This is a genomic window from Candidatus Ruminimicrobiellum ovillum (assembly GCF_002392975.1).
GTDB lineage: Bacteria > Elusimicrobiota > Endomicrobiia > Endomicrobiales > Endomicrobiaceae > Ruminimicrobiellum > Ruminimicrobiellum ovillum.
This window is the reverse complement of the sequence record NZ_DGIC01000010.1, coordinates 1-49,698: the sequence shown is the minus strand read 5'-3', so window position 1 is coordinate 49,698 and position 49,698 is coordinate 1. Positions and strand designations below refer to the sequence as shown.

The window sequence follows — 49,698 nt, the reverse complement described above, 5'->3', positions numbered from 1 at the left end:
TCATGATTAACTTTTATATCATCAATTTTTATGTTCATCATGGAAACTGTTTTTGAAACATACTCTTTTGCATTTTTGCATGCCAAATCAAAGTCTATTTCTCTTTTAGGTTCTTCTTTTTTTGTGTTTTCTTTTTTTATTCCGTTTTTATCTTTTAATGTTAAAATAACTCTTGCCGGTTTTGAACCCATAAGACCGAAAAGACCTTTTGTTCCTTCATCCAAAATCTTTATTTCAACATCTTCTTTCGAACAATTAAGTTCTTGTAAACCTTTTTCTATAGCATCATTTATATTCTTTCCTGAAAACTCAAGCTCTTTTTGCATTTTTTACCCCCGAGGAATTTTTTTCATATCTTCTTAAAACAAAAATTTGAACGAAAATCGATACTACACTGTTTGTAAGCCAATACAATACAAGTCCTGAAGGAAAACCCCAGAACATTAAAGTAAATATTATAGGCATTATATACATCATTTTTCTTTGAGTAGGATCGGATGTTGCAGTTGTAAGTCTTTGCTGTAAAAACATTATAAAACCCATAATCAAAGGCAACATATTAAATGATATTGAACCCATATAAAACAATGAATCGCTTGCCGACAAATCTTTTACCCATAAAATCCAGGGAGAATATCTTAACTCGTAAGCATTTCTCAATGTTTGGAACAATGCCCAAAAAATAGGAAGTTGTAAAAGCATCGGTAAACATCCGCCGAAAGGATTAACTTTGTGTGTTTTATATAAGTTCATCATTTCCACTTGTAATCTTTTCGGATCGTTTTTATATTTTGTTTGAATATCTTTCATTATAGGTTGAATCTTTTTCATGCCTGCCATAGCTTTAAAGCTTTTTAATGTTAACGGTAACACCAAAATTTGTATTATTATGGTCATTATTATAATTGCCCAACCGTAATTGTTGGTTATACCGTACAATGCAAATAAAGCAGATGTAGCAAGTTTACCTAAAATACCGAAGAAACCGAAATCAACGGCTTTTTCAAAACCCATATTAAATGTTTTTAAATATGAATAAGATTTCGGACCTACAAAAAATTTCAACGAGAAGTTTTGAACTGCTTCTTCCTGTTTTACTTTTGCACTGAACATCAAAACAGGAGGCATTCTTTTGTTTTGTTTAACCATTCCTACATTGGAATAGTTTAATGAATTGTCCGGAATAAGTGCGGCAAGAAAATATCTGTTATCTATTGCTACCCACTTATATAATTGTGCCGGATTGGATTCCGTTTTAATTTTTTCCAACTTTGCCGGTTTTGTTGAAGTGTATCCTACAACTCTTGTAACAGAAACATTTTCTTTTAATTCTTTATCATCTGTTCCGAGCCCCGGTCCCCAATTAAATTCTATTTCGGGAAGTTTTGCGTCTTCACTGAGTTTTTCAAGTTTTATTTCCATTGCATGCAAATAATCTTGAGATAAATCAAAAGTTTTTGTTATTTTCCAGTTCTGCATTGAAGTATGAGACAATACCAACTTTGAATCTGTTTTTTCTACTATTTCATATACGGACCCCGGGAAATTGGCAAGTACCGGAGATGCTTCCGGCAAAACCAAATCAACAAAAGTATTGTTTTGTTCTTTTACATACCAATGTTTTATTGCGGCACCTTTATTTGAAAATACCGCTTTATATTTGTCTGTTTCTATTGTTATTTCTTCTTCTTTAATGTTTTGAATATTAGAAACTACTTCTTGTTTTGAAACAGGTTCGTTACTGATTGTTGTTTGTTGTGAACTTGTTTCTTGAGATTGTGTTACTGTTTGTTGCTGCTGTTGTTGCAACATTTGTTGTTGTTGTGCATCTTGTTTTGGTTGGAAATATAAATACCATGCCAATAAAAAAATGGTTGAAAATAGTACAAACTTAACTGTATTGCTTTGCATTTGATACCTACCTATGCTTATCTTTATTCTTTCGGAACAGGATCATAGCCGCCGTCATTAAACGGATGACACTTTAAAATCCTTTTGACAGATAAGTAAACACCTTTAAATACTCCAAATCTGTCAATTGCTTCATAAGCATAAGCTGAACAAGTGGGGTAAAACCTGCATCTCGGAGGGGTAAGTGATGAAATTTTTCTATATATTCTAATAAGAAAAAGTAAGATCTGTTTCATACTAAACTATATATTATTATAAAATTTTGCACTTTCTAAACAATCTAAAACATCTTTCTTTAGCTTGCTGTACCCTGTCGAAGTAATCTGAGGTTTCAGGATGAATATAACATCCAAACCCGGTGTCAGCTTATGTTTGTTTGTTCTAAAGATTTCTCTTAATCTTCTTTTTGCCGTATTTCTTACTACGGCTTTTCCTACTTTTCTTGATGTTATCAGACCTAATCTTCTAATTTCGTTATTATCTTTTCTCTTTAATACATAAATATTAACAAAAACAGTTTTAAGTTTTTTGCCGTTTTTCAAAACTCTGTTAAAATCTGTAGAAGTATGTAATCTTTCAAGATAACAAAAAGAAAATCCTTTACTACTGCTAAGCATTTTATGCCGAAAGTGTTGCTCTGCCTTTTTTTCTTCTGGCACTCAATACCTTTCTTCCGCCTGCTGTAGCCATTCTGGCTCTGAAACCAATTTTCTTTTTTCTTCTTTCTTTGTTTGGTTGAAAAGTTCTCTTTGTCATTTTAAACCTCTTTAATATTTACAGAATAATTCAATAATTATACTTTAAAAATAATAATATATCAAATTTTTATTAATTTTTATAGGTTGTTGTGCCTTTCAAATGCCAATATTGTGTTGTGTAACAACATCGTTATTGTCATCGGTCCTACTCCTCCCGGAACGGGAGTAATGTTTACATCCATATCTTTTACGGCTTCAAAATCCACATCGCCGTAAAGTTTTTTATCCGCGGCTCTGTTAATACCTACATCTATTACTGTTGCACCGTCTTTAATAAAATCTTTTGTAACGAATTTTGCTTTACCTATTGCGGCAATCAAAATATCCGCTTTTTTTGTAATTTCTTTTAAGTTCTGGGTTCTTGAATGTGCCATTGTTACGGTTGCATTGTTTGCAAGCATAAGCATTGATACAGGTTTTCCCACCAAATTCGATCTTCCCAAAACTACAACATTTTTACCTTGAATATCTATGTTGGAATATTTTAATAAATAAACCACGCCCATAGGTGTACAAGAAACCAACAACTTTTGATCAACAATTTCTTTCCACGATTTTACTAATGTAAGCATACCTGCATTAAAAGGATGTAATCCGTCTACATCTTTATCGGGAGAAATTGAATTTATGCATTTGTCGGGAGTCTGCCCGTTGGGTAAAGGTAACTGTAACAATATTCCGTCAACTTCCGGATTTGCATTTAACTTTTGTATTAAATCTATTATTTCTTCTTGAGTTGCCGTTGCCGGTAACGGATTGTGAAACGACTTTATTCCTACTTGTTCGCATGCCTTTATTTTTGAACCGACATAAACTTTACTTGCGGGATCTTCTCCTACAAGTATTGTTGCAAGGCCCGGAACTCTTGAAGCTTTTTTTGATAGTTCTTCCACTTTATTTTTTAAATCTTGTCTTATTGATTGAGATATTTCTTTGCCGTTAATTATTTTCATAATATATCCTTAATTCAATGAATAATCTATGTATCTTCTGAAAAAGTCCAAGTTTTTGCTGTCACCGTCAATTATTTCCACACCGTACATTTGGTAAAAAACACCTTCGCATATTCTTACGATTTTACCGCTCAACGATATGTTTTGATTAAGAATTACAAGTTCCAAACTGAACTTTTGTCCGATATGAAAACTCGTTTCGCTTTCAAAAGCAAAACCTACTTTTGAAATATCGGTTAAGATACAATCTCCTAAAACTTTTTCAGTTTCAGTTTCTAAAAGATTGGTAGATAATGAAACTAATTGTCTGGGAAATTTTCTTTTTTCTATATCCATTTTTTGTTAAAACAAACAAAAAAATTCAGATTATTTTTATTATATAAAATTTAGAAAAATTTTCAATATATATTATTGAATAAATAATATAAAATTTGTATTTTAATTGTATGGAACAGTTTGTAAGAACAAAATTATTATTAGGCGAACAAAAAATAAAAAAGATATTTGAATCGAAAGTTACCGTTGTAGGTCTTGGAGCGGTAGGAAGTTTTGCCGTTGAAATTTTGGCAAGAGTAGGGGTGGGGAATTTAACTCTTGTTGATTTTGATGTAGTGCAGGAATCTAATATTAACAGACAACTTTATGCATTACATTCAACTATTAATATCAAAAAAGCCGAGCTTGCAAAAAATAGAGTTTTGGATATAAATCCTAACTGTAAAGTAAAAACTTTTGATGTTTTTGTTAATACCGACACTTTGGATACCATATTTTCCGAAACTCCCGACATTGTTATTGATGCAATAGATTCTTATAATCCCAAATTAAGACTTTTGGAATATTGTTACAAACACAATATAAAAATAATTTCTTCCATGGGTGCGGCACTTAAAACAGATCCCTTTTCAATAAAGTATGCGGATTTATTTGAAACTCATCATTGTAAATTGGCAGAAAGATTAAGGGGAGATTTAAGATCTTTAGGAATATCAAAGGGAATTCCCTGTGTGTTTTCGGAACAATCTCCGCAAATAAAACCTATACCTTTACCGGAACAAGAAGGTAAAAAGTACGGTAAAAACGGCGGGCCTAAAATTTTAGGTTCCACACCGGTAATTACCGGAATATTCGGAATCCTTTTGGCAAACAAAGCGATAGAATTGATGTAAATTGACATCGTTAATTATAAATTGTAAATTATAAATTATAAATTACAAAAGGAGGCAGTAAATGAAAAAAGGATTGTTGGCATTATTGTTGGCCGTAGCACTTGTAGCACCTGTTTTTGCAACCGATAAAGGAGCAATGGAAATAGATGCAAAATTGGGATATATCATTGAACCATTAGAATTAGCGACAGAACACGGTAAATACAAATACGCTTATCCCCAAGAATCGACATTTTCTTTAGGAGCAGATTTCTATTATTATTTATTAGATAATATTGGTGCAGGTATAGGTATAAATTATGTTTTTGATAGTAAGTTTGTTGATACCGGCTATGATGGCGCAAAGTTGGGAGCAACAAATATTTATTTGTCTGTAAAACCCGTTTTGGATGTTAATGAAAATAAAATAATAGATAAAGTGTATTTCTTAGGTCAGTTAGGTTTGGGTATTACAAGATATGATGATGGTTGGTGTGATTTTTCGCAAAGCGGTTTGTATTGGGGAATCGGTGCAGGTGTAGAAAAATGTAATGTGATAATTGAACTTTTATATTCCGTAAATTATTGGGTACATAGTGAGAAAGATTGGTCTGATGATTATACTTATACAAACAGAAGATTGGCAATAAATGTAGGTTACAAATTTAACATATAGTCATTGCGAGGCACTGTAAGTGCCGAAGCAATCCATGGTAGTTTAAACCGCGGTAGTATTGTCATCCCGTACTTGATACGGGATCTGTAAAAATAATAAAAAGCAGGAAGATTTTTTCTTCCTGCTTTTTACATTCATTATACATTGTAAATTATACATTGTACATTGTCGTTTCTTCTTCCTGTTTTTTGCTATTAAGTTCTCAATCTTCTGTCGTTATCAACCTATAACCTAAAATTTTGTTTTACAAAAATTTTCCTATTGACAAACATAAAAAATAATATTAAAATCTTGGAAGTTTAATATTGAAACCGTTGATGCGGAGATAAAAATAAGAAATGCACTAACAGCGAGCCTGGGTGGTGAGAAGCAGGCAGTAAGCAGCTTATTAAATGGACCGCAGAGGGTGCAGTCAAAGAGGGTGATGTTTACCCTTGAGTATTCTGCAACGGGAAGGCATCCGTTAGTTGCCGGGGATATGTTGGTATCCTAAATAAGAGTGAGACTACAAGATAAGATTTCAATCATAGATTTTATCTGTTGTTTTTTGGTAGTCTCGAATCAAGGTGGCACCGCGGATAATATAATTCGTCCTTGAAAACAAAATTTTTTGTTTTAGGATGAATTTTTTTTATTTTGAGGTGCTGAAAATGTATATACCGAGTTATGAACAAGCCGTAAGTTTGGCAAAAGGATACAAAACCATTCCTATAAGTTGTCAAATATTCAGTGATATTAAAACTCCCATACAGGTTTTAAAAATCTTAAAATCCGTAAGCAGTCACTGTTATATGCTTGAAAGTTTGGAAGATTCTTCAAAGTGGGGAAGATACACTTTTTTGGGATACGATCCGAAACTTGAATTTACATGTTTAAACGGTGTAATAAAAATAAACGGTGAAATAATATCCAAAAACGATAATCCTAAAAAGTACATAAAAAATATTGTGGAAGAAAACAAAAGTCCTAAAGTTGAAGGGTTACCTACTTTTACCGGCGGACTTGTAGGTTATTTCTCTTACGATTATATAAAATACAGTGAACCGAGTTTGAAGTTGGTTGCAAACGATGACGAAAATTTTAACGATGTCGATTTAATGTTGTTTGATAAAGTTATTGCTTTCGATAATTTAAAACAGAAAATATTTTTAATAGTTAACATTAAAACCGAAAACTTAAAACAAAACTATGATGAAGCCGTTTTGGAACTTAACAAAATGGCAAAACTTATACAGAACGGAGCTGCTTGTGAAGATAAACCGTTAAAAATAAAATCCGGTTTTAGATATTTGTTCAGCAAAGAACAATATTGTGATATGGTAAACAAAATAAAAACATACATAAAAGACGGAGACATTTTTCAGGCGGTATTATCAAACAGAATAGAGGCTGATGTTGAAGGAAGTCTTTTGGATACATACAGAATTTTAAGAACAACAAATCCGTCACCTTACATGTTTTATTTTTGCAGCAAAGATATAGAAATTGCAGGTGCATCACCTGAAACATTGGTAAAACTTAACGACGGAATTTTACACACTTTTCCCTTAGCTGGAACAAGACCGAGAGGAAAAACTCAACAGCAGGATTTACAACTTGAAAAAGAACTTCTTTCGGATAAAAAAGAACTTGCCGAACATAATATGCTTGTGGATTTAGGCAGAAACGATTTGGGTAAAATCAGTAAATTCGGTTCGGTTAAAGTGGAAAAATATATGAGTATAGAAAGATTTTCACATGTTATGCATATCGGTTCAACGGTAAGAGGTGAAATAAGAGATGATAAATCCGCACTTGACGGTATAGATACCGTTCTTCCCGCGGGAACACTTTCAGGTGCGCCTAAAATAAGAGCTTGCCAAATTATAAACGAGTTGGAACAAAATAAAAGAGGTATTTACGGCGGCGCAATAGGATACATAGATTTTTCGGGAAATATGGACACTTGTATTTCCATAAGAATAGCTTTTAAGAAAAATAATAAAGTTTTTGTTCGTTCCGGTGCAGGTATTGTTGCAGACAGTGTTCCCGAAAACGAGTATCAGGAATGTATAAATAAAGCAAAAGCAGTTATAAATGCTTTACAACTTTCTGCCGGAGGTAATGTAAAATGATTTTACTAATAGATAATTATGACAGTTTTGTTTATAACTTGTATCAGTATATCGGTTCTATAAATCCGGATATAACAGTAAGAAGAAATGACGAAATTACAACAGATGAAATAGAAAAATTAAATCCGGAAAAAATAATTTTGTCTCCCGGTCCGGGAAAACCTTCCGATGCGGGAATTTGTATAGACCTGGTAAAAAAATTTGCAGGTAAAATTCCCATTTTGGGAGTTTGTTTGGGACATCAGGCAATATGTGAATCTTTCGGTGCGAAAATATCTTATGCAAAAGAACTTATGCACGGTAAACAGTCTGAAATAGATGTAGATACAAATTGCCCGATATTTGAAGGTCTTGATAAAAAAATTGTTGTCGGCAGATATCATTCTCTTGCTGCATTAAAAGATACATTACCTAAAGAATTAAAGGTTTGTGCAATAAGCAGTGATGATGAAGTTATGGCAGTTTATAATAAAGAAAAAAACATTTATGGTGTTCAATTTCATCCAGAATCGGTACTTACTCCAAACGGATACCAAATGATAAAAAACTTTTTGAGAGGATAAAAAAATGATTAAAGAGGCTATTTTTAAAGCTGTTATGAAACAAAATTTGAGCTTCAAAGAATCTGAAACAGTGTTGGATGAAATAATGAGCGGCAGTGCAAGTCAAATTCAAATGTCGGCTTTTTTAACTGCCATGAGTATGAAAAAAGAAACAATAGAAGAAATTACCGGTGCGGCATCCGGTATGAGAAAACATTGTGTAAAACTTCTTAACGATATGGATATATTGGAAATTGTGGGGACGGGCGGAGATAAATCAAATTCTTTCAATATATCGACAACGTCCGCATTTGTTGTTTCTGCGGCGGGAATACCTATAGCCAAGCACGGAAACAGAGCAGCATCAAGTAAATGCGGAGCAGCAGATGTATTGGAAGCTCTCGGTGCAAAAATAACAATATCACCTGAAAAGAGTAAACAAATTTTAGATAAAATAAATTTTTGTTTCTTGTTTGCACAAAACTATCATATAGCAATGAAATATGTTGCACCGGTAAGAAAAGAGTTGGGTATAAGAACTATATTTAATATTTTGGGACCGTTGGTAAATCCGGCCGGGGCAAGTATGCAGTTGTTGGGTGTTTACGACGAAGATTTAATTGAACCTATGGCACATGTGTTGTCTAATTTAGGTGTAAAAAGTGCTATGGTGGTTTACGGAACAGACGGACTTGACGAAATTTCCGCAAGTTCGGTAACAAAAGTTTGTGAAGTTGTTAACGGTAACTATAAAACTTACGAAATCGAACCGGAACAATTCGGTATGAAAAAGTGTAAAAAGGAAGATTTGTTGGGCGGAACACCGCAGGAAAATGCAAAAATAACAAAAGATATTTTGTCCGGTGCAAAAGGTCCGAAAACAGACGCCGTAATACTAAATTCCGCAGCGGCAATACATGTTGCAAAACCGGAAATTTCAATTGCCGAAGGGGTTAATATTGCAAAAGAAATGATTGAAAGTCAAAAAGCTTTTGTGCAGATGGAAAAATATGTTAAATTATCTAACGAGGAATAAAAATAGAGGATTAGAAGATTAGAAGATTGGCAACGACAGAAAAACAAACAACAAAGAGGATATAAATGATACTTGACGATATAATTGCTAAACAAAAAACAAGAATAGAAAACGAAAAAAAAGAAAAAGATATTGAAACTTTAAAACAGGAAGTTTTGTCTTTGCCTTCAAGTAAAAATTTCTTTTTTGAGAATTCTTTGAAAAACAAAGATTTTGCTTTTATTTGCGAAATAAAAAAAGCGTCACCGTCAAAAGGTGTTATAGTTGAAGATTTTCCTTATACGGATATCGCACAAGAATACGAAAAAGCGGGAGCTTCGGCAATATCGGTTCTTACCGAACCGCACTTTTTTAAAGGTAACGATAAATATTTGAAAGATGTTGCAGATATTGTAAATATTCCTGTTTTAAGAAAAGATTTTATTATTGACGAGTATCAAATATATCAGGCAAAACTTATCGGTGCGGATGCTGTTTTACTTATTTGTGCTGTTCTTGATGAAAGCACTTTAAAAAATTTTGTAAACATTGCAACAAGTTTAAAGTTAAGTTGTCTCGTAGAAACACATAATGAAGAAGAAATTAAAAAAGCATTAAGTTGTAATGCAAAAATAATCGGTATAAATAACAGAGATTTAAAAACATTTAACGTTGATATAAACACATCTTTAAAGTTAAGAAAGTTTATACCGGAAAATAAAATTTTAATTTCGGAAAGCGGAATAAAAACCGCACAAGATATAAAGATGTTAAAGAATGCCGGTTTTAACGGAGCATTAATCGGTGAAAGCATGATGCTGAGCAAAAACAAAGAACAATTTTTGCTTAGTTTAAAGGATGAAAAGGTTAATAGGTGAAAATATGAAGATAGAAATATGCGGATTATTTTCTCTTTCTCCACTGTCATTCCCGCAGGTCGTTAGCGGGAATCTCGCAGTTGAATTTATTTGAGGTAAAATATGACCAAGATAAAAATATGCGGATTATTCAGAGAAGAAGATATCGATTTTGTTAACGAAGCAAAACCGGATTATATCGGTTTTGTGTTTGCAAAAAGTCACAGGCAAGTATCTAAAGAAACCGCAAAAAAATTAAAAAATAAGTTGAACAAAAATATTTTGTCGGTAGGTGTTTTTGTTAACGAAGATATAAACAAAGTCGCAGAAATTTGTAATGAAAATATTATCGATTTCGTTCAACTTCACGGTGATGAAGATGATAAATATATAAGTGATTTAAAAAAAGTTTGTAACAAAAAAATAATTAAAGCCGTAAAAGTAAAAAACGGAGAAGAAATTGTTCGATGGCGAAATTCTCAAGCGGATTTGTTAATGTTTGATGCGGGAATGGGTGAAGGAAAAACATTTGATTGGAGTTTGTTAAAAAGTTTTATAAGACCGTATTTCCTTGCCGGCGGTATCAACGAAAGCAATGTAGAACAGGCAATAAAATTAAATCCGTATTGTATAGATATATCGAGCGGTGTGGAAACAAATAAAGTTAAAGATAAAAATAAAATTTTAAATATAGTCAGGAGAGTAAAAATGAGCAATACAAGGTTTGGAATATACGGCGGGCAATATATTCCCGAAACACTTATGAACGAGATAAAAAATCTTGAAAAGCAGTATGAATATTATAAAAATAATCCCGAATTTACAGATGAGCTAAACACATTGTTAAAAAATTATGCCGGCAGACCGTCTCTTTTATATTATGCCGAAAATATGACAAAAGATTTGGGCGGAGCAAAAATATATTTAAAAAGAGAAGATTTGAATCATACCGGTTCACATAAAATAAATAATGTTTTAGGTCAGGTTCTTCTTGCAAAAAAGATGGGCAAAACAAGAGTAATTGCCGAAACAGGTGCTGGTCAACACGGAGTAGCAACAGCTACTGCTGCCGCACTTTTAGGTATGGAATGTGAAATATTTATGGGTGAAGAAGATACCAAAAGACAAGCATTAAATGTTTACAGAATGAAATTGTTGGGTGCTAAAGTTAATGCGGTAACTTCCGGTACAAAAGTTTTGAAAGATGCCGTAAACGAAGCAATGAGAGAATGGTCTAAAAGAGTAAACGATACTCATTATGTGTTAGGTTCGGTTATGGGACCGCACCCGTTTCCTACGATAGTAAGAGATTTTCAAAGTGTAATAAGTAAAGAAGCAAAACAACAAATTTTGGAATACGAGAAAAAACTTCCTTATGCCGTTGTTGCTTGTGTCGGCGGAGGGAGTAATGCTATGGGAATGTTTTACAATTTTATTGAAGAAAAAAATGTAAAACTTATCGGTTGCGAAGCTGCAGGTAAAGGACTTAATACAGACAAACATGCCGCATCTATTGCCAAAGGCGAAATAGGAATTTTCCATGGAATGAAATCGTATTTCTGTCAGGACAAATACGGACAAATTGCTGAAGTTTATTCGATATCGGCAGGTCTTGATTATCCGGGAATAGGCCCGGAACATGCATACTTGCACGATACCGGCAGAGCGGAATATGTTTCGATTACCGATGAAGAAGCGGTAAGTGCATTTGAATATCTTGCAAGAACAGAAGGCATAATTTGTGCAATAGAAAGTGCACATGCTGTTGCTCATGTAAGAAAAATTGCACCGAAAATAGATAAAAGCGAAAGCATAATAGTTTGCCTTTCGGGAAGAGGCGATAAAGATGTAGCCGCAATTGCAAGATACAGAGGAGAAAAAATATATGAATAGAATAGAATCGGCATTTAAAAATAAAAAAGCATTTATACCGTTTATAACGGCAGGTTATCCGAACATAAACAAAACGGAAGATTTTATTTATAAAATGGTTTCGGCGGGAGCCGACTTAATAGAAATAGGAATACCGTTTTCCGATCCTGTTGCGGAAGGACCGGTTATTCAGGAATCAAGCCAAAAAGCGTTGGCGGCGGGAACAAATCTCGACAATATTTTTGAGCTCGTTAAAAAAGTAAGAAAAACTGTTAACATACCGCTGGTTTTTATGACATATGTTAATCCTGTTTTCAGGTATGGTTACGATAATTTTTTTAAACAATGTTCCGTAATGGGGATAGACGGTATAATTATTCCGGATTTACCTTTTGAAGAAAAAAACGAAATTTCCGAATATGCAAAAAAGTACGGCATAAAAATTGTTTCGTTAATAGCACCTACATCACAGCAAAGAATAGAAGATATTGCTAAAGAAGCGGAAGGATTTTTGTATGTTGTTTCATCCATGGGTGTTACCGGTGTAAGAACCGAAATAAAAACGGATTTAAAATCTATTATAGAATCTGTAAAAAGAGTAACAAATGTTCCTACGGCAATAGGGTTTGGAATACATAGTCCGGAACAAGCAAACAAAATGTCAAAAATTTCAGACGGGGTAATTGTAGGAAGTGCAATAATTAAAATTATAAAACAGTACGGAACAGATGCGGACAGCTATATTTATGATTATGTTAAAAGCATGAAAGATTCCATGAATAATTGATATATACATTAGAATTTTAATTTTATATAATAAAAAAATTAGTTGTAAGGAGAAAAGAAATGATTATAACTCTTAAAAAAAGAGCGACAAAGCAGGAAGAAAAAAAGGTTGTAGAAAAAATTAAAAAATTAGGTTACATACCTCACATATCAAAAGGTAAAGATGTAACCATTATCGGTATGGTTGGTGAATTCGCCGAAAAATATAGCGAACTTTTCGAATCAATGGACGAAGTTGATCATATAAGCGAAATAGAAAAACCATACAAATTAGCATCGAGAGATTTCAAGCAAGAAAATACAATAATAAAACTTCCTTACGGTATAGAAATAGGCGGTAACAAAGTGCCTGTTATAGCCGGCCCTTGCGCAATAGAAAGTAAATCGGTATTGGAAGAAATAGCTAAAATAGTTAAAGACGGCGGCGGAACAATACTCAGAGGCGGAGCATACAAACCGAGATCTTCGCCATACACTTTCCAAGGTTTAGGTGAAAAAGGTTTAAAATTTTTGCACGATGTGGGAGTAAAATATAAAATTCCTACAATAAGTGAAGCTATGGCAGTGGAACAAGTTCCTTTGGTAAGCAAGTATTGCGATATAGTTCAAATCGGTGCAAGAAATGTTCAAAATTACGATTTGTTGAAAGCTTGCGGCAGACAAAAGAAACCTGTTTTATTAAAAAGAGGTATGGCAACAACAATAAAAGAATGGTTGCTTTCCGCAGAATACATTTTGTCTGAAGGAAACAATAATGTTATGTTGTGTGAAAGAGGTATAAGAACATTTGAAACCGCAACAAGATTTACTTTGGATTTAAATGCTGTACCTGTTGTAAAAAAACTCACACATTTACCTGTTGTTCTTGATCCATCACATGGTATAGGAATAAGGGAACATGTTCCTACGATGGCAAAAGCTTCTTTAGCGGCAGGAGCGGATGCAATAGCATTGGAAATTCATCCCAGACCGGAAGAAGCATTGTCGGACGGAGCACAAAGTTTGTTGCCGGATCAATATAAAAAATTATTGTCGGAACTTAAAGTTTTGGCAAAAGCATTGGATAGAGAAATTTAATGAAAACCGTTGCAGTAATAGGCGTAGGTTTAATGGGCGGATCTTTAGGTATTGCCTTGAGACATTTATTTAAAAACGGCTCAAGGCAATACGATGTTATAGGTATAGGAAGAAACATAAAAAACTTAAAACTTGCCAAAGATAAAAATGCCGTTGATTGTTACTCTACAGATATTGCTGCAGCAAAATGTGCCGATATAATTTTTATTTGCAGCCCCGTGGATACTACTGTTGATATTTATAAAAAAATAGCAACATTCGCTAACAAAAAAACTATTGTTTGCGACATAGGCAGTATAAAATATAATGTCGATACAAAAATAAAACAACTTCAACAAAAGAACAAAGATTACCCTGCATTTATAGGGTGTCATCCGATGTGCGGTATAGAACAAAACGGTATAGAGTATGCAAGTTTGGATATTTATAACAATGCCACCGTTGTAATAACCGCAAATCCAAAAGATAAAAATACAAAAATAATAGCTAAATTATGGAAAGATATAGGTTGTAAAACATTTTTTATGTCCGCACAGGAACACGATGAAACCGTCGCTTTTACAAGTCACATTCCTCATATAATAGCATTCAGTTTTTATAAGATGTTCAGAGAAAAAAGAGGTAAAAATAAAAATATAGAAAATTTGGTTGCGGGATCATTTAAAAGTTTAACCAGAGTAGCAAAATCTTCTCCTAATATGTGGATCCCGATATTTTTAAATAACAAAGATAACTTAAAAATTTTATCCGAAGAATTGTGTAAACAAATAAAAGAGTTTGTCGGTACTTTCGGGAATGAAGAAAAACTCAAAGAAATATTGGAAAAAAGTATAAGACAATGAAAATAAATAAAGTATCAAAACTTAACGGAACAATTACCGTTCCGGCAGATAAATCCATTACCCACAGAGCAATAATGTTGTCTTCGCTTGCGACAGGCAAATCTTATATAAATAATTATTTAAAATCCGATGATTGTTTAATGACAATGAATGCATTCAAACAGATGGGTGTGAATATAGAACAAGCCGAAAATTCACTTACAATAACAGGTGCCGGTATTAACGGTTTAAAAAATCCCGTTAAAGAAATTTATGCGGGAAATTCAGGTACAACAACAAGGTTGTTGTCGGGAGTTTTGGCAGGCCAAAAATTTTCATCAACGATTACCGGTGATGCAAGTTTATCTAAAAGGCCGATGAAAAGAATTATTGAACCTTTGTCTTTAATGGGTGCAAATATTACGGCAAAAGAAAATAACTTTTTACCTATGACAATTTCACCGAAAGAAAATTTAAAAGCAATAAGTTATACAAGTCCCGTGGCAAGTGCACAGGTAAAATCTTGCATATTGTTTGCAGGGTTGTATGCGGACGGAACAACAACGGTTACGGAACCGATAAAATCAAGAGATCACAGCGAAAGAATGTTCAAAACTTTCGGTGCGGATATTTCGGTTGACGGGCTATCCGTAAGTGTAAAAAAATGTAACGGGTTGTATGCACAGGAAGTAACGGTTCCCTGCGATATATCTTCTGCAGCATTTTTTATTGTTGCCGGTTTAATTGTTCCAAACTCAAATATAAAAATTTTAAATGTAAATATAAACAAAACAAGAGACGGAATTTTAACAGTCTTAAAAAGTATGGGTGCCGCCATTGTTTTGGATAATGTCAGAACTGTATCGGGTGAAGATGTTGCCGATATAGAAATAAAAACTTCAAAACTTAATTCTACAAGTTTCGGTAAAGAAATAGTGCCTTCATTAATAGATGAAATTCCTATAATAGTTCTTGCGGCTACTCAAGCCGAAGGACAAACCGTTATATCGGGTGCAAAAGAATTAAAAGTGAAAGAAAGTGACAGAATACATTCTGTTGCATCTCAATTAAATAAAATGGGTGCAGATATTAAGGAAACAGATGACGGTTTTATAATAAACGGACCGACAAAACTTAAAGGTGCAACGGTAGACAGTTTTGATGATCACAGAATAGCAATGATGTTATCTATAGCAGGTCTTACAGCGGAAGGTGAAACGGAAATTTTAAACAGCGATTGTGTAAAAATTTCCTTTGCAAATTTTTACGAGGTGTTAAAAAAGATATGCAAATAAGAAAAAGAAGCAGTTTTTTATATTATTTAGGCAAAGTTGTGTTTAAGTTGATGTTCATTCTTATATACAGATGCAAATCTTCCGGGCAGGAAAATATACCCGAAAACACGGGCTTTATAATAGCTCCAAACCATATGAGTTTTTTTGATCCGCCGTTGGCCGGATGTTTTATGAAACAAGACCTTTATTTTATGGCAAAACAAGAACTTTTCGATACTCCGATATTAGGTTCTGTAATAAAAAGAACAAATGCTTTCCCCGTAAAAAGAGGTATGCAGGATATGAGTGCATTCAGAAATGCATTTACTCTTTTGGAAAACAAAAAAGCATTGTTAATGTTTCCGGAAGGTACAAGATCAAAAACGGGCGAGTTAGGTAAAGCAAGACCGGGTGTGGGTATGGTGGCTTGTAATTGTCAGGTGCCTATAGTTCCGGTAAAAATAGTTAATACCAACAATATGAAAAAGTTCAAAAGAATAGAAATAAAGTATGGTAAACCGGTATATCCGCCGAAAGAACATACAAAAGAAGATTATTTAAAAATAGCTCAACAGGTGTTGGACGAAATAAGAGCATTGTAGGGAAAAAAATGGTAAAAATAACAATAGCTAAAAGTGCGGGATTTTGTTTCGGTGTAAAAAGAGCAATAGATTTGGCACAAGATATTGCTTCAAAAAACAGTGATGTTTACACCTTCGGGCCTTTAATACATAATCCGCAGGAAGTTGCAAGATTAGAAAAAGAAAATATTAAAGTTATTGAAGATTATTCGAAAATAGAAAAAGGTGTTTTGGTATTAAGAACACACGGAATTCCTTTAGATATTTACGAAAATTTATCTAAAAAAGAAAATATAAAAATAGTGGATGCTGCCTGCCCTTTCGTAAAAAAAGCACAAGACATAATAAAAGAGTTAAGTAAAGACAGCGAACAAATCGTTATTGTAGGTGAAAAAAAACATCCGGAAGTTGTGGCTCTTGTTTCTTACGGTAAAGGCAAATGTTTGGTTGTTGAAGATAAAAACGATGTTAAAAATGTTAAAAAAACTGATATAATTTATATAGTAAGCCAAACTACACAAAGTCCTAAAAAGTTTGAAGAAATTGTTAATGAGATATCCAAAATATCTCAAGTGAAGGTCTTTAACACTATTTGCAGAGCAACTTTTGACAGACAAAGTGCAGCCGCGAAATTGGCAAAAGAAGTTGATGTAATGATTGTTATAGGCGGTAAAAATTCAGGTAATACTACCCGCTTGTACCAGATTTGTTCTAACATAACAAAAACATATCATATAGAAGATGTCGATGAAATCGAACCCGCTTGGTTCGACAAAGTAGAAGCTGTAGGAATAACGGCAGGTGCTTCAACGCCCGACTGGATTATTGAAAATATTAAAAGGAGGATAAAAGAAATCACAAATTGTTAGAAGGTTAAGATTAGATCACGAAAAGGAGAAGAAGTAAAATGGAAAACAATAATTTAGATAATTTAACGAAGTTTGAAGAAGATGAAAGTATCAGTATGGCAGATTTGTTAGGCCCTGAAACAAAAATGGGGCTCAGCAGAGGTCAGATATTGGATGTTGTAATCGTTGCCGAAACCGATGACGGTTTTATGGTGGATTTAGGTATGAAATCGGAAGGTATAATACCTAAATCCGAATTTGAAAACAACGAAATTCCCAAAGAGTTGGCAGTAGGTGCAACAGTAAAAGTATTTGTAAAAAATGCCGTAGGAAGAATACAACTTTCTTACAGAGAAGTTTTGGAAAAACAAGCTTGGGATAAAGTAGAAGAAATATTCAAAAACAAACAAACAATAAAAGGAACAATAAAGAAATCAATTAAGGGCGGATTTATTGTTGATGTCGGAGTAAATGCTTTCTTGCACATTTCGCAAGTAGATACATCTTTTGTTAACAATCCGGAAAAGTATATCGGTAAAATTTTTGAGTTTGCAATTACCGAATTTGACAGATACGATAAGAAAATAACGTTATCAAGAAGAAAACTTTTGGAAGATGAAAAAAGAGCAAAAAGAGAACAAATGTTTGCAACATTAACCGAAGGTCAAATATTGGACGGAACAGTAAAAAAAATTATTCCTTCGGCAGCATTTGTAGATTTGGGCGGAGTAGACGGATTTTTGCATATCGGCGAACTTGCTTGGTACAAAGTTAAAAAAGTTGAAGATATTTTGCATGTAGGCCAAATAGTAAGAGTTCAAATATCTAAAATAGATAAAGAAAACGAAAAGATTTCTTTAAGTATGAAACAACTTGCAGTTAACCCTTGGGACAGTGCAGGGGAAAAATATATTGCAGGTCTTATAATGAAAGGTAAAGTTACTTCAATAATGCCTTACGGAGCATTTGTTGAACTTGAAAAAGGTGTTGAAGGCCTTTTACCCGTAGCGGAATATGCTTGGAACGATGCAGAACATTTGTTCAAGAGCGAAGTTAAAGAAGGGCAGGAAATAGAAGTTAAAATTGTAAGTTGCGATAAAGAAACAAAGAAGATTTCTTTGTCCGTAAAACAAATGAAACCTAACCCATGGGAAGAAACCGCAAGACATTATGTTCCGGGAACAAAAGTTAAAGGTATAGTAAAAAATATTACACCGTTCGGTGCATTTGTAAAATTGCCGGAAGGTGTTGAAGGTCTTATACATATAAGTGATTTTTCTTGGTTTAAAACAACAAAGTTCCCTGAAGATTTCTTGAAAAAAGGTCAGGAAGTTGAAGTTGTTGTTTTATCTGTTAATACACAAAACGAAAAAATTGCATTATCTTTAAAACATTTAACTGAAGATCCTTATAAAAAATATAAACTCGGAACAACCGTTAAAGGTAAAGTTGTAAGAGTTGCGGAATTTGGCGTATTTATTGAAGTTGAACCGAAAATCGAAGTATTAATCAAGAGAACCGAATTATCTTTTGAAAATAAAATCGGCGAGCTTCCTAAAGAAGGGGAAGAAATAGAAGCAAAAATCATTAAGGCCGATTTAAGAGAAAGAAAGTTGGAAGCTTCAATTAAGAAATTTGAAAAAGCTCAGGAAAAAGAGTTGATAAAACAATTCTCTTCAAACGATGAAAAACCGACACTCGGCGACATATTACAGGAAGAGGAATAATTTTGATAGATTATTTTAAAGGAACATTATCTTATAAAACTTTAAATACCGCAGTTGTGGAAGTTGCAGGTATCGGTTATAGTATTTCCATAACTGCGGATACATTTAATAAGTTGCCTACCGACGGTAATCAGGTAAAACTGTACATTATAGAATCTACAGGAATGTATGGCGGAGTAATTTCTTATTACGGCTTTTTAACCAGAGAAGAAAGAGATATGTTCGTTTTAATAAAAGATGAAGTTCCTTCAACAGGTGCTAAAAAAGCTATGGAATATCTCGATAAGATTTCAAAATCGTTTGCGGATTTTCAAGCTGCGGTAATGAAAAGAGATGTTTCTATGCTTAGCGGAATTTTCGGGTTTACCAAGAAAACTGCGGAAAAGTTGGTAGCCGCATTAAAAGATAAAATAGCAAATGTTACCGTAAAAGATTCCGCAAAGTGGAGCAATATCGATGCGGGTTCTTCTTCTTCGGAAGCGGTAGCCGCACTTGTGGCATTAGGTTATAAAGAAACCGATGCAAGAGAAGTTGTAAATAAAGTAGCAAACGAAAATAAAGATTTTTCAGTAGAACAAATAATTACGGAAGCATTAAAAAAATTGTAAAACAATTTTTTTGAGGTATAGAAGTATAGAGGTATAGAAGTATAGAAACGACAACTGCAAAAACAAAACAGGTTGTCATCCCGGACTTGATCCGGGATCTCGCAGTTAAGTTGTTTCCATACATCAAAAAATCACAAAGTGATTTTTTTAAGGACAATATGAATAACGAAGAAAACAGAATAATAGATCCGGAAAATTTATCTTCGGAAGAAAGACTTGAAAATTCGTTAAGACCTAAATATCTTGACGAGTTTATCGGTCAACAAAAACTTAAAAATAATTTAAAGGTTTTTATTGAAGCATCTAAAAAAAGAAACGAACCTTTGGATCATTGTTTGTTTTATGCTCCTCCGGGACTCGGAAAAACAACGCTTGCACATATTATTGCAAAAGAAATGGGCGGAAATTTAAGAACAACGTCAGGTCCGGTTCTTGAAAGAGTGGGGGATTTGGCGGCAATTTTAACTAACCTTTCGGAAGGTGACGTTTTCTTTATAGATGAAATTCACAGGATGAACCATTTGGTGGAAGAAGCCCTTTATCCGGCAATGGAAGATTTTGAACTTGATATTATTATCGGGCAAGGACCTTCTGCAAAAACGATAAAGCTCCCTGTCCCGAAATTTACGTTGATAGGTGCAACTACAAGAGCAGGAATGCTTTCCAGCCCTTTAAGAGACAGGTTCGGTATAATAGAACATTTGAACTATTATGATAGTGACGAACTTGTACAAATAGTTAAAAGGTCAAGTTCTATAATTAACGTTAAAACAGATGAAGAAGGTGCACTTGAAATTGCAAGAAGATCAAGAGGTACACCGAGAATCGTTAACAGATTATTAAAAAGAGTTAGAGATTTTGCCGAAATAAAAACCGGTGGTATAATAAATAAACAAATAGCAAAAGAAGGCCTTGATGCTTTAGGAATAGACGATATCGGTCTTGATAAAATGGATAGACTTTTACTTACCACCATGATAGAAAAGTTTTCCGGCGGTCCTGTAGGTCTTGATACTATGGCAGTTTCCGTTAGCGAAGATGCAGATACAATATCCGATGTTTATGAACCTTACCTTATACAGTTGGGTTTTCTTGCAAGAACACCCAGAGGCAGAGTGGTTACCGATTTGGCATACAAACATTTAAATATTCCTATACCTAAAAAATTTAATAATCAAAAAGAGTTGTTTTAATATGGAAAAGATTTTGTTACATACATGTTGTGCACCGTGCAGTGCATCAACAATAACATTATTGCAGGAATACGAAATAGTAAGTTTATGGTTTAATCCGAACATTTATCCGTTAAAAGAACATTTGGCAAGATACGATACTTGGAACAAGTATATGGATTTGTTAAATATTCAAAAAATGGAAATAAAAGCCGATTGGTTGGATAATGAAACGAAATACGAAGACCTTTGGCTTAACGATGCTGTTAAATGTGATAAAGGCAGATGTTATTATTGTTATTTAAAAAGATTAGAAAAAACGGTGGAAACAGCAAAACAAACCGGTATAAAAAACTTTTCAACAACATTACTTTCCAGCCCGTACCAGAAACATGATGTTATAAAACAAATGTGCGAAGAACTGGCAGAAAAAAACGGGCTAAATTTCGTTTATGTGGATCCACGAAAGATTCATTATGACGGTGTTCATAAAATAAAAAAACTTGGGTTATATAGCCAAAGATATTGTGGATGTAAGCTTAGTATAAGATGATTAATTTTATTTAGTGCTGAGCAACTTTATCTTTTGAATTATAACTTTGCATTTAGCTCCTTTATGTACCATCCGCTACCGCTTACATTTCAGTACACTGCAGTCGCTAAATGCTTTGTTCTAATTCAAAATTTTGAAAGTCTTCAAGAGCAACCAACGACAACAACTGCAGTCGGCAAATATTTTGGTATAATTTAAAATCTTAAAATCCTTTGAGAGTCAAGAATAAGGAATATAAAAAAGAGTTGCTTTAATGAAACAGATAATATTGAGTTATGAATTTGTATTAATTTTTTTTGCGTGTTTTATGATGTTTTTATTAATATCAATGTTCATAAAATATAAAACAATAAAATAGAATATTTTGTATATACTTTAATTTTTGATCATGTTATCAGGAATTTTAATTACGAAGATAAATATTATCGTATAGACGGATTTTTATATAAAAATAATAAAAAATGTATACCGACAACTATAGGAAAAATAAAATATATTTTTGCGAGAAGTTATATATTTAGAAAAATCTTTGTCCCGATTATAAACGAATGGTTTGAAAAATATTATAAAGATTATTTGATAAACAGTTTGAAACAGATAAACAGAATAGTTGAAGAAAAATATAATTCAAAGTTGGTAATAATATGGAATGACCATCAAGAAAAGTACAAAAGATTATGTTAAAAATTGAAAGAAACAGATTTGGATTTAATCTTTTTACCGGAATATTTTAATGACAAAAGAACTTATAAATTAGAACATGACGGACATCCTATGGTAAAAGCAAACGAAGAAATTGCAGAAATACTATATAAGCATATAAAAGAAAAAGATAAAACAATTTTATTGGATATTTAATTTATAGGTTTACTTTATTATTGAATCATTTATATTATTATACTTTTCATATTCATCAAATTCATTAGGTTGGTTATTATTTTGTTTCGGAAAATTCATATTTTGTTCATCTGATTTAGGTTGTTGTTTTCTTCGCACCGGTATTTTTACATTTTTCCCTTCTTTTAGAATCCAAATATAGCTATTCATAAAAATAATTACAAATAATCCTGATATTATTGTAACAAATGCTCCGATAAACAAGTTAGTTGTGTTTCTTATTTTAAAAGTATAATTTAATTTCCTTTTTATAACAGTATTCATTCGTGATAACAATTTTTTATCAGGATCTGAATCGATAGGAATAATAGTATATTGGTGTCCATTGTCATATTCAAGTGCTAACACAGAATTTGGGGAACTACTACCGGTAGCTTCAAATGCTAAAATGGCTTGTTTTACATCATATAAATCTTTATTAATTTTTTTTAATGGTGGAAAAAGTTCTCTTTTACTTACATGCGCTATTACAATATTATTATGGGTTTCAAAGTTTACTTTTATTGGGATAATATTTAATAAGAAAAATATAACACCAAATACAAAAAGAACAAGCATCAAACATTTAAAAGTAAGAATTCTAAAATTAAGACGATTTAAAAGTATATCGGATAAAGTTATCTTTTCCATATTCTTATTATATATATTTTTTACTTTCTATGGTTTGAAATTCGAATCTGTATTTCTGTTTAACATCCGGATACTTCTTGTGGTCAACTTCCGAAGTGAACATATCGTAAGGTCTTATATATAAACTTGTATCTCCGTACAAAGCTCTGTATACTACATACTTTTCACCCGTTTCACTGTGAGTTGCAATATCTTCCACTAAATAATAATCACCTTTAAAATGTTTATATATCCCTTTTTTCAGTTCCATAATTTTATCCTTGTTAGCTAAGTTTTTTGCTGATTTCGCAAAAAACATCCTCAACGGAAACAAGTTTCATACAATCAACCTTAGTACAAGTCCTGTTCCTGCACGGTTGACAAGGCACCTTCTTTTGAATAACCGTAGTGTTTCCTTTGAAAGGTCCCGTTCTTTTAGCATCTGTCGGACCTAAAATTGCAACTGCGGGAACTTTGAGTGCTGTTGCTATATGCATAGGACCTGCTTCGTTTGCCAAAAACAAACTTGCAAGTTTAAATATTGCCATCAACTGCTTTAATGTCAGTTTGCCTGTAAGGTTTACTATCTTTTTAGTTTTAGATAAAGATATTATTTCTTCATCAAGCCCTTTTTCACTTGCACCGCCTTCTTTACCGCCGATAAGCATAACAGTAACATCGTAATTTTCATTTATCAAATCTATTGTTTGTGCAAACTTGTCGCTTTGCCATCTTCTTGATATCCAACCGCCGCCGGGATGAACCAAAACAATCTTTTTATCTAAATTAACATTTTCTTTTTTTAATATTTCTTTTACTTCGTTAATATATTTTTCATCTACATGCAAACTGTATTCCAAGTTGTCCGTATCAACCGGGCAACCGAGATATTTTGCAACTGCCAAATGTCTTTCAATACAATGAGTGTTAACACTTTCAGGTTTAATTTCTTTTGAAAACAACCATGAAAGTTCTCTCATTCCGTTTGTGGATGATGAAGCAAGTTTATATTTTGCACCTGCCATTTTAACTATAAATGCGGATTTAAAAAGGCCGTGAAAATCGATACTTAAATCAAACTTTTCCGCTCTTAAAAGTTTGTACATCTTTTTTAAATATGAAAGAGTTATATGTCTCCTGTCGAACACTATTAAGTTATCAATTAACGGATTATCTTTTATTATGTCCGCACATCTTTCATCGGCTATCCAACTGATATGTACGTTAGGGTAAGTTTTTTTTATTTGTGTAACAGCAGGTAAAGCAAATATTATATCGCCCATTCTGCTCGGTTGAACTATCAATATTTTAGGTTTTGAACCGTTTTTTAAAAGTTCTATAATTTCGTTTGCCATTATAAATACTCTTTAATTATTTTAATGTTTTTTTCTATAGCACCTTTTTGACTTTTCACTACTTCCAAAGCTTTTTTGCCGGTTTCTTGTCTAAGTTCTTTATCGTTTAAAAGTTTTATCGCAGTTTCGTAAAATTCTTCTTTAGTGTTTATTTCAAAAGCTCCGTTATCTTTTAACGATGCGGATTCATTTTCAAAATTGTACATATATTTTCCGAAAATTATCGGTTTGGAATAAGCTGCCGCTTCTATAGGGTTTTGTCCGCCTTTGTTTACCATGGAACCGCCTATAAAAACTATATCGGATATTGAATAAATAGTTTGCAATTTCCCGAACACATCTATAATAATTACATCTTTTTTCTTATCGGTTAACTTTGAAAACAGTTCAAAAGATAAATTGTTCTTCTTTATTAAAGAAGAAATCTTGTTTACTCTTGCGATGTGTCTCGGTGCAATAATTAATTTTAAGTTTGTAAAAATATTTTTCAGTTGTACGAATATTTTCAGCAGTATTGCTTCTTCGCCTTCTCTTGTGCTGCCTGCGGTTAAAATTAAATCGTTATCTGCAAGGAACAAATCTCCTTTTGTTATTGTTTCACTTGTAAAATCTCTGTCGTATTTTATGTTTCCGGTAATACCTACTTTATCTTTGTTGTCCGTTAAAGAAACAAACCTTTTATAATCATGTTCGTTTCTAACGGAAATGTAATCTATAAGTGTTAAAAAAGGTTTCCAAAAAAACTTTGTTAATCTGTAATAAGGATATGCACCTTTGGAAATTCTACCGTTGACCGTTATTATTTTTGTTCCTAATTTATTCGCACAAGTTATCATACTCGGCCAAAATTCCGTTTCTATAAGTATAAGAACATCCGGTTTAATCTTTTTTAGTATTGAAGAAATAAACGGATAAACATCTACAGGTGCAAGAGCAAAATAAGAAATTCCTTTAATTTTAGCAACATATTCTCTTGCAGATTTTGTTATTGTGGAAACTATGATATTGTTTCCTTGTAAGTGAGGTATCATCGGTTCAACTGCTTTTGCTTCACCTAAAGAAGCACAATGTATCCAAACGGTTTTTTTTGTTTTGTCGAGTTGAGGAATGTTCCATTGTGAAAGTCTTTCTTTAATACAATAAAAGAATTCCTGACGATTTTTTTTACCTGCCAAAACAATCGCCAAAAGTATAGGAACCAAAAATATTAAAAGTAAACAATTATAAAAAACAAGTAATATGTTAAGCATTACCAAAAAACCGGATAATAATTTTTACTATTATATATAAAACAGCCATTAAAGGCAACTTGGAAGAATAGAAGATTGGAAGAATAGAAGATTGGAAGCTAAGATGTAAAAATCACTATGTGATTTTTGTTTGTAAATAGAGTTTTTACAAAGTAAAAAATCAATTTTCCTTCTATTCCTCTAATATTCCAATCCTCCAATCTTCTAAAATTGCGGAGCAATTTTTGTTCTTGATTTTTGGTATGTGAGTTGGTATAATTTAAAAGTTATTTTAGATTGAAAATTTAATATGTTAAAAAGAGAAATAAAGTTATTATGTATCACCTGTCCCAGAGATGACATTTCTTATGAAAAACAGGTTGAATTTGCATGTCAAGGCGGCGCGGATATGATTCAACTTAGAGATAAAAAAATGTCAGATAAGGACTTGTATGATCTTTCTTTAAAATTGCAACAAATTTGCGCAAAATACAATGTATATTTTACCGTAAATAACAGGGTGGACATTGCGGATATTTCAAACAGTGACGGAGTTCATTTAGGACAAAGCGATTTACCTGTTTCGTATGCGAGAAAAGTTTTGGGCGAAAATAAAATTGTAGGAATTTCCGCTTCGGGATACGATAAAGTTGTTGAAGCGGAAAAACTTCCGGTAGATTATATAGGTTGCGGAGCGATTTTTCCTACAACAACAAAACCGGAAGCAAATATCAGAGGTTTGGAAGTTTTAAAAAAGTTAAAAACCGCAAATATTACAAAACCCGTAATTGCTATCGGCGGTATAGATAAAACAAATGTTGCGGATGTTATTAAAGCGGGTGCGGACGGAGTTGCCGTTGTAAGAGCGGTATGCGGTGCACAAGATATAAAAAAAGAAGCACAAGAAATAAAAGAAATAATTGTGAGGTATAGAAGTACAGAAGTATAGAGATATTGAAACGGCAGGTGAATTGGTGAACACAAATTGTAAACAATTTGTTGGTGAAAGGGTGAAAAAGACAAGTTATAGTTGTAATTAGTAATTAGTAATTTTAAAATAAATTTTTTGAAAGGGTATAGTTATGACTTTAATGGAACAAGCACAAAAAAATATTGTGACAAAAGAAGTTGAAGAGGTTTCAAAATATGAACAAGTATCAACAGATTTTATTTTGAAAGGATTAAGTGAAGGTACTATAGTTATTCCAAAAAATATTAAAAGAATACAAAAGTTGCCCAGAGCAATAGGTGCGGGACTTAAAACAAAAATAAATGCAAATTTGGGAACATCACCGGACCACATAAGCATCGAAGAAGAACTCGAAAAAATGAGAGTTGCCGTTGAGTACGGAGCAGATGCCATAATGGATTTGTCTACCGGCGGAAATTTGGTGGAAATGAGAAAAGAAATATTGGAACAGTGCCCGGTACAAGTTGGAACAGTTCCTATATATCAGGTTGCAAGCCAAACCGTTAGAGGCGGGAAGAAAAAAATTTCACAAATGGATCCGGAACTAATGTTTGATGTTATAGAAGAACAAGCCGAGCAGGGTGTTGATTTTATGACGATACATTGCGGAGTTAACCAAGAAACGGTTGCAATGTTGGACAGACAACCGAGAGTTATGGGAGTAGTCAGCAGAGGCGGATCATTTTTGGTTAAATGGATAAGAGCAAACAAAAAAGAAAATCCTTATTATGAACAATATGACAGACTTTTAAAAATAGCAAAAAAGTATGATGTTACTTTAAGTTTGGGTGACGGGTTCAGACCGGGAGGAAATCCCGATGCAACAGACGGACCTCAACTTGCCGAACTTTCAATACTCGGAGAACTTGCATTAAGAGCAAGAAAAGAAGGTGTGCAGGTTATGATTGAAGGTCCGGGACACATTCCCATAAATCAAATACAATCGAATGTTTTACTTGCAAAAAGGTTAACACATAACAGTCCTTTATATTTCTTGGGACCTTTGGTTACCGATATTGCTCCGGGATATGACCATATTACCTCTGCAATCGGCGGTGCAATGGCAGCAAGTTACGGAGTGGATTTTATTTGCTATGTTACACCGGCCGAACATTTAAGATTGCCTGATGTTGACGATGTCAGAGAAGGTGTTATCGCTTCAAGAATTGCGGCTCACAGTGCAGATATAGTAAAAAATGTTAAAGGTGCAAGAGAGCAGGATTATCAGATGTCAAAATACAGAAAAGAAAGAAACTGGGAAAAACAAAGAGAATTTTGTTTAGACCCGATAAAGTTTGATAAAGAAAGAGCAAAAATCGTTCCCAATTTGAAAGACACTTGTTCAATGTGCGGGGAATTTTGTTCAATGAGGGATGAAGATTTATGAAAATGAAAACAGTAAAAGTAAGAGTACCGGCAACCACTGCAAATTTAGGTCCGGGATTTGATGTGTTGGGAGCAAGTTTATCGTTATATAACGAACTTGAAGTATCAATTGCCGAAGATCCTAAGAAAGCAAAGTTTGTTGTAGCAGGCGAAGGCAGAAAAATTTTGCCTAAAGATGAAAGAAATATTTTGTGGAAAGCAATGGATGCTGTTTTTATGTTGCTTGATCAAAACGATAAGTACAGTTTAAAAAGTTTTAACATAAAACTTACAAACAATATTCCTTTAAGTTCGGGACTTGGTTCATCATCGGCAGCAAGAGCAGCCGGAATAATAGCCGCAAACCAAATATGCGGAAACAAAATGACGTTGGGTGAAATGGCACAGCTCGGTGTAAAACTTGAAGGTCATCCCGATAATATAATACCGGCATTTTACGGCGGAGTATGTGTTTCTATAAATCAAGGTAACGATGTGATAGATGTTATAAAGTTGCCTATACCTAAAATAAAAGCCGTTGTTTGTACACCCGGTTTTGAACTTGCAACGGAAAGATCAAGAAATATTTTGCCTTCAAAATATGACAGAAAAGATGTAGTTTTTAATATATCAAGAGTTGCGTTACTTACAAAAGCTTTTTGTACAAACGATTTTAAACTTTTGCAGGAAGCAATGCAAGACAAAATTCATCAACCTTACAGAGCAAAATTGATTCCCGTTATGCAGGGATTAATAGATGCTGCCGTTAAAGAAGGTGCTTACGGTGCATGTTTGTCCGGAGCGGGACCTTCGATGATAGCTTTTTGTGATAACAGTAAAGCGGAAAAAATTGCAAAAGCTATGGCAAAAATATGGAAAAAAGAAACGGTTCCTACAAAAACTTTTATTTTAAGTTTTGATAAAAACGGAGCAGCAACAAATTGCTAAAGCAATTTGTTGAGGTATAGAAGTATAGAGGGATAGTGTGAAACAATTTTTAATTTAAACTATAAATTGGAGTAAAAAAGATGGCATTAATCGTGATGAAGTTTGGCGGTTCTTCTGTAGCAGACAGCGACAAAATGAAACATGTTGCAAACAAAGTTATTGCAAGAAAAAAAGGCGGTAACAAAATTGTTGTTGTTGTTTCGGCTCCCGGAGATACTACCGATGATTTAATTACAAGATGTGAAGAAATTACGGCAGATCCTAATCCCAGAGAAATGGATATGTTGCTTGCAACAGGTGAACAGATGTCAATTTCACTGCTTGCGATGGCAATTCAAGCTATGGGACACAAAGCGGTTTCTTTAACAGGTTTTCAGGCGGGTATTTCCACCGATGACGATTACACAAGAGCAAGAGTAAAGAAAATAAATCCTAAAAAGATTTTTGAGTTATTGGATAAAGGAAACATTGTTGTTGTTGCGGGATTCCAGGGCATGAACAAAGCCGGTGATATTACAACTTTGGGCAGAGGCGGATCCGATTTAACCGCTGTTGCACTTGCAGCACAAATGAAAGCAAACCTTTGCGAAATTTACAGTGATGTCGAAGGTATTTTTACAACAGATCCGAGAGTTGTAAAAGATGCAAAGAAGATAGATTTAATATCCTATGAAGAAATGCTTGAAATGGCAGGTTCGGGCGCACAGGTTATGCAAACAAGAAGTATAGAAGTTGCAAAAAATTACGGAATAGAAATTCATGCAAGATCGACTTTTTCCGATAAAGAAGGAACTTATATAGTAAGTGAAGAAAAAATAGGGAGAAAAAAAATGGAAGACCTTATGGTATCAGCAGTAACATTTGATAAAAATCAAGTAAAATTTTCTTTAATAGATTTACCGGATGTTCCGGGAATGGCAGCAAAAATATTCAGTTCTATTGCAAAGTTGGGTATCAATGTAGATATGATTATTCAGTCCGCAGCTTTGGATAAGAAAAACGATATATCTTTTACGGTAAGTAAATCCGATATGAAAAAAACTCAACAAAAAGTTGATGAACTTGCAAAAGAGTTGGGTGCCCAAACGGTAACTTGCGATGAGCATGTTGCAAAAGTTTCCGTAGTCGGTGTAGGTATGAAAACTCATGCAGGTGTTGCATCCAAAATGTTTGACATTTTAGCCAAGAACAAAATAAATATCGAAATGATTTCAACAAGTGAAATAAAAGTTTCTTGTGTTATAGATTCGGTAGATTTGAATAAAGCGGTAAACGAATTACATAAAGGATTTAAATTAAACAAGAAATAATTTTATAAAAATTATTTCTTGTTGTTGAAAAGTTGAAAAGGGTGAACAGGTGAAAGGTTAGAAAACCATAAGCTGTAAGCTTTAAGCTAAAAAATCCGCAGGATTTGTTGATGAAACAGATAAAAATATTTGATACAACTTTAAGAGACGGCAGTCAGGGAGCAGGGATATCATTTTCGGTTGAAGATAAATTGAAAATAGCCTCTGCTCTTGATGATTTCGGTGTATCTTATATTGAAGGCGGATGGCCCGGCTCAAATCCTAAAGATGAAGAATTTTTTCAACTTGCAAAAAATAAATTTAAACATTCCAAGTTGGTTGCTTTCGGTTCGACAAGGAAAAAAAATTCCGATATAAAAGAAGATGAAAATATAAAAAAGATTACAGAGTCCGGAGTAAAAGTTGTATGTATTTTCGGAAAATCCTGGGATTTGCATGTTAAGTATGCACTGAAAACTTCTCTGAAAGAAAACCTTAACATGATAAGCGATACCGTATCATATTTGAAATCGAAAAAGTTTGAAGTTATATACGATGCCGAACATTATTTTGACGGTTATATCCACAACAAAAATTATGCACTGCAAACCGTAAAAGCGGCAATAGATGCCGGAGCGGATTATATTTGTTTATGTGAAACAAACGGCGGAGTGCTTCCTTCATATATCGAAAAAATAGTTAAAGAAACAATACAAAAGTTTCCGAACGTAAAGTTTGGAATACATGCTCACAACGATTGCGAATGTGCCGTTGCAAATTCAATAATGGCGGTTTTGTCGGGTTGCGAAATGGTGCAGGGAACAATAAACGGTATAGGTGAAAGGTGCGGTAATGCAAACTTATGTTCGATAATTCCTTCATTACAATTAAAAGGAAAATATCGTTGTGTTCCCGTAAGAAACTTAAAAAATATTACGGAACTTTCAAGATATGTTGATGAAATAGCAAATTTAATTCCCAACGATTGTTTGCCTTATGTCGGCAGAAATGCTTTTGCCCATAAAGCCGGTGTTCATGTTTCGGCAATAAAAAAAGATTCCAGAACATATGAACAAATTAACCCTAAACATGTAGGAAACAGAAGAAGTGTTTTGGTCAGTGACTTGTCGGGTAAAAGTAACATTGTTTCAAAAGCCGATGAATTGGCAATGGATTTGGAAAAAGATAAAAATTTGCGCGGAATAATAAATACAGTTAAAGAAAAAGAAAACGAAGGTTATCAATACGAAAATGCCGACGGATCTTTTTATATACTTACAAAAAAAGTGGAAAATAAATGTAAAGATTTTTTTACATTGAAAAGTTACAGAGTAAGTGTGGAAAAAAATGCCGACGGTTCGATAGTTTCGGAAGCCACGGTTAAGTTGGATGTTAACGGTAAAGAAGAACATACGGTTGCAGAAGGGGAAGGTCCCGTTAATGCTTTGGATAAATGTTTAAGAAAAGCATTGATAAAATTTTATCCGGAAATAAAAAACGTTTTACTTACCGACTTTAAGGTAAGAGTAATAAACTCGGATGCAAATACCGCAGCAAAAGTCAGAGTGTTGATAGAAACAAGAGATAAGAAACAAAGTTGGGGAACGATAGGCGTAAGTGAAAATATCATCGATGCCTGTTGGCAGGCACTTTCCGATTCCGTGGAATACAAACTCCTAAAAAAATAATTATTTTTTCTTTATGTTTAGTGCTTGTTCAAAATAGGACGGCTCTAAAGTATCGATACCTTTTCTGTAAAGATTAGCAAACAAATATTTTGATATGGATTTCATTGTTAAAACATCAGCCATGGCTCTGTGAGCTTGGTTCACTTCTATATCTAAAATTCTTGCTATATCACCGAGTTTGTTGGATTCAAAAGAAAAATATTGTCTTGAAATAATTAAAGTATCCAAAAAATACATTTCAGGTGAATTTATACCGCTTTCCATTATTTCTTTCGATACGAAATTTAAATCGAAGTAAGCATTGTGACAAACCAAAACGAACCCTTCTATAAAATTTGAGATATCTTTTGCTATGTCACAAAATTTCGGAGCATCTTTTACCATTTCGGTTGTAATACCGTGAATATTTGAAGAAAATTCGGGAATAGGACATCCCGGGTTTACAAGTGTGCAAAATTCGGTTTCCGTATCACCTGAAACTTTTAACATTGCTATTTCGCAAGTTCTTGCACCATGTTCCATGGATAAACCGGTTGTTTCAATATCCAAAAACACAAGGTTATCCGGCTTGTTTGTTAAAATCGGTGAAGGTATCATTAAAAATCCTTTTGTATTATTTACATTATTATACATTTTTATAAAAATTATTTAAATTTAATATTCAATAAAACTATTCTTTTGATATCTAAAATGTTATCATATAAATGTTTTTAATAAAACAAATTTAATTTTTTATGAAAAAGAACAGGAACAAAAATATCAAACTATTTTTAGTAATGTTGATTTTCGGCATTACTATAACAGCTTGTCAATCAAATAAACAGCCGGTTGAACATAAGATAACAATTATTCCCGGAACAGAAATTGTAACATACGGTTTTGCCGATACGGGGAAAATGAAATATGGAAACGATAATTTTGTTTTAATTGATGATAAGACTTATCCGGATATGAATAAGAAAGTTGAAGCTTTTAGAACGGCGGTTTCCGGAAATAATTTTGTGATAATAGATGGTGATATAGATTTAAGTTGTGGAATAATAACGGATATAAATCATGATTATTTTGATGAGTTTAATGAAGATAATACACCTAAACATAAAAATTTTGTTGTGACAATAGGTTCAAATACAACACTGATCGGAATGGAAACTGCAAGGATAATGTATGGCAGTCTTTTAATACATGATGAACAAAACATTATAATACAAAATATATCTTTTTATGATGCACACGGAGCACCGGAACAGAATCCTAAAATAAACAAAGAAACAAAGTGTTCCAGTGATAATATAAGTGTAGAAAAAGTAAGCAATTTATGGATAGACCATTGCTCGTTTACCGATGGAAAGTGTAGAGATATTTATGGAAATTATCATGATGGTGCAATAGATATAAAATCAGGAGAAAATATTACTATATCATATTGCTATTTTACAAATCATGATAAAGTAATGTTGTTAACTCCGAACGATGACTTTTCAAACAAAACCAATGTATATATTACTTTACATCACAATTATTTTGATAAAGTAGTTCAAAGAATGCCCAGAGCAAGATGGGCGGTTGCTCATGTATATAATAATTTATATGAAGATATAGGTTTCGGTAGAGATTTCGGTTATAGTTTAGGTATTGGAATAGGAAGTACTTTTATAGTGGAGAATAATTATTTCGGTAAGCATAAATCAGGTATAATATCTTGGTTTGATAAATCCGATAATAACGACAACAGTTTTTCACAATTATTTTATAAAGATAATGTTCCCGATTTGAAAAACAAAAATTCGATATATTCCGAAATCGATAACTTGAAAGATTATAAGTTACATATAAAAAAGGAAAAAATGTTTGATATACCTTATGTTTACGAGTTAGAAAAAGTTAAAACAATTAAAAAGAATTTAAAATATTTTGCAGGTGCAAATAAAAAAATACAAATATTGAACGGAGAAGGAAAGAAATATGAACTCAAATAAAATTCCCGTAGTTATGTCTTCCGATAATAAAGTGTTTTTTACAGTGGCAACGGTAATAGTTTCAATGTTGGAAAATGCAAATAAAGACGCTTTCTATGATATTTATGTTTTATGTACCGATACCGTTACCGATGAAAACAAAAATAAATTGTCCGAACTAAAAAAACAATACGAAAATTTTTCGTTATCTTTTATGGATATGAAAGATACTTTCAAGAATATTCCTAAAACACATAAATATGTTAATTATGTGTCCGCATTCAAATTTTTAATTCCGTCTTTATTTCCTCAATTTGATAAAATTATATATCTTGATACGGATGTTATAGTAAGAGCAGATTTGACGGATTTATATAATACCGATATAGGGGATAATTATGTTGCAGGTTGTTTGTGTTTGGTTAATCATATAACCTGCAGAGATGATATTTCAAAAGAAACCGGTATGGAAAGTATGGACTATTATATAAATGCCGGTGTTATTCTTATGAATTTAAAATTAATTCGCGAAAATAAGATAGATAAACAATGTATAGATTTGATTGGCAGTTTTAAAGGATCTATTGACCAACATATTATGAATAAAGTGTGTTATGGTAAAATATTTTTCCTGCCGTTAAAATATAATGTCAGTAACTCTTCTTTAAAAATTTTTGAATCCGGTGCGGCAAAGTTTTTTTATTCTTTACAGGAAATAGAACAAGCTTATAAAAATCCTGCTGTTTTTCATTGGACCGGGGGAAATAAACCGTGGCAATATTACAATTTGTTTTTATCGCATGAATGGTTCAGATATTTTATAAAAACGCCGTTTAAATATATGAAACTCGACAGAAAATGTGTAAAACGGGCGGGACTGTTTTCGGTAGTTAAAAGGTTTTTATCCGTTACACTAAAAAAAATATGGTACAGCTTGATATATAAATAATATAAATAATACGAAAAAACAAATGACTAAATATGATTAAAATGATATAATTATAAATTGTGTTTAAAATAAATTGTTGATTTATGAGGAATAAAAAATGAATTTTCAAGAAATTATTATGAGATTACATAAGTATTGGTCTAAAGAAGGTTGTTTGATATGGCAACCTTACGATTTGGAAAAGGGTGCGGGAACGTTTAATCCTGCAACATTTTTAAGATGTTTGGGACCGAACCCTTGGAAAGTTGCTTATGTTGAACCTTCAAGAAGACCTACCGACGGAAGATACGGAGAAAATCCTAACAGATTACAACACTATTATCAGTTCCAAGTTATATTAAAACCCGCACCGGAAAATGTTCAACAGCTTTATCTTAACAGTTTGAAAGCTATAGGACTTGATCCCAAAGAACACGATATAAGATTTGTTGAAGACGACTGGGAATCTCCGACACTCGGTGCTTGGGGGCTCGGTTGGGAAGTTTGGATAGACGGTATGGAAGCGACACAGTTTACATATTTTCAACAGGTTGGAGGTATAGAATTAAATCCTATATCCGCGGAAATTACTTACGGTTTGGAAAGACTTGCAATGTATTCTCAGAAGAAAGATTCCGTATACGATTTAATGTGGACAGACGATGTAACTTACGGTGATGTCCATTTGGAAGATGAAAGACAATGGTCAAAATATAATTTTGAAGTTGCGGATACAAAAATGTTGTTGCAACATTTTAACGATTGGGAAGCCGAAGCAAAAAAGCTTGTAGAACAGGGACTTGTTTTACCTGCTTACGATGCTGTTATGAAATGTTCTCATTTGTTTAATTTGCTCGATGCAAGAAGTGCAATTTCGGTTTCCGAAAGAGTAAGTTATGTTTTGAGAGTCAGAACTTTGGCAAAAATGGTGGCTGAAGGATATGTAAAACAAATTACAAAGTAATTTGTTTTACGGAAGTATGGATGTATAGATGTATAGAAGAATAGAAACGACAAAAGATTATAGTTAAATAAGAGGAATAAAAATGGTTAAAAATGTTTTACTTGAAATAGGGACGGAAGAAATACCTTCTTCATATATTGCACCTGCACTTGAACAGATGCAAAAATTTGCAAATGATATGTTAACCGAAAAAATGGTAAGTTTCGGCGAAATAAAAACTTATGCTACACCGAGAAGACTCGTTTTAACAATAGCCGATGTTGAAGAAAAAAGTAAAGATTCTGTTCAGGAGTTTAACGGACCGTCCGCAAAAGCAGGTAAAGATGCTAACGGGAACTGGACACAGGCAATACTCGGATTTTCAAACAAACATCAGGTAAAGCCGGAACAACTCGTTATAAAAGATACTCCGAAAGGACAATATTATACTTATTCAAAACAAATTAAGGGTGAAAAAGTAACAAACATTTTAGCCGAAATATTCCCGATAATTATTCAAAAAATATATTTTCCTAAAACGATGGTATGGGAAAGTTCCTGCTTAAAATTTGCAAGACCTATAAGAACAATCGTTGCTATGTACGGCGATAAGGTGATAAAATTTTCACTTGCCGACGGGGCAATAAAATCTTCAAATAAAACTATCGGATTACACACATTAACTACAAAACCTATAGTTATAGAATCTGCGGATGTTTATAAAGAAACATTACAAAATAATTGTGTCTTGGTAGACCAACAAGAAAGAAAACAAAGAATAATATCTTCCATAAATGAAGTTGCAAATTCGATTTCCGCAAAAGCTATATTGGATGAAAGTTTGGTTAACGAAGTTAATCAGCTTGTAGAATATCCTACCGCGGTATTATGCAAATTTAACGAAAAATATTTAAAACTTCCGCCGGAAGTTCTTATAACATGTCTTAAGAAACAACAAAAATGTTTCGCCGTTAAAGATTCCATGGGCAAATTAACGAACTATTTTATTAATGTCAGAAACGGTAAATCCGATAACTTGGATATAGTTAGAGCAGGTTATGAAAAAGTTGTTGTTGCAAGACTTGAAGACTCGGTCTTCTTTTACGATAACGATATAAAGAAACCGTTTGAACAATCTATAGAAAGATTAAAAGGTCTTATATTCCAAAAAGAAATCGGAACGGTTTACGAAAAACTTACAAGAATAAAAACCGTTGCAAATTTTATAAATGAAGAAAACAAGTTGAACATAAATAAAGATACTTTAACAAGAGTTATAGATTTGTCTAAAACAGATTTGGTCAGCGAAATGGTTTTTGAGTATCCCGAACTTCAGGGAATAATGGGAAGAATTTATTCCAAAGTTGCAGGGGAAAGTGATGAAATATCAAAAGCTATAGAACAACATTATTGGCCGTTATCCGCTTCGGGAACTTTACCTGAAAATATTTTGTCGGTAGTTGTTTCTTTAGCAGATAAAATAGATACCGTTGCGGCGGATTTTGCCATAGGACTTGAACCTTCCGGTTCTGCAGATCCTTACGGACTTAGAAGAATGGCGATAGGTATCGTCAGAATGATAAGAGAGTTTTTACCTGAAACGGATTTTGAAAAGATTTTGGATACAGCATTAAATTCGTTACCCGAAAAAATTAAAGAAAAAGATACTTTTGCTACGGCAAAACAAAGATTGGTAAAGTTTTTCTGGAGCAGAATAGAAAATATTTATGAAAACGAAGGATATAAGTTTGATGAAGTTAAAGCTGTAATTATTCCTTCACAAAAGTTGGGCTTGAAAGTTTTGGGCGATATAAAGAAAAAACTTGATGCATTACAAAATTTGAGAAAAGAAAGTTCATTTGAATCCATAACAACAATATTTAAAAGAGCAAGCAATATTTTAAATCAGGCAAAAAAACAAAAACTGAATATTTCCGATGTCGTTAAAACGGATTTGTTGAAAGAAGAGCCGGAACAGAATTTGTATAACCAATATGTTGTTATAGATAAACAATTGGAAGAACTTCTTTCCAAAAAAGATTATGCAAATGCAATAAATAAACTTAACGATGTAAAACCGTACTTGGATAATTTCTTCGAAAAAGTTATGGTTATGTGCGAAGATGAAAATATAAAAATTAACAGAATTTCGTTAATAAATTATATTACAGAAAAGTTTAACTCTTTTGTTAATTTGTCATCATTACAATAAAAATTTCGAGGTATGGGGGGATAGATGAATAGAGGTATAGAAGATTGCTTTTGGCAATTTTAGTCCGTACATCCATATCTCCATACATCTATACATCTATCGAATGGTAAAATTTTTAATCAAAACAGTTTGTGACTATTTGTATTAAAAAGCAAATGAAAAATATAATATTTAACCGTCCTGTAATATCGATTTTGTTCGTATATATTTTTGTACTTGTTTTTTTAAATTATTTAGGAATATTTTTGCCACAAAGAAACAGTTTTCTGATAAACAACACGGACAAATATACAACCGAACTTACCGGAAAAGTTATAACCGAACCTATACAAAAAGGTGAAAAACAACAATTTATATTGGAAGTTTTTGATACGGACGGGCAAAAAATAAAAAAAGAAAAAACTCTTGTTTATGCTTCGTCCGCATATAATATAGAATACGGTGATATAATATTTGTTTCTGGTAAACTAAATATTCCCGAAAAGCCGGTATTTCCATACATTTTTAATTATAATTTGTACCTTCAAAGAGAAAACATTTATACGATTTTTTATCAACAAAATTTTGAATTTATAGAAAAACAACCGAACAAAATAAAACAATTATCTTTTAAAGTAAGAAATAATATAGAAACCAAAATAGATAACTTTTTTAATGAACCCGTTTCTTCCGTTTTAAAATCTATGGTTACCGGTAACAAAGCACTTCTTGATAAAGATATTAAAGAAGATTTCGTTAATACCGGTCTTATACATATATTGGTTATAAGCGGACTTCATATAGGTTTTTGTGCCGCAATATTTATGTTTTGTTTTAGGTTATTTGGTTTAAAATTAAATTATGTTTATCTTTTAACAATACCTACACTGTTTTTTTATGTTTTGTTAACGGGAGCAAACCCTCCCGCAATAAGAGCGGCGATAATGTTTTCTTGTTTGCTCGTTACGCTTATGCTTAACAGAGAGCCTTTAATATATAATGCTTTGGCTTTATCCGCATTGATAATTTTAATATTTAATCCGCAGAGTTTGTTTACGGCGAGTTTTCAACTTTCGTTTCTTGCAACATTGGGAATATTATATTTATATCCTAAATTCAGTAAATGTTTCGGTATAATAAAAAATAAATATATAAATTTCGTGTGGGATATTGTATGTGTTACATTGTCCGCACAGATAGCACTCATCCCGTTACTTGTTTTTTATTTCGGGAAAATATCTGTTATTTCTTTTGTTTTAAATTTAATTATAGTTCCGATAATACCGATAATTATAGGTTTGTTTTTTGTGTTTTATGTATCAACATTTTTATCCTACCATATATCTTTATCGGTATCTTTATTATTGTCTTATATTTTGAAATTTATTTTATATGTCATAAATTATTCTGCCACACTTGATTATTCGGTAGTGTTTTTTGCGGTTCCGGGTATTGTAATGATACTTTTTTACTACTTTTCGGTTTATATTATGTTTGAAATAAAAAACAAAAAGGTTTTAGGTTTATTATTCGTCATTATTTGTTTTATGTTGCTAAATCCTTTTGAACAAAGAACATTTGCAAAAACATTTGAAGGAAAAAAGAATATAACCACACATATAAAAGAAAAAGGTAATAAAAATATTATAATTTTCAAAGAATTGCAAAAAGATAAATACTATTTCAACAATTTGGAACAATACCTGCTTGCTCAAGGTATAAAAGAAATAGATGTAATGTATACCGATTATGATAAAAAATATGTAGACGATAACTTGAAAAAAATAAAAGCAGTTAATGTGTTAAAAAACACTTTGGAAACTCATTCATAAAATTTTCTGTTTTTCCGTTTTAAAAATTAAAATTTATATTGCTGAAAAAGTTTGACAATAAAGTGTCTTTTATATATAATCTTAAAGTGAAAAATAAGATGGTTTTTAAATAAATTTAGGAGAGGTAAGAGATGAAAAACTTTTTAGTAGTAGGAATGTTGTTTTTGTGTTTAGTAGTAAGTTCCTGTGCAAAAAAACAAACTGTTGCTCCGGAAGATGAACTCGGTGAAGATCAGGAACAGGCAGAACAAGTTTCAGATCTTGATGCAGCTTTATTGGAACCTGAAGAGTTTTCTCAAGAACCGTCAATAAGAGGAACGGATTTTGACTCTAAAGTATCCCTTGAAGTTATATACTTTTCATTCGACAGCAGCTCACTTCCGCAATCTGTAATGAAGGTTTTAAAAGAAAACGCACAATATTTGAAAGATAATCCTTCTGTAAATGTTGTTGTAGAAGGTCACTGCGATGAAAGAGGTACTACCGAATATAATTTGGCATTAGGTCAAAAAAGAGCCGTTAAAGTAAAAGAATATTATGTTCAATTGGGAATAAGTCCGGATAGAGTTGCAACTATATCTTACGGAGAAGAAATGCCTCAAGATACAAGACACAATGAAGCAGGTTGGGCTAAAAACAGAAGAGCCGAAACAAAAGTAATAAAATAGTTTAAGATATTTGTACAGCACGATGTTTAGATTTTTAGCACTATTATTTCCTATGTTCTTGTTGATCGGATGCGTAACGGCCGTTCCGTCTCAATCTGAAATTGATGCTTTGAAAAAAGAAGTTTCTAAGCTTCAAATAAAGTTTGCGGCAATGGAAGCTAAACAAGTTGAAGTATATTCCAAATACGAAGAAAATTTGGTAAATACCGATATAGCCAGCGCATCCATCCAAGAATTATATAAAAAGACTTCAAAACTTTCTCAAGATTTAAAGGATCTTGAAGTTGTTGTAAAAAATCAAAAAAGCGACAACTCTAAAAATGTTATGCAGGTACCTTCAAAAATGTATGAAGGTGCATACAATGAATTTTTGGTAGGTAAATACGAAGTTGCCATTATTGATTTTAAGTCTTTTTTAAAACAATATAAAGACCATGATTTAGCCGATCAGGCACAGTATTATATCTCGGAAGCTTTGTATTCGCAACAAAAATATTCCGAAGCTTTTGAAGAGTATAAAAAAATAGAGGAAAATTATCCTGATTCCAACTTGATACCATCTGCAAGATTAAAGATGGCTTTATGCTTAGAATTGTTAAACAGAAAAAATGATGCCGTTATCATTTTGCAGACGATATTAACGGATTATCCTAAAACTGCGGAAGCTTTCACCGCAAAGGAAAAAATAAAAATTTATACAAATGATAAGAGTAAATAGTTTAGTTCCTTGTATAGCTTTATCGATACTTATTCACAGTCTTACTTTTTTTGCTCTTTTTCATAAAAAAAGCGATCAAAATGTCTTTATGGCGGTTCCGTTTGAGGTTTCTTTCTTTTCTCCGGTTCAGCAACCGGTGATTGAAGAAGTTGCTGAAGAAGTTTCCGTTCCGGAACCTGTACCTCCGGTAGAAAAACCAAAACCGGAAGTTAAAAAACCGGAAAAAGTAAAAAGTGAAGTTGTAGTGAAAAAGAAAGAAAAGCCTGAAAAGAAAGTTGAAGAAAAGAAAACTGTAGAAAAACCTGCCGAAACGGCAAAGCAGACTGCGACACAACCGGAACAACCGAAAGCAGGCAGCGGCAGTAATTATTCGTCTAAAGGTATAATGTTAGAGAATAAAAGTTTTAAATATTCTTATTATACCAATACAATAGTTAAAAAGATTAGTAAATATTGGCAGTGGTCTAAAACGCTTTCGGCGTATAGAGCGGTTGTTTATTTTAAAATAGCCAGAGACGGAATGGTATACGATGTAGATGTAAAAGAGTCTTCAGGTGATACGACTTTTGATCAAAATGCCATTAGAGCGGTACAATTGGCAAGTCCGTTTGCTCCGTTACCGGAAGGTTATGAAGAAAATTATTTGGGAGTTTATTTTGAATTTAAATTTTTATAAGAATGTAATTAGAACGTTATTGACAATATTTTGTTTTTGTTTCCTTTTTGCTGTTTCCTATGCGGAAAACGATGTATATTTGTCTTTGTCCGGGACGGCTAACAGAGCAAGTATAGGTTTGTCGGAATTTGTTCCCGTAAACGGTTTTTTTGAGGAAATGAATTTGTCTAAGGATTTCAAAGATACATTGGAATCCGATTTGATTTTATCCAGACATTTTAATGTTGCGGTAGCAAATTCGTCTTATAAATTTGATTTGGATTCCCAATTTGCATATTGGATGGATAAAGGTGTATCTGTTTTGGTAACAGGTTCTATATCCATTATCGAACAAACAAAACTTGTTGTAGGCGTTAAATTATATGATATAGAAAGTCAACAACTTATTTGGGAAGACAAATACAGCGGCAGTGTTAAAAGTTACAGATATTTAGCTCATAAAATAAATGATGAAATAGTAAGAAGATTTACCGGTGAAGAAGGTATAGCTTGTTCGAAAATTGCCTTTATAAACAACAGTACAAAATTTAAAGAAATATATGTTGTGGATTATGACGGTTATAATTTAAGACGATTAACAAAAGATAACAGACTTAATGTGTTGCCTAAATGGGCGCCGGGAAGTCCTCAAATAATATACACATCATACTTGTATAATAATCCGGATTTGTTTGTATTGGATATAGCTAAAAACAAGAGAAAAGCTTTATCCACTATTCAGGGATTAAATTCTCCGACATCTTTTTCACCGGATAAAAAAGTATTGGTTGCAACTCTTTCAAGAGGAGTTTATCCGAATTTGTATTTGTTGGACAATACAGGTGTTGTATTAAGAAGGTTAACGGAAGGAAAATATATTGATACGAGTCCTTCTTTTTCTCCGAGCGGCAAAGAAATCGTATTTATATCCGATAGAGCCGGATATCCTCAAATTTATATAATGGATGTTGACGGAGCAAACTTAAGAAGATTATCAACTAAAGGTAATTGCGATTCTCCTACATGGTCGCCTAAAGGCGATAAAATAGCCTTTACAATGAAATACGACGGTAATTTTGATATATTCTTATACGATTTACCTAAACAAAAAATTATAAGACTTACCGAAAATCAAAAAAATAATGAAAATCCGACATGGTCTCAGGACGGAAGATTTATAGCTTTTGCATCGAACCGTTCCGGGAGAAGCGAAATATACATTATGGGAATAGACGGTACCGGTGTAAGAAAGTTGGTTGAAACCAGAGGAGAATCTTTTACTCCTTCCTGGTCTCACGGTTTATAATTTATAGAAAAGGAAAGGAATTTATATTATGTTCGCGGGGAAAAGTTTTTTCGAGATATTGGCTTTGGGCGGTTGGACGTTATATATATTGTTAATAATATCAATAATTTCCATATCCGTAATTATATTAAAAATTATTGAATTTTCAAGAAAATCTAAAGTTGATATAACGGATTTGCTGAAAAGAGCGAAAGAAACATTGGTTAAGGGCGAAAATGTAAATGTCTTGATAGGGTATTGTGTGTTAATGGATTGCCCGGTTTCCAATACTATAGCTGCCGGTCTTCAAAGATTTACCGAAACAGGTAATTCCAATATAGAAGAAGCAATGAAAAGAAAGATTTCCACTGAAGTTATGAAATTGGAAAAATACACAACGATACTTGCTACAATAGGAGCCGTATCCGTATATATAGGTTTGTTCGGAACGGTTTTAGGTATCATTCGTTCTTTCCATGATATTTCTTTAGCGGGTTCGGGCGGTATTTCCGTAGTTATCGGAGGTGTGTCCGAATCTTTGGTTGCAACGGCTGCAGGTCTCAGTGTGGCAATTCCTGCCGTTGTGGCATATAATTTCTTTTCAAGATCTATAGATAAATTTGTTGTTGAAATGGAATATGTTATTTCGGCATTGAAAGAAATTATAGACGGACTTTAGGAGTTTGAAAGGTATGTCTGATAAGAAAAAAAGAGTTGTTGCCGATATAAATATTACACCGTTTACAGATGTTGTTTTAGTGCTTCTTATCATATTTATGATAACGACACCTATGTTATCTCAACATCAAATAAAAGTTAACTTGCCTGAGGCTGCCGAAACAACCGAAACCAGTGAAGATAAAATTATAGAAGTATCCATAGATAAAGACGGCTTTGTATATATAGACGGAACACAATTTCACGATGAGTATATTGAACAGACAATAAAAGATATGATTACGAAGTATCCTGATAGACCTGTTGTTATAAAAGGCGACAAAGAAATAAAGTACGATTTGGTTGTGAAAGTTATGGATAAAGCAAAAAAAGCCGGTGTTTCCAAATTCGGTTTGGCCATAGATGTTCCGAATAATAAAAAAAATAGTTAATCCGTTATAAAATGAAAAAACTATATACTTTTGTTTCTATAATAATTGTTTCCGTTATATTAAATATCATTTTTTACAATTCAAATATCATTGATGTTTCAACCGGAGAAAAACTTAATAATGTTATACTTGAGTGGCCTGTATATAGACTTCTTATAGAGCCGTTCTATGCTTTTGCATATTACATTTTGACCATGGAAAGATCGGGATATGTTTTTGCTTTGGTATCCTGGTTGTTATGGTTAGTTTTGTTTGGCATATTGTTTTGTCGATATAATAATCTAAAATTAAAAAATACAATTATAGTGTCTTGTTTTTCTTTCTTTTTCTTTGTCTCTTTATGCTGCAGTGTTATAATTCTTCCCGTTATAGGTCCGAAAATCACGAATATACACGGGTATAAAATAGTTGATATTCATTCGCATACTATTTCGTCAAGAGATAATATTTCAAATATGTTATCGAGCATAAAATTTCATAAATGGCATGGTTTTACCGACTTTTTTGTTACCGAACATGATAACACGAAAGGATATAAAACAATTCCGTTTGATGCGGCAAAAAAACATATTTTTCCCGGAATACAGATAAGAACAAAAGAAGGAGTATCGATTTTGTTGCTGTCGGATATTCCGTTCAGGTATGAAGATTTTAAAGGTAAAAGCATAAAAGAAATGATAGACTTGGCTCATTCCAAAGAAATGCTTGTCGTTATGCCTCATTGGTGGAAATGGCACAGACCGGACTTACAACAGCTTGTTGATTGGGGGATAGACGGTTTTGAAATTTATAATTGCGGATACAGATATATATCGGACCAAACAAGACAAGAATTAATAGATATTTGTAACAAAAATAATTTGCCTGTGTTCGGAACCACGGATTGGCACGGACTCGGTTATATGATGAATGTTTGGACTCTTATACCAAGTAAAAACGATAAAACCGTTTTCGAACTTATGAAAGAAAAACCTGAAACAAAAATAGTTGTACATGATATAAAAGGTAATCAATCTAAATTAAGATATATTTTCGAACCGTTTTATTTCATATACATATATGTTACCACAACACAACTTAAATATGTTTTAAGTTTTTACATGATTATATTCATTCTAATCGGTTTGTTATACAAAATAAATATTGTAAGAATTGTAAGAATATCATCTTTATTGTTGGCATGTTTCTTTTCGTTTTGTATATTACATTTTGTTTATTTTTTAAATTACAGTTTTTATAGTAATGTAATGATTCCCGAAACCATTATTCCTACGGCAGCATCACTTATATTAATATGGCTTGTTATTTGGGGTTTCTGTGATAAAAATATTTAATCTTAAAAACACTATAATATTTGTTTTTATTTCCGTAGTATGGAAACTTTTTATGTCTTCTATTCCGTTACATTCGGATGAAGCATATTATTGGTTGTGGTCTACACACCTTGAACCGAGTTATTACGACCATGCTCCTATGGTTGCATACTTCATTAAACTTACTACCCTTTTTAGTAACAGCGAAATAGCGGTTCGTTTTTCGAGTGTAATAGTTACCGTAATTTTGAGTTTCTTACTTTGGAAACTTGTAATAAAACTTTTTAATAATGAAGCTATGGCAAGTGCAAGTATTGTTATTCTCCATTCTATGCCGATACTTTTTACCGCATCAATAATTATTACACCGGACACTCCGGTATTTTTATTTTTATCTTTGGCAACATATTATGTTTGGAAGTTAATTGATACGGAAAATTGTAACTATTGGTATTTGATAGGACTGTTTTTCGGTTTATCAATGTTGTCAAAATATACTGCCTGTTTGTTTATTATGAGTTTGTTTATATATATGCTTCTTAACAAAAAGTTGAACTGGTTTAAAAATTATCAGCTGTATATAGGAATAATAATTTCAATAATATGTTTCTTGCCTGTAATATATTGGAACTGGCAGCATGATTGGGCTTCTTTTTCTTATCAAATAGGACATGGCTTATCAAATAAAGGTATAAGATTTAATTATATTTTTGAATATTTGGGAACACAAGCGGGAGTTTTTAATGTTATTTTATTTTTTCCTATATTGTATATAGGTATAAAATATTTATTTTCCAAAGAAACTAAAAATATTTATTTGGCAGCTTTTTCCGTACCGGTGATTTTATTTTATGTGGTTACGGCATTAAAAAGATTGCCGGGAGGCAACTGGCCTATACCCGCATATTTTACATTTTCGATAATTGCGGCAAAATATTTCGTTGAAGGCGGAAAAGTAAAACAAAGACTTGTTGTTGGAGCTCTTATATTTAACTTGGTTGTTTCCGTTTTGGTAGGTCTTCATGCAAAATATACAATTATACCTTTAGATAAAATTTCAGGTAAAACAGCAATTGCCGATGCTACAAATTATTTCCACGGTTATAAAGAGTTGGCGGAAAAGTTGTTGAATGACGGTTACAACTTTGTTGTTACACCGGAACATCAACTTTCTTCTTCAATAGCTTATTATACGAAAAACAAAATAAGAACTTTCAGGTATTCCAACGGTCATAAAAAAACGCAATTTGAAATTTGGGGCATGCCGGAAGATTTTGATTATAAAAACGGTGCTTTTGTGTATGAACCTACCGATAACGGGAAGTTACCTTGCAGGATAGATGAAATTTTTAATTTGTCGCCGCAAATAGATAACATAAAAACTATAAGAAACAATAATATTGTCAGACAATACAATATTCAGAAAATATCAAGATAAAAAACAATTAAAATTTTAATTGTAAAACTTGACTTTAAGATACTTAAAAAATATAATAAAATAGTATGCTCAAAAAATTATCTTTTATTATCGCAATTCTTTTATGTGTACCTGTTTTGGTATTTGCGGGAAAAGGTATAGGTTCTGCCGTTGAACCGAGGAATGATTTTGCACAGACTCCCGGTTTTGCCGATGCTGAATATTTGGATGTTTACGATATTGCCGTTAGAGCAGAAATTATGTTCGAAGGTATATTCAATAAAAGAGGTGACGGTTGGTATACGGTACCTCATTTAATGAATAATTACTTCAGGTACGATTCAACCGATAGATTTTTAAAAGATCAAGATTGGAAAGACAGATGGGGACAAACAATGTGGCTTGATGTTGCTTTTAAACCGGCAACATGGGCAAGTGCACAGTTTGGTTTGATGTTTATAGCAGACTATGCATCCAGATATTGGACGACAGTTAACCATCCTCACAGAATGTTTGATGCTTCTCAAATAATACCGCAGTTTTCTTGGAACACCGCAAAGGCGGAAATTCATAACGATTGGGCAAAATTGCAATACAACAGAAATCAATTTCATTACCATTGGGGATATGAAGGTGATTTGTTCAATATTTATCAAGCGGAAACCGGTCCTAATAATTTGTTGATGATAACCGGAAGAGCTATGCCGGAATGGTATCAATTGAATATGGAAGGTAAAGCCGGTAACATCGAATTGCAGTACGGTGAACCTATTACAGATTATAAACAAGGTTTTTATTTAAAGTATAAAAATATTTTCGGCAGTAATGTTAATTTATTTTATGTGGATCACGAAATTCCTTACGGTGATGAAGGTGAAAGAATGAGAACGGCCGAAGTAAGTACGGATTTTAATATAAGCGGAAGTACATTGCAATTGGGTGCAAAATTCAGACCTTTCAGAATGGGTGATACATATGATTATGTAGCCGAAAGAAATGTAACCAACGGAACCAACGGAACAGATTTACTGATAAAACAAGATAGAACAAATATAGGAGATGCTTTCGGAGGAGCGGCAAAATTATCAATACCGAATACATTGTGGTTTGATTTTATTAATTTGGGTTATATTTACGAAGGTATTTCTGCCGGAAATAAACAAAAGTTTGATTTGTCCGTTCAAAAGGCATTAACTCCGGAATTTACCGGACATTTTGCATATATGAGACAGAAACCGTTATTGCAGGCTATACCCGCGAGAGCAAGTGCATGGGGACCTGATTTACTTAGAGCAAGAGGACAGAACCAACCTCTTTGGGTATGGTGGAGAAACCCTCAAACCGGTTGGGATAACAGAGAAACAGATGAATTTACATTTACATTTACATATGATCCTACACCTGATACATGGTTCTACCAATATGAGCCGAACACACTTGATTCGTGGAACTTAAATCCGGAAGAAGATGCATTACTTTCCTTTGCGGCACAAGTTAAATTAACAAGATATATGGGCGGAACAGACAGACAGGTAGGTAGAAACGAATATGGTGAAATTGTATGGGAAAATTATTCCGGACTTCCTGTTTACGGAGCATTACCTACAGACAGATATTTAGGTTCATTAATATTCTTAACAAGAATATTCTTTGATGATTATGAAGTTATTTATGATTTTGAAGTCGGCGAAGATCCCGCAACTTATTCAACACCTTATACAAGTCAGGAAGTTTTCTTAAAAGAAATAACAGGATTCTTTAAAACAAATTTAGCTGTTAATAAAGCACCTTATAAATTCAGAATGGGATATGGTAAAGATGTTTGGGGACCGGATGATTGGCACAGAGATTACGGTGCTTCTTACGATGAAGTTTATTATGCTCAAATTTCAAGAGAATTTACAAAATGTATAATTGCCGGCGTTGATTATGTCGGCGGAAGAAAAACCGACTATTATATTGTTAAGAAAATAGACGGTGATACCGCAACAAGAAACGAGCTCGGAACATTTGATGAAGTAAGAACATATGTAAGACTTATATTTGAAGGATTATTTAAATTCGGAAATAAACCCAGAATTGAAAAAGACGAAACTTTGCCTACTTGTTCTTTAAGTTTGGATCCGGATGTAATTATGCCTTCGAAAGGTCAGAAAACGACATTGTATCCGTTGGCACATGATGAGAACGGTATAGCAACTTGGGAAATCAGGTTGTTGGATAAAAATTCAAAACTTGTATATACATTTAACGGTTTGGGAGAATGTCCGGAATCTGTTAAATGGAACGGTAAAGATTTTGAAAACAGATATTTACCGGATGACGTTTATGATGCACAGTTAATAGTAAGTGATACATTCGGCAATATAGCTAAATCAAATATTTGTAAGGTAAGATTAATTACCCCTGAACTTAAAGTTGAAACAACAGACAGAGGACTCAAGTTGTCGTTCTCGTCTAAGGTTCTCTTCGACTTCGATAAGACAAATATTAAGCCGAGTGCGGATAAGATACTTAGAGAAGCTGCAAGAATATTGAATTCATATGTTAAGAATGATATCAGTGTTGAAGGTCATACCGATGCTTATGGTTCTGATGAATATAACCAAGGCTTGTCTGAAAGAAGAGCAAGATCGGTAGCAAATTACTTAACGAAATTAGGTGTTGATAAGAACAGAATGTCTATGGTAGGTTTGGGAGAAAAATATCCTGTTGCAACCAATAAGACGGCAGCGGGAAGAGAATTGAACAGAAGAGTGGAAATACTCATATTGAAGAAAGATGCAGAAGGTAACAAAACCACTAAGGAATCCAATGTTGAGTATGTTCCGCAAAAAAATAAAAAAGGAGAGACAAAATGAGAAAGGTAATGAGCTTGTTAGTAGCAACCGTTTTCATGGTAGGAGGAGCAGCAGTATCATTTGCAGCACCAAAAGCAGCATCAACATCAGCAAAGTCAACATCATCTTTTAAAGCATTTGCAGTATATGTAGAAAATGCTTCAAAAGACAACCACTTTGCACCTTCCGGATGGATGG

General features: G+C 32.9%; 49 protein-coding genes. 37 read left to right on the top strand and 12 right to left on the bottom strand.

All coding sequences use genetic code 11. From position 1 onward, the window contains the following. From B2Y85_RS04925 to B2Y85_RS04895, 7 genes are all read right to left on the bottom strand, one after another. A partial coding sequence (locus B2Y85_RS04925) for a Jag N-terminal domain-containing protein (RefSeq protein ID WP_372519362.1) occupies nt 1-326 on the bottom strand: 326 nt, incomplete at its 3' end. Then, complete coding sequence (yidC, locus tag B2Y85_RS04920) at nt 310-1,911, bottom strand: membrane protein insertase YidC (RefSeq protein ID WP_372519361.1); 1,602 nt, start codon at nt 1,909-1,911, stop codon at nt 310-312. The genes B2Y85_RS04925 and yidC, both read right to left, overlap by 17 nt. A 23-nt stretch (nt 1,912-1,934) precedes the next feature. Next, entirely contained in the window at nt 1,935-2,147 is a 213-nt protein-coding gene (gene yidD / locus B2Y85_RS04915; RefSeq protein ID WP_372519360.1) for a membrane protein insertion efficiency factor YidD, read from the bottom strand. A 6-nt stretch (nt 2,148-2,153) separates the two neighbouring features. After that, nucleotides 2,154-2,528: a ribonuclease P protein component gene (rnpA, locus tag B2Y85_RS04910; RefSeq protein WP_372519359.1), complete on the bottom strand. Its 375-nt coding sequence runs from the start codon at nt 2,526-2,528 to the stop codon at nt 2,154-2,156. Between the two features lies 1 nt (nt 2,529). After that, the gene (rpmH, locus tag B2Y85_RS04905) at nt 2,530-2,667 is read right to left on the bottom strand and encodes a 50S ribosomal protein L34 (protein WP_372519358.1); all 138 of its coding nucleotides are present in this window, start codon (nt 2,665-2,667) and stop codon (nt 2,530-2,532) included. 79 nt (nt 2,668-2,746) lie between these two features. Then, a complete protein-coding gene (folD, locus tag B2Y85_RS04900) occupies nt 2,747-3,622 on the bottom strand; it encodes a bifunctional methylenetetrahydrofolate dehydrogenase/methenyltetrahydrofolate cyclohydrolase FolD (protein WP_372519357.1) in 876 nt (291 codons plus the stop codon). Between the two features lie 9 nt (nt 3,623-3,631). Further along, a complete protein-coding gene (locus B2Y85_RS04895) occupies nt 3,632-3,958 on the bottom strand; it encodes a PilZ domain-containing protein (protein ID WP_372519356.1) in 327 nt (108 codons plus the stop codon). Nucleotides 3,959-4,068: 110 nt separating this feature from the next. Here B2Y85_RS04895 and B2Y85_RS04890 point away from each other — a divergent pair, with 110 nt between their 5' ends. The 18 genes from B2Y85_RS04890 (at nt 4,069) to B2Y85_RS04805 (ending at nt 22,151) form a co-directional block, all read left to right on the top strand. Next, nucleotides 4,069-4,791: a tRNA threonylcarbamoyladenosine dehydratase gene (locus tag B2Y85_RS04890; RefSeq protein ID WP_372519355.1), complete on the top strand. Its 723-nt coding sequence runs from the start codon at nt 4,069-4,071 to the stop codon at nt 4,789-4,791. 61 nt (nt 4,792-4,852) lie between these two features. Further along, a complete protein-coding gene (locus B2Y85_RS04885) occupies nt 4,853-5,446 on the top strand; it encodes an outer membrane beta-barrel protein (RefSeq protein ID WP_372519354.1) in 594 nt (197 codons plus the stop codon). Between the two features lie 650 nt (nt 5,447-6,096). Beyond that, nucleotides 6,097-7,560 (top strand): anthranilate synthase component I, encoded by a 1,464-nt coding sequence (gene trpE, locus B2Y85_RS04880; RefSeq protein ID WP_372519353.1) that lies wholly within the window; start codon nt 6,097-6,099, stop codon nt 7,558-7,560. Beyond that, complete coding sequence (locus tag B2Y85_RS04875) at nt 7,557-8,123, top strand: anthranilate synthase component II (RefSeq protein ID WP_372519352.1); 567 nt, start codon at nt 7,557-7,559, stop codon at nt 8,121-8,123. Before trpE ends, B2Y85_RS04875 begins: the two co-directional genes overlap by 4 nt. Nucleotides 8,124-8,127: 4 nt before the next feature. Further along, nucleotides 8,128-9,138 carry an anthranilate phosphoribosyltransferase gene (gene trpD / locus B2Y85_RS04870; RefSeq protein ID WP_372519351.1) on the top strand — a complete coding sequence of 337 codons (1,011 nt, stop codon included), beginning with the start codon at nt 8,128-8,130 and terminating at the stop codon, nt 9,136-9,138. Nucleotides 9,139-9,203: 65 nt separating this feature from the next. Beyond that, a complete protein-coding gene (trpC, locus tag B2Y85_RS04865) occupies nt 9,204-9,995 on the top strand; it encodes an indole-3-glycerol phosphate synthase TrpC (protein WP_372519350.1) in 792 nt (263 codons plus the stop codon). Nucleotides 9,996-10,097: 102 nt separating this feature from the next. Then, nucleotides 10,098-11,867, top strand: coding sequence for a tryptophan synthase subunit beta (trpB, locus tag B2Y85_RS04860; protein WP_372519349.1), 1,770 nt, complete (start codon nt 10,098-10,100; stop codon nt 11,865-11,867). Further along, nucleotides 11,860-12,633 (top strand): tryptophan synthase subunit alpha, encoded by a 774-nt coding sequence (gene trpA, locus B2Y85_RS04855; RefSeq protein ID WP_372519348.1) that lies wholly within the window; start codon nt 11,860-11,862, stop codon nt 12,631-12,633. Before trpB ends, trpA begins: the two co-directional genes overlap by 8 nt. 59 nt (nt 12,634-12,692) lie before the next feature. Continuing rightward, nucleotides 12,693-13,709, top strand: a complete 1,017-nt coding sequence (gene aroF / locus B2Y85_RS04850) for a 3-deoxy-7-phosphoheptulonate synthase (protein WP_372519347.1) — start codon at nt 12,693-12,695, stop codon at nt 13,707-13,709. Then, complete coding sequence (locus B2Y85_RS04845; RefSeq protein WP_372519346.1) at nt 13,709-14,551, top strand: prephenate dehydrogenase; 843 nt, start codon at nt 13,709-13,711, stop codon at nt 14,549-14,551. Before aroF ends, B2Y85_RS04845 begins: the two co-directional genes overlap by 1 nt. Then, the gene (aroA, locus tag B2Y85_RS04840; RefSeq protein WP_372519345.1) at nt 14,548-15,825 is read left to right on the top strand and encodes a 3-phosphoshikimate 1-carboxyvinyltransferase; all 1,278 of its coding nucleotides are present in this window, start codon (nt 14,548-14,550) and stop codon (nt 15,823-15,825) included. The genes B2Y85_RS04845 and aroA overlap by 4 nt, the downstream gene beginning before the upstream one ends. Beyond that, nucleotides 15,816-16,406 carry a lysophospholipid acyltransferase family protein gene (locus tag B2Y85_RS04835; protein ID WP_372519344.1) on the top strand — a complete coding sequence of 197 codons (591 nt, stop codon included), beginning with the start codon at nt 15,816-15,818 and terminating at the stop codon, nt 16,404-16,406. Before aroA ends, B2Y85_RS04835 begins: the two co-directional genes overlap by 10 nt. 8 nt (nt 16,407-16,414) lie before the next feature. Continuing rightward, the gene (locus tag B2Y85_RS04830; protein ID WP_372519343.1) at nt 16,415-17,254 is read left to right on the top strand and encodes a 4-hydroxy-3-methylbut-2-enyl diphosphate reductase; all 840 of its coding nucleotides are present in this window, start codon (nt 16,415-16,417) and stop codon (nt 17,252-17,254) included. A gap of 38 nt (nt 17,255-17,292) precedes the next feature. Next, on the top strand, nt 17,293-18,960 hold the full coding sequence (locus B2Y85_RS04825; protein ID WP_372519342.1) for a 30S ribosomal protein S1: 1,668 nt from the start codon (nt 17,293-17,295) through the stop codon (nt 18,958-18,960). A gap of 2 nt (nt 18,961-18,962) precedes the next feature. Continuing rightward, nucleotides 18,963-19,568 carry a Holliday junction branch migration protein RuvA gene (gene ruvA, locus B2Y85_RS04820; RefSeq protein ID WP_372519341.1) on the top strand — a complete coding sequence of 202 codons (606 nt, stop codon included), beginning with the start codon at nt 18,963-18,965 and terminating at the stop codon, nt 19,566-19,568. A gap of 158 nt (nt 19,569-19,726) precedes the next feature. After that, the gene (gene ruvB, locus B2Y85_RS04815; protein WP_372519340.1) at nt 19,727-20,761 is read left to right on the top strand and encodes a Holliday junction branch migration DNA helicase RuvB; all 1,035 of its coding nucleotides are present in this window, start codon (nt 19,727-19,729) and stop codon (nt 20,759-20,761) included. 1 nt (nt 20,762) lies between these two features. Further along, entirely contained in the window at nt 20,763-21,293 is a 531-nt protein-coding gene (locus B2Y85_RS04810; RefSeq protein WP_372519339.1) for an epoxyqueuosine reductase QueH, read from the top strand. Nucleotides 21,294-21,980: 687 nt separating this feature from the next. Then, nucleotides 21,981-22,151, top strand: a complete 171-nt coding sequence (locus tag B2Y85_RS04805; protein ID WP_372519338.1) for a hypothetical protein — start codon at nt 21,981-21,983, stop codon at nt 22,149-22,151. A gap of 9 nt (nt 22,152-22,160) precedes the next feature. Here the strand turns inward: B2Y85_RS04805 and B2Y85_RS04800 are convergent, their stop codons facing one another. From B2Y85_RS04800 to B2Y85_RS04785, 4 genes are read right to left on the bottom strand one after another with little or no spacing between them, the layout of a single operon-like run. Further along, entirely contained in the window at nt 22,161-22,820 is a 660-nt protein-coding gene (locus B2Y85_RS04800; protein ID WP_372519337.1) for a hypothetical protein, read from the bottom strand. A 7-nt stretch (nt 22,821-22,827) separates the two neighbouring features. Then, nucleotides 22,828-23,070, bottom strand: a complete 243-nt coding sequence (locus tag B2Y85_RS04795) for a DUF1653 domain-containing protein (RefSeq protein ID WP_372519336.1) — start codon at nt 23,068-23,070, stop codon at nt 22,828-22,830. Between the two features lie 13 nt (nt 23,071-23,083). After that, on the bottom strand, nt 23,084-24,154 hold the full coding sequence (waaF, locus tag B2Y85_RS04790; RefSeq protein ID WP_372519335.1) for a lipopolysaccharide heptosyltransferase II: 1,071 nt from the start codon (nt 24,152-24,154) through the stop codon (nt 23,084-23,086). Continuing rightward, the gene (locus B2Y85_RS04785) at nt 24,154-25,404 is read right to left on the bottom strand and encodes a 3-deoxy-D-manno-octulosonic acid transferase (RefSeq protein WP_372519334.1); all 1,251 of its coding nucleotides are present in this window, start codon (nt 25,402-25,404) and stop codon (nt 24,154-24,156) included. Before B2Y85_RS04785 ends, waaF begins: the two co-directional genes overlap by 1 nt. A 289-nt stretch (nt 25,405-25,693) precedes the next feature. On the opposite strand from B2Y85_RS04785, the gene thiE reads away from it, so the two are divergent. From thiE to cimA, 5 genes are all read left to right on the top strand, one after another. Continuing rightward, complete coding sequence (thiE, locus tag B2Y85_RS04780; RefSeq protein WP_372519333.1) at nt 25,694-26,332, top strand: thiamine phosphate synthase; 639 nt, start codon at nt 25,694-25,696, stop codon at nt 26,330-26,332. Nucleotides 26,333-26,465: 133 nt separating this feature from the next. Then, nucleotides 26,466-27,740 carry a phosphomethylpyrimidine synthase ThiC gene (thiC, locus tag B2Y85_RS04775; protein WP_372519332.1) on the top strand — a complete coding sequence of 425 codons (1,275 nt, stop codon included), beginning with the start codon at nt 26,466-26,468 and terminating at the stop codon, nt 27,738-27,740. Beyond that, complete coding sequence (gene thrB, locus B2Y85_RS04770) at nt 27,737-28,666, top strand: homoserine kinase (RefSeq protein WP_372519331.1); 930 nt, start codon at nt 27,737-27,739, stop codon at nt 28,664-28,666. Before thiC ends, thrB begins: the two co-directional genes overlap by 4 nt. An 80-nt stretch (nt 28,667-28,746) precedes the next feature. Then, nucleotides 28,747-29,976 (top strand): aspartate kinase, encoded by a 1,230-nt coding sequence (locus B2Y85_RS04765; protein WP_372519330.1) that lies wholly within the window; start codon nt 28,747-28,749, stop codon nt 29,974-29,976. Nucleotides 29,977-30,086: 110 nt separating this feature from the next. Further along, entirely contained in the window at nt 30,087-31,643 is a 1,557-nt protein-coding gene (cimA, locus tag B2Y85_RS04760) for a citramalate synthase (RefSeq protein ID WP_372519329.1), read from the top strand. Here the strand turns inward: cimA and B2Y85_RS04755 are convergent, their stop codons facing one another. Beyond that, a complete protein-coding gene (locus B2Y85_RS04755) occupies nt 31,644-32,240 on the bottom strand; it encodes a 3'-5' exonuclease (RefSeq protein WP_372519328.1) in 597 nt (198 codons plus the stop codon). A 137-nt stretch (nt 32,241-32,377) separates the two neighbouring features. Here B2Y85_RS04755 and B2Y85_RS04750 point away from each other — a divergent pair, with 137 nt between their 5' ends. The 14 genes from B2Y85_RS04750 (at nt 32,378) to B2Y85_RS04685 (ending at nt 49,521) form a co-directional block, all read left to right on the top strand. Then, nucleotides 32,378-33,622, top strand: coding sequence for a pectate lyase family protein (locus B2Y85_RS04750; protein ID WP_372519327.1), 1,245 nt, complete (start codon nt 32,378-32,380; stop codon nt 33,620-33,622). Next, entirely contained in the window at nt 33,609-34,550 is a 942-nt protein-coding gene (locus B2Y85_RS04745) for a glycosyltransferase family 8 protein (RefSeq protein ID WP_372519326.1), read from the top strand. Before B2Y85_RS04750 ends, B2Y85_RS04745 begins: the two co-directional genes overlap by 14 nt. 97 nt (nt 34,551-34,647) lie before the next feature. Then, nucleotides 34,648-35,493 carry a glycine--tRNA ligase subunit alpha gene (locus tag B2Y85_RS04740; RefSeq protein WP_372519325.1) on the top strand — a complete coding sequence of 282 codons (846 nt, stop codon included), beginning with the start codon at nt 34,648-34,650 and terminating at the stop codon, nt 35,491-35,493. Nucleotides 35,494-35,575: 82 nt separating this feature from the next. Then, nucleotides 35,576-37,684 carry a glycine--tRNA ligase subunit beta gene (gene glyS / locus B2Y85_RS04735; protein WP_372519324.1) on the top strand — a complete coding sequence of 703 codons (2,109 nt, stop codon included), beginning with the start codon at nt 35,576-35,578 and terminating at the stop codon, nt 37,682-37,684. Between the two features lie 155 nt (nt 37,685-37,839). After that, a complete protein-coding gene (locus tag B2Y85_RS04730) occupies nt 37,840-39,495 on the top strand; it encodes a ComEC/Rec2 family competence protein (protein WP_372519323.1) in 1,656 nt (551 codons plus the stop codon). 131 nt (nt 39,496-39,626) lie between these two features. After that, nucleotides 39,627-40,163, top strand: coding sequence for a peptidoglycan-associated lipoprotein Pal (gene pal / locus B2Y85_RS04725; protein ID WP_372519322.1), 537 nt, complete (start codon nt 39,627-39,629; stop codon nt 40,161-40,163). A 22-nt stretch (nt 40,164-40,185) separates the two neighbouring features. After that, complete coding sequence (locus B2Y85_RS04720; protein ID WP_372519321.1) at nt 40,186-40,881, top strand: tetratricopeptide repeat protein; 696 nt, start codon at nt 40,186-40,188, stop codon at nt 40,879-40,881. Then, nucleotides 40,865-41,557: a TonB family protein gene (locus B2Y85_RS04715; RefSeq protein WP_372519320.1), complete on the top strand. Its 693-nt coding sequence runs from the start codon at nt 40,865-40,867 to the stop codon at nt 41,555-41,557. The genes B2Y85_RS04720 and B2Y85_RS04715 overlap by 17 nt, the downstream gene beginning before the upstream one ends. Continuing rightward, nucleotides 41,538-42,842 (top strand): hypothetical protein, encoded by a 1,305-nt coding sequence (locus tag B2Y85_RS04710; RefSeq protein ID WP_372519319.1) that lies wholly within the window; start codon nt 41,538-41,540, stop codon nt 42,840-42,842. Before B2Y85_RS04715 ends, B2Y85_RS04710 begins: the two co-directional genes overlap by 20 nt. Before the next feature lie 28 nt (nt 42,843-42,870). Then, entirely contained in the window at nt 42,871-43,500 is a 630-nt protein-coding gene (locus tag B2Y85_RS04705; protein ID WP_372519318.1) for a MotA/TolQ/ExbB proton channel family protein, read from the top strand. A 13-nt stretch (nt 43,501-43,513) separates the two neighbouring features. After that, on the top strand, nt 43,514-43,930 hold the full coding sequence (locus B2Y85_RS04700; protein ID WP_372519317.1) for an ExbD/TolR family protein: 417 nt from the start codon (nt 43,514-43,516) through the stop codon (nt 43,928-43,930). Nucleotides 43,931-43,941: 11 nt separating this feature from the next. Next, entirely contained in the window at nt 43,942-45,264 is a 1,323-nt protein-coding gene (locus tag B2Y85_RS04695; protein WP_372519316.1) for a PHP domain-containing protein, read from the top strand. Then, nucleotides 45,248-46,681, top strand: coding sequence for a glycosyltransferase family 39 protein (locus tag B2Y85_RS04690; RefSeq protein WP_372519315.1), 1,434 nt, complete (start codon nt 45,248-45,250; stop codon nt 46,679-46,681). Before B2Y85_RS04695 ends, B2Y85_RS04690 begins: the two co-directional genes overlap by 17 nt. Before the next feature lie 65 nt (nt 46,682-46,746). Beyond that, the gene (locus B2Y85_RS04685) at nt 46,747-49,521 is read left to right on the top strand and encodes an OmpA family protein (RefSeq protein WP_372519314.1); all 2,775 of its coding nucleotides are present in this window, start codon (nt 46,747-46,749) and stop codon (nt 49,519-49,521) included. Nucleotides 49,522-49,698 lie beyond the last annotated feature (177 nt).

Coding starts and splice junctions, on each gene's coding strand:
- B2Y85_RS04765 (WP_372519330.1), top strand. CDS start 28,747: ATGGCATTAATCGTGATGAAGTTTGGCGGTTCTTCTGTAGCAGACAGC.
- yidD (WP_372519360.1), bottom strand. CDS start 2,147: ATGAAACAGATCTTACTTTTTCTTATTAGAATATATAGAAAAATTTCA.
- B2Y85_RS04795 (WP_372519336.1), bottom strand. CDS start 23,070: ATGGAACTGAAAAAAGGGATATATAAACATTTTAAAGGTGATTATTAT.
- B2Y85_RS04785 (WP_372519334.1), bottom strand. CDS start 25,404: ATGCTTAACATATTACTTGTTTTTTATAATTGTTTACTTTTAATATTT.
- B2Y85_RS04745 (WP_372519326.1), top strand. CDS start 33,609: ATGAACTCAAATAAAATTCCCGTAGTTATGTCTTCCGATAATAAAGTG.
- B2Y85_RS04685 (WP_372519314.1), top strand. CDS start 46,747: ATGCTCAAAAAATTATCTTTTATTATCGCAATTCTTTTATGTGTACCT.
- trpC (WP_372519350.1), top strand. CDS start 9,204: ATGATACTTGACGATATAATTGCTAAACAAAAAACAAGAATAGAAAAC.
- folD (WP_372519357.1), bottom strand. CDS start 3,622: ATGAAAATAATTAACGGCAAAGAAATATCTCAATCAATAAGACAAGAT.
- aroA (WP_372519345.1), top strand. CDS start 14,548: ATGAAAATAAATAAAGTATCAAAACTTAACGGAACAATTACCGTTCCG.
- B2Y85_RS04835 (WP_372519344.1), top strand. CDS start 15,816: ATGCAAATAAGAAAAAGAAGCAGTTTTTTATATTATTTAGGCAAAGTT.
- rpmH (WP_372519358.1), bottom strand. CDS start 2,667: ATGACAAAGAGAACTTTTCAACCAAACAAAGAAAGAAGAAAAAAGAAA.
- B2Y85_RS04755 (WP_372519328.1), bottom strand. CDS start 32,240: ATGATACCTTCACCGATTTTAACAAACAAGCCGGATAACCTTGTGTTT.
- B2Y85_RS04800 (WP_372519337.1), bottom strand. CDS start 22,820: ATGGAAAAGATAACTTTATCCGATATACTTTTAAATCGTCTTAATTTT.
- B2Y85_RS04750 (WP_372519327.1), top strand. CDS start 32,378: ATGAAAAAGAACAGGAACAAAAATATCAAACTATTTTTAGTAATGTTG.
- thrB (WP_372519331.1), top strand. CDS start 27,737: ATGAAAATGAAAACAGTAAAAGTAAGAGTACCGGCAACCACTGCAAAT.
- yidC (WP_372519361.1), bottom strand. CDS start 1,911: ATGCAAAGCAATACAGTTAAGTTTGTACTATTTTCAACCATTTTTTTA.
- trpA (WP_372519348.1), top strand. CDS start 11,860: ATGAATAGAATAGAATCGGCATTTAAAAATAAAAAAGCATTTATACCG.
- waaF (WP_372519335.1), bottom strand. CDS start 24,154: ATGGCAAACGAAATTATAGAACTTTTAAAAAACGGTTCAAAACCTAAA.
- B2Y85_RS04845 (WP_372519346.1), top strand. CDS start 13,709: ATGAAAACCGTTGCAGTAATAGGCGTAGGTTTAATGGGCGGATCTTTA.
- trpD (WP_372519351.1), top strand. CDS start 8,128: ATGATTAAAGAGGCTATTTTTAAAGCTGTTATGAAACAAAATTTGAGC.
- thiE (WP_372519333.1), top strand. CDS start 25,694: ATGTTAAAAAGAGAAATAAAGTTATTATGTATCACCTGTCCCAGAGAT.
- B2Y85_RS04895 (WP_372519356.1), bottom strand. CDS start 3,958: ATGGATATAGAAAAAAGAAAATTTCCCAGACAATTAGTTTCATTATCT.
- B2Y85_RS04740 (WP_372519325.1), top strand. CDS start 34,648: ATGAATTTTCAAGAAATTATTATGAGATTACATAAGTATTGGTCTAAA.
- glyS (WP_372519324.1), top strand. CDS start 35,576: ATGGTTAAAAATGTTTTACTTGAAATAGGGACGGAAGAAATACCTTCT.
- aroF (WP_372519347.1), top strand. CDS start 12,693: ATGATTATAACTCTTAAAAAAAGAGCGACAAAGCAGGAAGAAAAAAAG.
- B2Y85_RS04720 (WP_372519321.1), top strand. CDS start 40,186: ATGTTTAGATTTTTAGCACTATTATTTCCTATGTTCTTGTTGATCGGA.
- B2Y85_RS04715 (WP_372519320.1), top strand. CDS start 40,865: ATGATAAGAGTAAATAGTTTAGTTCCTTGTATAGCTTTATCGATACTT.
- pal (WP_372519322.1), top strand. CDS start 39,627: ATGAAAAACTTTTTAGTAGTAGGAATGTTGTTTTTGTGTTTAGTAGTA.
- B2Y85_RS04700 (WP_372519317.1), top strand. CDS start 43,514: ATGTCTGATAAGAAAAAAAGAGTTGTTGCCGATATAAATATTACACCG.
- B2Y85_RS04695 (WP_372519316.1), top strand. CDS start 43,942: ATGAAAAAACTATATACTTTTGTTTCTATAATAATTGTTTCCGTTATA.
- B2Y85_RS04730 (WP_372519323.1), top strand. CDS start 37,840: ATGAAAAATATAATATTTAACCGTCCTGTAATATCGATTTTGTTCGTA.
- B2Y85_RS04890 (WP_372519355.1), top strand. CDS start 4,069: ATGGAACAGTTTGTAAGAACAAAATTATTATTAGGCGAACAAAAAATA.
- B2Y85_RS04875 (WP_372519352.1), top strand. CDS start 7,557: ATGATTTTACTAATAGATAATTATGACAGTTTTGTTTATAACTTGTAT.
- B2Y85_RS04705 (WP_372519318.1), top strand. CDS start 42,871: ATGTTCGCGGGGAAAAGTTTTTTCGAGATATTGGCTTTGGGCGGTTGG.
- B2Y85_RS04825 (WP_372519342.1), top strand. CDS start 17,293: ATGGAAAACAATAATTTAGATAATTTAACGAAGTTTGAAGAAGATGAA.
- rnpA (WP_372519359.1), bottom strand. CDS start 2,528: ATGCTTAGCAGTAGTAAAGGATTTTCTTTTTGTTATCTTGAAAGATTA.
- B2Y85_RS04885 (WP_372519354.1), top strand. CDS start 4,853: ATGAAAAAAGGATTGTTGGCATTATTGTTGGCCGTAGCACTTGTAGCA.
- ruvB (WP_372519340.1), top strand. CDS start 19,727: ATGAATAACGAAGAAAACAGAATAATAGATCCGGAAAATTTATCTTCG.
- trpE (WP_372519353.1), top strand. CDS start 6,097: ATGTATATACCGAGTTATGAACAAGCCGTAAGTTTGGCAAAAGGATAC.
- B2Y85_RS04810 (WP_372519339.1), top strand. CDS start 20,763: ATGGAAAAGATTTTGTTACATACATGTTGTGCACCGTGCAGTGCATCA.
- thiC (WP_372519332.1), top strand. CDS start 26,466: ATGACTTTAATGGAACAAGCACAAAAAAATATTGTGACAAAAGAAGTT.
- cimA (WP_372519329.1), top strand. CDS start 30,087: ATGAAACAGATAAAAATATTTGATACAACTTTAAGAGACGGCAGTCAG.
- trpB (WP_372519349.1), top strand. CDS start 10,098: ATGACCAAGATAAAAATATGCGGATTATTCAGAGAAGAAGATATCGAT.
- B2Y85_RS04830 (WP_372519343.1), top strand. CDS start 16,415: ATGGTAAAAATAACAATAGCTAAAAGTGCGGGATTTTGTTTCGGTGTA.